Here is a 54500-nt window from a genome sequence, read left to right on the forward strand (position 1 = left end):
CTACCTGCTGCTGGCCGTCGCCGCGCTGCTGATCGCGCTCGGCACCCGGCACCTGCTGCGCCGGCGCGCCCGCGGACGCCGCCGCTGAGGGGGAACGGACACCCCAGCGGCGGCGCGGCGCGCTCGGCTCAGGGGAGCACCCGCTCGACCGCGGAGGCGCCTTCCCGCTCCAGCGTCTTGCGCGCCTTCTCGATCAGTTCGGGGGTCGGGTCCTGGCCGCTGGCCATCACCAGGTCGATCGGGTCGATGGGGTGCTCGGCCCCCGTGTGCAGCAGGCGGTCGGGCGTGGGCGACTCGTCGATGGGCTCGGACATGGGAGGCCTCCGTGGTTCGGGGCGTTGTCGGCCGGTTGGCCCTGCTCTCCCGAGTGTGGAGCCGAACCGGTGGCCCGCGCACCTCAGACCGGCCGGTAATGACCGGGCGGCACACCCCGGGCCGCCGCCCGCGCCGGTTCGCCCCCTTGGCCGCGTTGAGCACGCCCCCGCGCTGGGGGCGTGCTTAACCTGCGGTCATGACCAGCCACGATGTGACGTCCCGGGTCGGGGCGCGTTCCCGGGAGCAGGTTGAGAGCGCGCTCGCGCGCCTGGAGTACATCGGCGACACCCCGTTCGAGCCCTCGCACGCTCGCGAAGGTGCGCTGGACGGCTACCGCTGGGCGCTCGGCCACAGTCGGCTCGCCCCGATCACCGCCAGCGTCGCCAGCGGACCCGAGGGCCCCTGCCCGGCGCAGCTCGGCGCCGAGCAGCAGGCCGCCCAGGTCCGCGAGCTGGACGTGCGGCTGGCGGACGAGGTGCGCGACCACGCCCGCGGCGTGCACGACGCCATCGCCTGGATCTCCGGGCGCAGCGACGTGCAGCCTTAGCTTGATCGTTAAGGCTGCTGCGGCTCCAGCGCCAGGTGGCGGCGCAGGAACTCCAGCTGGTGGCCGAGCAGCTGCGGGAAGAGCGGGGAGCCCGCGCCGGCGTGGGTGACCCCGCTGAGCGGCAGCACCTCGTGCGGGCGGCCGGCGGCCAGCAGGGCGCTGGACAGGCGCAGCGTGTTGGCCACGAAGACGTTGTCGTCGGCCAGGCCGTGGATCAGCAGCAGCGGGCGGGCCAGCTTCGGCGCCTCCAGCACCAGTGAGCAGGCGTCGTACCACTCGGGGTGCTCCTCGGGCGTCCCCAGGTACCGCTCGCGCCAGTGGCTGTCGTAGAGCCCCTGCTCGCTGACCGGCGCGCCCGAGACCGCCGCGTGGATGACGTCGGGCCGCCACATCACCGCCAGCGCGGCCAGTCCGCCGCTGAACGACCAGCCGCGGATCGCGACCCGGCCCAGGTCCAGTTCGGGGTGCCGGGCCGCGACCTCGTGCAGCGCGGTGACCTGGTCGTCCAGCACCGGCCGCATGACGTCGCCGTGGATCTCCCGCTCCCAGGCGGGACCGCGGCCGCGGACCCCGGCACCGTCGGTGACCAGCACCGCGAAGCCCTGCTCGGCGAACCACTGGGAGACCAGCGCGTGGCCCGACTGCTGGACCAGCACCTTCTGGAAGCCGGGGCCGCCGTAGGGGTCGAGCAGCACCGGCAGCGGCGCGTCCCCGGACCGGTGCCAGGACGGCAGGAAGAGCACGGTGCGCAGCTCGCGCGGCCCCACCGCCGCGAACTCGGCGCGCAGCTCCAGCAGCGGGGTCGCCACGTGCGAGGCGACCGGCAGCGCCGCCCGCCCGGGGCGCCGCACGGTGGTCCGCGAGCCGGCGTGGGCAAGCGTGCGGGCGGTGTGCACCAGGGTGCCGGCCCGCAGCACACCGGAGTGGACGCCGGGCTGCTCGCTCAGTTGCCGGGCGCCGTGCTCCGGGTGGTAGGACCACAGGTGTACTTCGGTGGGCTCCTCGGAGGCGGTGAAGAGCACCGTCTCGCCGTCCGTGCCGAGCACCGCGCGCAGCTCCACGCCGGGCTCGGTCACCGGCCGGCCGGCCACGGTCAGCCGCCGGGTGTCGGCCTCGTCCACGAAGCCGAGCAGCGCGCCGCTCGCGGTGCGGGCGGGCAGTCCGGGCAGCAGGTGGACCCAGTGGGTGTCGTGCTGCTCGGCCAGCGGCGTGGTCGCGCCGTCGGCGGGGTCGATCGCCAGCACCTGGACGGTGCGCTGGTCGCGGGTCTGCACACTGGCGAACGGGCCGTGCGCGTCCCAGCCGGCGGCGGGGACGTACTCGTAGGTCTTGCGGTCCCAGTGCGCCTCGCGCCGGGTGCCGTCCAGTTCGGTGAGCCAGAGGGTCACTTCGGCGTTGGCGCTGCCGGCCGCCGGGTAGCGCATGGTGCGCGGCGGCTTGGCGGGGTTGGCCGGGTCGGTGAGGTGCCAGAGCAGCACGTCGGAGTTGTCCACCCGGGCGACCAGCAGCCGCTCGCCGTCCGGCGCCCACCAGTAGCCGCGGTAGCGGCCCATCGACTCGGCCGCGACGTGCTCGGGCGCGCCGAAGGTCACGTCGGCCGCCGTCGGCCCGTCGGGGGCGGCCAGCGCGCGGTCGCCGGTGCCGTCGGAAGCGATCACCCGCAGTGCGCCGCCGCTCAGGTAGGCGATCCGGCGGCCGGTCGGGTCGGGTCGCGGGTCGACCACCGGTCCCTCGGCGGGCAGCCGACGGGCGGCGCCGCTGCCGGTGTCCACCGTCCAGAGGTTGCCGGAGAGGGCGAAGACGGCCAGTCTGCCGGCCGCGTCGGTGCTGAAGCCGATGATGCCGCCGCCCAGTTGGCGGCTGCGCTCGCGCCGGGTCCGCTCCTCCTCGGAGAGCTGCTCGGCGGCGCCGCCCAGCAGCTCGGCGGGGTCGACCAGCAGGCGCTCGCGCTCGGTTTCCAGGTCGAGCGCCCAGAGGCAGCTGATCGGGTCGTCACCGGCTCGGCTGCGCAGGAAGAGGACCGAGGCGCCGTCGGGAGCCACGGCGAAGTGTTCGGCGGCGCCGAGAGTGAAGCCGCGGGTCCGGGTCAGCTGGTGGGGCAGCGAGGTAGTCGGCATGCTGACACCCTGTCATCTCGCCCGCCAGGGACCGTCGGCGGGTCCGCAATCGGCCGGGTGGTCAGCTGGGCAGGCCCAGGCTCGCGGCGAGGGTGCCGAGCGCGGAGTTCAGGGCCTGCCGGGCCGGCTCGTCCAGTCCGGCGGTGAGCTCGGCGTCCAGCTCCCGGGCGGCGGTGGTGCACCGCTCCAGCAGCTCGCGGCCCGCCTCGGTCAGCACCAGCTGCTGGCGGCGCCGGTCGCCCGGGTCGCGCAGGCGCCGCACGGCGCCCAGCGCCTCGAGCCGGTCGGCCACGGTGACCACCAGGCTCGGCGCCACGCCCATGATCCGGGCCACCTCCAGCTGGGAGGCGGGGCCGCCGTCCTCGAGCAGGCGCAGCAGCCCGACGTCCTTGACCTTCAGGCCCAGCACCTCGATCCGCTCGGTGAAGCGGTTGGTGGCGATGGTGCCGATGGTGCCGAGCCGGAAGGAAGCGGTCGCGGCGAGGGAAGTGGGGGTGGCGGCATCCATGGGAGAAACCGTAGCACGGGGGAACCGTTCACCATGAGAACGATTACTCGGACTGGGATGGACGAGTGACGGCCAATCTGGTCGTCCGGGGTGCGGTGGCCGCCCGGCAGGGCCAGGCTGTGCACATGGACGGAGTCGAGCGGCCACGCAGGGTGACCGATGCCGATCCGCCCAGAACCCTGGAGATCTCACCCTGGAGCTGAGCCGATGACCTCGGACCTGACATCCCACCAGCTCACCGCCGCCCGGCCGCCGATCCCGATCGACTACCACCCGATCGACGGCCCCGCCCAGCAACTGCTGGTCAGCGGTGAGCAGCTGCATGCCAACGCCTGCCTCTACTGCGGCACCGACCAGCAGCAGCTGCACACCGCCGGACACGCCTACACCCACAGCGGCGGCCTCGCCTGGGTGGTCGTGGCCTGCGCCGCCCACCTGGCCCTGGGCCGGGCCGAGGTGCAGGCGGCCAACGCGGCGCAGGCCGCGCTGGCGGTGAACGGCGACGGTGCGCAGCCGCCGGGGCCGGACGAGGCGGTGCGGGTGCGCTGACGGTCCGTCGAGGTCCTGCCCCGAGGCCGGGGCAGGACCTGCCTTGTGCCCGACGGGCGGACGGGCGGACGGGCGCTCAGGCCGGGGTGCCGAAGTCCTGGGTCCACCAGGGGCCGTCGGTGCCGAAGTGGACGCCGACCCCGAGCTCCTTGAAGTCGCAGTTGAGGATGTTCGCGCGGTGGCCCGCACTGTTCATCCAACTGTCCATCACCGAGGCCGGATCGGCCTGGCCCTGGGCGATGTTCTCGCCCCAGCCGCTCCACTGGTAGCCGGTCGCGTCGATCCGCTGCTGCGGGCCCGCGCCGTCGGGGTTGGTGTGGTCGAAGAAGTGACGGGCCGCCATGTCGTCGGACTGCCCCTGGGCGGCCGCCTGGAGCTTGCTGTTGGCGGTGAGCGGGCCGCAACCGTTCTGCGCGCGCTGGGTGTTGACCAGGGTGAGCACCTCCTGGGCGTAATCGGCCACGCTGGGACCGTCGTTGGCGCGCGGTGCGGCGCTGCTGGGGGCCGGCGGCGGGGTGGGTGAGGCGGTGGTCGCGGTGGGGGTGGGCGAGGCCGTGGGGGACGGGGAGGCGGGCGAGGGGGTGGCCGGCGCGGTCGTGGCACCGGAGACCGCGTCCACCAGCAGCCCCGCGCCGGGGATCAGCAGGCCGGCCGGCAGCGCGCTCGCGGTCGGGGCCGCGAGCGGGTGCGCGGTGCCGCCGGCTGAGGGGCTCAACTCGCTCCAGACCAGCCCGGTCGCCGTCAGGGCGGCCAGGGTGCCCAGCGCCAGCACGGCGAGCGCCTTGGGCCCGCGCGGGCGCGGCGCGTTACGCCGGCCGCCGCCGGGGCGGCGGCGCGAGCTGTGGCCCGGACCCTGGCGGTGGGCGGCGTCGGCCGAGCGGCCCGCCCCGGCCGTGCCCGCGGTGGCGTGCGCCCGCAGCCCGCGAGGGAGCGGCAGCAGGGCCAGCCCGGCCAGCAGGCCCTCGGCCGGGACCAGGTCGCGGGCCTGGCCCTGGCAGGCGGCGCAGTCCCCGGCATGCCGGGCGATCCGCTTGCGCCACAGGGCGCCGGGCGTGCCGTCCCAGTCGGCGGTGAGCGCGGCCAGCTGCGGGCAGGCCGGGTGGGCGGCCAGCGTCCGGACCACCACCCGGGCGGTGTCCAGCCGCTCCTTGACCCGCTGCACCCGCACCGCGGCGTGCTGCGGGCTCAGCTCCAGCGCGGCCGCCAGCTCGGCGCGGTTCAGCTCTCCCGCCGCCTCCTGCCACCACAGCGCCAGCAGCTCGCGATCGGCCTGGTCCAGCCAGCGGGTGGCCTCGGCGACCTCGCGCCGCTGCCCGGACAGGCCGAGCCGGGTGATGGTCAGCCCCACGAAGTCGGCCGCCGGGTCGGCCAGTTCCCGCACCTCGTCCAGCCCGCCGCCGCTCTGCGCGCTGCGGGCGCTCTGCTGGGCGCGGTGGCGGTGGCGCACCTGGTTCAGCGCGATCGCCACCAGCCAGGAGCGCAGGGCGCTCTCCTCGCGCAGTCCGGGCAGGCCGTCCACCGCGCGCAGCATGGTCTCCTGGACCACGTCGTCGGTGTCCGGATGCCCGTTCAGGGCGCGTCCCACGATGTTGTAGACGAGCGGCAGGTGTCCGGCGATCAGCTCCTGGCGGGCGCTCTCGTCCCCGGTCCGCGCCCGGCCCACCACGTTCTCGTCCGCAGCCGTGTCCACCCGTGCCCACCCTCTCCGTCAACCGACCTGTCCACTGTGGGAGACCCACCGGGAGTCGGCCGATAACGGAAATCTCCCGACGGATCCAGATCGTCGCGTAAGGATCCTAGGATCCGGGCCGGGCGCCGGGGCGGCCGGGTGGGTGGCGTCGCCCGCAGGAGTCACCCGGAGGAGTCGCCCGGCTGCCTCAGCGGTCCGGTGCCGCCGCGACCAGCGGGAGCCGGACCACCAGGCGGGCGCCGCGGGCGCTGCGGGCGGCGGCTTCGGCGGCTTCGGCCGGTTCGGCGGGCTCGGCGGTGAGGGTGCCGTGGTGGTGCTCGGCCAGGTCGCGGGCGATGGCCAGGCCCAGCCCGGTGCCGCCGTGGTCGCGGCTGCGCGCGTCGTCGAGCCGGGTGAAGCGCTCGAAGACCCGCTCGCGGTCCGCCTCGGGGATGCCGGGCCCGTCGTCGGTGACCTCCAGCACCGCCTGCCGGGCGGCCGGATCGGCCCGCAGCACCACGCTGACCCGCTGCTCGGCGAACCGCTGCGCGTTGTCCAGCAGGTTGGTCACCACCCGGGTCAGCCACAGTTCGCTGCCCGCCACCTCGAGCCCCGGGGTCAGTTCGGCACGGACCGGCAGCCGGTCGCCGCGCCGCTTGTGCACCGCGTCGTCGACCAGGTCGCCCAGGTCCAGCCGGCTGTTGGGACGGGGCTCGGCCGCGTCGATCCGGGCCAGCAGCAGCAGGTCGGCGGCCAGGTGCTGGAGCCGCTCGGTGTCCTCCAGCGCGCCGAGCAGCAGTTCGGGCCGCAGCGCCGGGTCCGGCACCGCGAGCGCCACCTCCAACTGGGTGCGCAGGACGGCGATCGGACTGCGCAGCTCGTGCGAGGCGTCGGCGATGAACTGGCGCTGGCGCTGCCCGGAGGACTCCAGCCGGTCCAGGGTGGCGTTCATGGTCAGCGCGAGGCGGGCGATCTCGTCGTGGGTCTGCGGCACCGGGACCCGGCGGTGCAGGTCGCGGTCGCTGATCTCGGCCACCTCGCTGCGGATCGCCTCCACCGGGCGCAGCGCCCGCCCGGTCACCCACCAGGTGACCCAGGCGACGGTGAGCAGCAGCAGCGGCACGCCGACCGCCAGGGCCGCCGAGGTGGTCGCGTCGGCGGCGTCGGCGTCCCGCAGCGAGGTGCCGGCGTAGACGCTGACCAGGCCGCCGTTGGTCTCGGTGGTGACCTGCACCACCCGCTGCCGGTGGTCCTGCCCCAGCGCGTGGACGTTCATGGTGCTGCGGACGGTGCCCGGCACGGTGGGGCGGTGGTCGGAGACCGGCGGACGGCCCGTCAGGTTCTGGCTGGAGGTCAGCACGACGCCCTGCTCGTTCACCACCTGCAGGAAGTCGGCTCCGTGGGTGGGCGGCAGCAGCGGGTCGAGCCGCCCGGCCATGGCGAGCTGGGCCACCGCGGTGGCCTGCGCCTCGGCGTCGGTCTCGGCGTTGTGCAGCAGGTTGGCGTCGAGCAGGCCGAGCAGCGCGAACGAGCCGATGGCCAGCGCGATCGCCACCACGGCGCTGGCCCCGATGGTGGCGCGGGCCCGCACGGTCATCGGCCGCAGTCGGCCGAGCCCGCGGCGCGGCGGCTCGGGGACCGCGGCAGGGTCGGCCGTCGCCGGGTCCGGCGTCGTCGGGTCTGGCCTCGTCGGGTCGGCTGCCGTCGGGCCGGCCGCCGTGTGAGCGGCGGCCTCAGCCACCGTCGGCCGCCAACCGGTAGCCGGCCCCGCGCACGGTCTCCAGCGCCGCCCGGCCGAACGGTGCGTCGATCTTCCGCCGCACCGCGCTGATGTGCACCTCGACCACGTTCGGATCGCCCTCGAAGGCGCTGTCCCAGACCTGCTCCAGGATCTCCCGCTTGGGCACCACCTCGCCCACCCGCCGGGCCAGGCACTCCAGCACCGCGAACTCGCGCGCGGTCAGCCTGATCGGCACCCCGCCCCTGGTGCAGCTGTGCCGGGCCGGGTCGAGCACCAGGTCGCCGAACTCCAGGGTCTGCGGCCGGCGCCGCCCGGTGCGCCGGGCCAGCGCGCGCAGCCGGGCCACCAGCACCACGTAGGAGAACGGCTTGGAGAGGAAGTCGTCAGCCCCGGTGTCCAGCGCCTCGGCCTCGTCGTACTCGCCGTCCTTGGCCGTGAGCATCAGGATCCCGGCCTCGTTGCCGGCCGCCCGCAGCCGTGCGCAGACCCGGTAGCCGTTGACGCCGGGCAGCATGATGTCGAGCACGATCACGTCGTAGTCGTGCTCGCCGGCCAGCCACAGCCCCTGCGGCCCGTCGTGGGCCACGTCGACGGTCATGCCCTCGGCCTGCAGTCCGCGCTGCAGCGCCGCGGCCAGCCGCCGCTCGTCCTCCACCACCAGTACACGCATGCCATCAGGATCCCAGGCGACCGTGACGGTTTGCTGAAGACCCCTTCAGCTTGCTTCAGCTCCGCTTCAGCTCGGGGCCTCCATGCTGTGGCGCGGCAGTTCACGGGGCGGACGGTCGGAGCCGGTCGGCAGTCGTTCGTACGACGGACATCTGGTGTCCGGCCACCGGCCAGGTGGACTCCCGCTGGGCGGCCTACCGTCCGAGCCTGACCGGCCAGCCGCCGGATCCGGCCGACGAGCCGGACCGGCTCCGACAGGGATCTCGGGGCCGGTCCTCAGGCTTTCCGGACCCAGGTCCGGCACGGGGCGACGGGGGGACCCACCGCAACGGGGCCGGGTGGTCGGCTCCCGGGCCAGCACGCGTACGCGCGAGGGCCGAGGGTCGGCCGGGTCGTGCGCCCGGTGGTCCCAGCACATCCGTCAGACGCAGTGAGGTCGCGGGTGCGGCTTCCGCTGTCGGCGGTGGTGGCACCCGCCTGGAAGGAGCCAGATGCGGTCGACTCAGCCGCGCCGGATAGCCGTGGTGTCCGCGAGCGTGGGGGCGGGGCACGACGGCGCCGCCCGCGAACTGGTCCGCCGCCTGGAGGCGGCCGGCTTCGATGCCACCTGCCACGACTTCCTGGACCTGCTGCCGCCGGGCTGCGGACGGCTGCTGCGCGGCAGCTACGCGCTGGAGCTGAAGGTCGCCCCCTGGGCCTGGGGCTGGCTGCTGCACGGGCTGGAGAAGCACCAGGGCTCCAAGTCGCTGGTCGGCGGCCTCTTCGCGAAGGCCGCCGCCCGCCGGACCAGGAAGCTGGTCGGCCCGGACGTCAGCGCCGTGGTCTCCACCTACCCGCTGGCCAGCCAGGCGCTCGGGCGGCTGCGGCGGCGCGGCGAGTTGGAGGTGCCGGTCGCCACCTTCCTCACCGACATGTCGGTGCACCCGCTCTGGGTGGCCGAGGGCGTCGACCTGCACCTCGCGCTGCACCCGGTGGCCGCCGACCAGGCGCAGCGGCACGGCGCCCGGCTGGTGGAGATCTGCGCCCCGCTGGTCGGCCCCGCCTTCCGCCCGGTGCGCTCGGCCGCCGAACGGCAGCGCGAGCGGGTCCGCTTCGGGCTGCCGGTGGACGCGCCGATCGCGCTGATCACCGCGGGCTCGTGGGGGGTGGGCGAGGTCGAGCAGACGGCCAGGGAGATCGCCGCCTCGGGGGTGGCCGTCCCGGTCACCGTCTGCGGCCGCAACCCGGCGCTGCGCGAGAAGCTGGCGGCGGCCGGGGCCGGGGTGGCGCTCGGCTGGGTGGACGACATGCCGGCCCTGCTGCGGGCCTGCGACCTGGTGGTGCAGAACGCCGGCGGGCTCACCTCGCTGGAGGCGATGGCCAGCGGCGTCCCGGTGGTCAGCTACCGTTGCCTGCCGGGCCACGGGGTGACCAACGCGGCCGCACTGGACGAGGCCGGGCTGGCCGTGTGGATCCGCGACGAGCAGCGGTTGGGCAAGGGGCTGATCGACGCGCTGGCCGGCCCCCCGGTGCCGCGCCGCCGCACCGCCCCGGGCGCCGACGACCTGGTGGCCGCCCTGGCGGGCGGGCTGCCCGCACCGATCCTGGAGGTGGCCTCGTGAGGCCCGACCGTGCCCGCGCGACCCGGGCCCTGGCGCTGACCGCCGGCGCCCTCGCGGTGGGCCACAGCCTGCCCGCGCTCACCTCGCTCGGCCCGCTGCGCCCGCTGCTCGCCCCCAGGTTGAGCGGACCGGGCGATCCCGGGCACGTCGCGCTGACCTTCGACGACGGCCCCGACCCGGCCTCCACCCCGCTCTTCCTGGCGGAGTTGGCGAAGACCGGGACCAAGGCGACCTTCTTCCTGCTCGGCCGGATGCTGCAGCGCGCCCCCGAGCTGGGGCGCGAACTGGTCGCCGCCGGGCACGAGGTGGCCGTGCACGGCTGGGCGCACCGCCCGCTGCTGATCCGCTCGCCCCGGGCGACCCGGGACGACGTGGCCCGCGCCCGCGACCTGATCGCCTCGGTCACCGGGCAGGAACCGCGCTGGTACCGCCCGCCGTACGGGGTGCTGAACGCCTCCGCGCTCTACGCGGCCCGCGAGAACGGGCTGCGCCCGGTGCTCTGGACGCACTGGGGCCAGGACTGGACGGCCCGTGCCACACCCGACTCGGTGCTGCGCACCCTCACCAGGGCCCCGCTGGCCGGCGGCACCGTGCTGCTGCACGACTCGGACTGCACCTCGGCGCCGCAGGCCTGGCGCTCCACCCTCGGCGCGCTGCCCCGGCTGCTGGACCGGTGCGCGGAGCAGGGGCTCAAGGTCGGCCCGCTGCGCGAGCACGGCCTGTGACACCGCGGCGGAGTTGACGGATGGTCGGCTGACCATCCGTCAACTCCGCTGTTTCAGGCGGTGGCCGGCCGCAGCACCGTCGGCAGGGACCGGTGGCCGTTCGAGATGAACGACTCCATCGGCTGCAACTCGCCCTCGGCCAGCGCCAGCTCGGGGAACCGCTCGAAGAGCGCGGGCAGCGCGACCAGCGCCTCCAGTCGGGCCAGCGGCGCGCCCAGGCAGAAGTGCGCGCCGTGCCCGAAGGCGAGGTGGGACTTGTCGGCGCGGGTCAGGTCGAAGGCGTCCGCGTCCGCGCCGTGCACGCTCGCGTCGCGCCCGGCGGCGGCGTAGGCCGCCAGGATCGCCTCGCCCTTGCGGATCAGCACCTCGCCGACCTGGATGTCCTCGATCGCGTACCGCAGCGGCAGGTTGGCCACCGGCGACTTCACCCGCAGCGCCTCCTCGACCACGTCGTTCCAGGAGGCCCGCCCGGAACGGACCAGGGCCAGCTGCTCGGGGTGGCTGAGCAGCAGCTGGATCGCGTTGTCCAGCAGGTTCACCGTGGTCTCGTGCCCGGCGCTGATCACCAGCAGCAGGGTGTCGAGCAGCTCCTGCTCGGTGAGCGTGCTGCCGTCGCCGCCGTCCTCCTCGTCCCGGGCCGAGATCAGCGCGCTGGTCAGGTCGTCGCCCGGCTCCTTGCGCTTGAGCGCGACCAGCTCGCCGAGGATCCGGTAGACGTTCTCCACGTTCGCCTGGGCGGCCTGCGGGGTGATGGTGGTGTCGAAGAAGCCGTCCACGCAGGCGCGCAGGCCCGGGTGCAGCTGCTCGGGCACCCCGAACAGCTCGCAGATCACCTGGATCGGCAGCGGGTAGGCGTACTGCTCGCGCAGGTCGGCAGCCGCGCCGGCCGGGGTGGCCGCCAGCTTCGCCAGCAGCTCCTCGGTGATCCGCTCGACCCGGGGCCGCAGCGCCTCGGTGCGGCGGTTGGTGAAGGCGCCGGCCACCAGGCGGCGCAGCCGGCGGTGCTCGGGGCCGTAGGCGGTGAACATGTTGTCCACCGCGACCCAGATCATCAGCGGCCAGTCGGCGGGTATCTCACCGTTGACGAAGGCCGACCAGTGCTGCCGGGCGCTCTTGGAGACCCGGGGGTCGGCCAGCAGCTGCTTGACCAGCTGCTGGCTGCTCACCGACCACGCAACCACGCCACCAGGGAGCTCCACCTGGGCCACCGGCCCGTCCTGGTGGATCCGCCGGGCCTCGGCGTAGATGTCGCTTCCGGCCGGGTCGATCCGGAAGGGGCAGCGGTCGGACTCCATGTACGGCCTCCAGGGGCGTTGTCGGGTGCGGTGGCCACCTGGTCGGGCTCGGTGGCGGCCACCGCGCGGGGCATGGTGGGGACTGCTGCGGTGTCGCTGTTCTCGGCAGCGCTGGGGACGGTGGCGATCGGGGTGCTGCCGGTGGCCGGCGGGAACCGCACCGGCAGGGCCGCCAGCGCCCGGTGGAACGGTCCCGGGCGCCAGACCAACTCATCCGGCTTGACCGCGAGTTCGAGATCCGGCAGGCGGTCGAGCAGCCGTTCCACGGCGACCGAGGCGATCAGCCGGGCCGGGCCCTGGGCCGGGCAGGCGTGCGGGCCCGCGCTCCAGGCCAGATGCGCCCGGTTGCCGGTGCGGCTCACCCCGGCCAGCGCCGGGTCGGTGTTGGCCGCCGCGAAGCTGACCACCACCGGCTCGCCCTCGGGCAGCCGCACGCCCGCCAGGTCCACGTCCCGGACCGGGTAGTGCACCGCGTAGTTGGCCATCGGCGGATCGGTCCAGAGCACCTCGTCCAGCGCGTCCTCGATCGGCAGGCTGCCGCCCGCCAGGTCGCCGGCGAACCGGTCGTCGGAGAGCAGCAGCCGCAGCGTGTTGCTGATCAGGTTGAGCTGCGGCTCGGTGCCCGCGCCCATCAGCAGCACCAGGTGGTGCAGCATCTCCTCGTCGTTCAGCGCGGCCGGGTGGGCCATCAGCCAACTGGTCACGTCGGGGCCAGGGTTGGCCCGCTTGAGGGCCACCAGCTCGAGCAGCGTGGCGGTCAGCTCGGCGTTGGCCCGCTCGGCATCGATGCCGTCGAAGATGCCGGACATGCCGGCCACCAGGCGGTCGCCGAAGTGCGCGGGGGAGCCGAACAGTTCGTTGAAGACCAGCAGCGGCAGCGCCCTGGCGTAGTCGGCCACCAGGTCCGCCTCGCCGCGCCCGGCGAAGTGGTCGATCAGCCGGTCGGCGCCGCGCTCGATGTAGCCGCGCAGCGCGTTGGGGTCCACCCGCTCCAGCGAGTCGGTCACCGCGCCGCGCAGCCGGTCGTGCGCGGCGCCGTCGCTGAACAGGCAGTTGGGGCGGTAGGCCATCATCGGCACGGCCGGGTTGTCCGGGCCCACCCGGCCGTCCGCCAGGCCCTTCCAGCGCCGCGAGTCCTTGGCGAAGGTCTCCGGGCTGCGCAGCACGTCCAGCGCCACCTGGTAGGAGAGCGCCAGGGTCGCGGTGGCGCCCGGGTAGAGCTCCACCGGCGCGAGTGGGCCGTAGGTGGCCCGCAGCCGGGCGTAGACGTCGGCCGGGTCGGCCGCGAACTCCGGGCTGTGCAGCGGGAATCCGGCGTACTGCGGCTGATGGGCCGGGCAGCCGGGGGGCGGGGTCGGGGTGGTCACGCGGGCTCCTGGTCGGTGCGGCTGAGCAGGTACTGGACGAGTGAGATCAGCGCCCGGGTGGCCGAGGCCGGGTCGCGGGCGTCGCAGAGCACCAGCGGGGTGCTGGGCAGCAGGTCGAGCGCCTCGCGCAGCTCCTCCTCGCCGAACTCCGGTGCGCCGTCGAACCGGTTGACCGCCACGGCGTACGGCAGGCCGTGCTCCTCCAGCAGGTCCATCACCGGGAAGGAGTGCTCGAGGCGGCGGGTGTCGGCGAGCACCAGCGCGCCCAGCGCGCCGAGCGTCATGTCCCGCCAGAGCGGGGTGAAGCGCTGCTGGCCGGGGGCGCCGAAGAGGTAGAGCACCAGGGACTGACTGAGCGTCAGGCGGCCGAAGTCCATCGCGACCGTGGTGGTGGTCTTGCCCGGTACCCCGGTCAGGTCGTCCACCAGCGCGCCGGCCTCGGTCATCGGCTCCTCGGTGCGCAGCGGCTCGATCTCCGAGAGGGTGCCGACGAAGGTGGTCTTGCCGACCGCGAAGTGACCGGTGATCAGCAGCTTGACGGCGGTCCGCACGCCCTCGCCCAGGTAGCTGACGCCAGGTGCCGCAGGATGGGTCAGGGGTTCAGAGCCGGGCGCGAAGACCATCGAGCACCTCCTGGAGCAGCTGCGACTCGGGCAGTTGGGCCCGGGGCACGGCCGCCCGGGTGAGCAGGTGGCCGCTGTCGACCAGGTCGCCGAGCAGCACCTTGACCACGCTGACCGGCAGCCGCAGATGGGCGGCCACCTCGGCGAGCGAGAGCGAGCCGTGCGTGCACAGCTCGACCATCCGGCGCTGCTCGGGCCCGAGTCCGGTGCTCGGCCGGCCCGGCGCGGCGCTGACCAGGGTGACCAGGTCGAAGGTGTTGCGGGTGGGCTCGGAGCGCCCGTTGGTCACCACGTAGGGCCGCACCAACCCCTGGTCGCGCCGCCGGCCGGTCACCGGATCACCCCCGCGTCCTGTCGGGGCGGTGCGGTCAGCTCCTTGCCGAGCCGGTCGACCAGCTTCTGCATCCGGTAGCTCACCGCCTCCATGTCCACGTTCTCCCCGGCGGAGACCGCGAGGTAGGCGCCGGGGCCGGCGGCCACCAGGAAGACGTAGCCGCCGGCGAACTCGATCAGGGTCTGCCGCCACGGGGTGGGCTCGGCGCCGAGGAAGCCGGCCGTGCTGCGGCTGATCGACTGGACGCCGGAGAGCGCGGCGGCCTGCCGGTCCGCCTCGTCGCGGCTGATGCCCGCCGAGTGGGCGCGCAGCAGGCCGTCGGCGGAGAGCAGGATGGCGTGCCGGGCCTCGGGAACCAGCAGGACGTCATCGAGCATCCAGCCGAGATCGTTGGTCGGGTGGCTGTTCATCGCATGCTCCTAGCGGGGGACGGGCGGCGGTCGGGGGGCGGGGCCGGCCGCAGGGGCCGCCGTGGGTCAGCCGGCGTACGGGGCGCCGGGCGTCGGACCGTCGGGCGTGGGGTGGTCGGGCTCGGGGTGGCCGGGCACCCGGTGGTCGGGTGCCGGGGCGCGCAGGGCCCAGTGCTCGGGCTCCGGGTGCTCGGGCCGGGCGGCGTGCCGGCCGTACCCGGTGGGCTGCGCGTCCGGCTCGGCCTCGCGTCCGGCCCGGGTGCCGCGGGCGAAGGCGCCCAGCCGGCGGGCGGTGGCCTCGGCGCCCCGGTTCCACTCCTCGGGCAGCTCGGCGGCGCTGCTGCCGGGGCCGGTCGCGGTGGCGGCGGGGTCGGCGGTGGCGAACGGGTCGGCGGCCTGCGCCGCCTGCGCCAACTGCTCGGCGCCCAGCGGCTCGCGGCGGCGCCGCTTGGGCAGCCCGCCGACCGTGCGCGGGCCGGCCGGCGGCGCCGGTGGCGGTGCGGCCGGCGGTGCGTAGGGGGCGGGCGGCGTGGCCGGGGCGGTCGGGGTGACCTGGGCGGGTGGTGCGGCAGGCGCGTCCGGCGCGGCGGCGGGCGGCACCGGTGCCGCGCCCCGGCGGGGCAGCGGGGCGGCCGTGCGCGGGGCGGCCGGCGGCTCGGGCGCCAGCTGGGTGAGCAGCACGGTCGGCAGGAAGAGCACCGCGCGCACCCCGCCGTACGGAGAGCGGGTGTCCACCGAGACGCTGAACCCGTAGCGCGCCGCCAGCACGCCGATCACCGCGAAGCCGAACTGCGGCGGGTCGCCGAGCCGGGTGACGTCCACCGAGCGCTGACCGGTCAGCAACTGCCCGGCCAGCTGCGCCTCGCGCGGGTCCATCCCGACCCCGGCGTCGTCGATCACGATGCAGGCGCCGTTGTGCGCGGGCTGCAGGTTGACCTCGACGGTGGTGTTGGGCTGCGAGTGCCGGGCCGCGTTGTCCAGCAGCTCGGCCACCGCCAGCACCACTGGCTCGACCGCCCGGCTGACCACCGCGAGTTCGATCTGGGTGCGCACCTCGACCCGCTTGTAGTCGCGGACCCGGGACTTGGCCCCGCGCACCACGTCGCTCAGCGAGGAGGCGGTGCGCTGCCGACCCGGCCAGGAGCCGCAGAGCACCGCGATGGCCTGCGCGCGCCGGCCGAACTGGGAGTTGGCGTGGTCGATCTCCAACAGGTCGCGCAGCACCGCCGGTTGGTCGTGCCGCTCCTGCATCTCGGAGATCGCCACCTGCTGTTCGTTGGCCAGTCCCTGCAGCGCCCGCATCGCGCCCTTGAGCGCGGCCTTGGCGTTCTGGTCGGCGCGCGCCTCGGCCAGTGCCACGGCGCTGCGGAACTGCTCGACCACGGCGCGCAGGTTGCGCTCGTACTCACTGCCCGTCAGCAGCGGGTCGCCGTTGGCCGGGTGCGCGACGGCGGCGTGCGCGAGCGCGGGCAGCTGCACGGTGGCCAGCCGCCGCGCCTCCTCGTCCCGGGCCCGGACCGCGGCTCGCAAATCGGCCAGTGTCCTGGACCGCTCCCGGCCGGCCCGCCACTGCCGGATCAGCAGGATCAGGGCCACCAGCAGCCCGGCAGCCAGGCGCCAGGTCACCGCCTGTGGTATCTGTGACATCAATTTCCTTGCACGGGCGGACGGTTCGTAGCTGCCGGGGGGGGTTGGCGTACGCGATGCCCAGGGAGCGGCAGGCGCGAATTATCTAACCAGATTGACGACAGAATGTCAGAGGTAGATCTCAGTAAGTGATCTGATGGTCAGTAATACGTTGAACGGTGGCTCAAACTGATCGCTCCGGCCGGCCCGTGGCCCCGGTAGCCACCGGTACCCACCGTGACTGCCGGGACGGCTGAACCCACTGAAGTTGACCCCGTTGCTGCCCGTTCGGACCATCCCGCCACTACCATCCGGGCTATGACACAGGTAGCACGGGGGGTGATTCCGGTCGAGGTGGACCCCACGGTCCCGGTCCGGGACCACTACATCATCTGCGGCGCCAACGCCCTGGCCCACCGCTTGATCCTGGAACTGATCGAGCACTACGAGGTCCAGGTGGTGGCGATCGTTCCCGACCGGATGCGCGACCACGCGCCGCGGATCGAGCGGCTCGAGGGTGTCGCCACGGTCCTGGAGTACAGCAGCGTCACCGACGAGGCGCTGCTGGCGGCCGGCGCCGGGACCGCGCGCGGCATCGCCATGCTGGACGGGGACGATCAGGCCAACATCCACACCGCGCTCAGCGCACAGGGTCTCAACCCGGAGATCCGGATCGTGCTGCGGATGTTCAACCAGCGACTGGGCGAGCAGATCCAGGTCCTGCTGAAGAACTGCGCCGCGCTCTCCGGCTCGGCCACCGCCGCGCCGGCCTTCGCCAACGGCGCGCTGGCCCGGCCCAACTCGGTGCGGGTCGGCGACCGCTACCTCTATGTCGCTTACGACACCGACTTCCAGGCCGGCCATCTCTGCGTGGCCGCCGACCGCGTCGACCGCCAGGACCTGACCAGGCTGCGGCTGCTGCCCGACACCGGGCCGGCCTCCCGGGAGTTCATCCGGCTGGCCCAGGCCTTCGGCGAGGGCGGCCCGATCGAGGTCGGCCCGCCCGACTGGCACGGCGGTTCGCCCGACACCGGGGACGGCGTGGCGGTGCTGCAGACCCTGCCCACCGAGCCCCGGCTGCGGGTGCCGCTGCGCTTCCGGCTGCTCTACAAGTTCCTGGACACGCTGCGGTTCTTCACCGGCGTGCGGATCCGGCTGGTGCTGTTCACCGCGTTCGCGGCGATCCTCAGCTCGGCGCTGATCATCTGGTACTTCAACCGGAGCTTCGGCTGGACGCTCTACCTCACCCTGCTCGACATGGCCGGCTCCGCGCAGCCCGACCAGATGCACGACCCGACCGGCGGCACCGGCGGCCCCTGGCAGCGGGTGGCGCAGGTGATCGTCACCTTCAGCGGCATCGCGCTGGTCCCGGTGCTCACCGCGATCATGGTCGACATCCTCGCCTCGGGGCGGCGCGGCCAGCCGCGCAGCCCGAGCGCGGGCCTGCGCGGGCACGTGATCGTGGTCGGGCTCGGCAACGTCGGCACCCGGGTGGCCACCCTGATGCACGAACTCGGGGTGCCGGTGGCCGGCCTGGAGCGCGACCCGCAGGCCCGCGGGATCGCCGCGATGCGCGCGCTCGGCATCCCGGTGGTGATCGGTGACGGTCCGCTGGCCGCCCAGCTGCGGATCGCGCGGGCCCAGCACGCCCGCGCGGTGGTCGCCGTCACCAGCGACGACGCGGTCAACCTGGAGGCGGCGCTGGAGGCCCGGGCGCAGCGCGAGAGCGTGCGGGTGGTGGTCCGGCTCTTCGACGACGACTTCGCCCAGCACGTCTACTCGACCCTGGAGAACGTCGCCTCCCGCTCGGTCTCCTACCTGGCCGCCCCCGCCTTCGCCGCCGCGCTGATGGGCCGTGAGGTGCTCGGCACCCTCTCGGTCTTCCGGCACGTGCTGCTGATCGCCGAGCTGACGGCGGAGCAGGGCGGCGCGCTGGTCGGGATGAACCGCAACGCGTTGGAGGCGATCGGCGGCCTGCGGGTGATCGCGGTGCGGCTGGCCCGGTCGCCCGACACCTACCAGTGGGGCTTCGCCGACCGCAGCCGGGGCCTGCTGCCCGGCGACCGGGTGGTGGTGGTCGCCACCCGGGGCGGTCTGGCCAAGCTCAACAACGCCGCGCCGGAGCCGGTGATGGCCGAGCCGGCCGGCAGCTGAGCCCAGGCCCGCGCCGACCGGCGCGGGCCGGCTACGGCAGCAGCGAGCCCCGGCGCCACATCGCCTCGCTGCGCCGGTCGATGATGCCCAGCTCGGTGAAGAAGGAGATCGCCTTGCGCGCCCAGTCCATCCTGGCCTGCCGCCAGTGCGGGTTGGCCTCGGCGACGGCCCTGGCCTGCTTGGGATCCAGGCCCGCCAGCGCGTAGACCCGGGGGTTGACGCACTCGATCACCGCCTCGTACGCCAGCACCCCGAGCACCTGGCGGAACACGGCCCGCCTGGCCGGGCTCATCCGCGCCCAGCGCCGCTCCAACTCGGGCTTGGCGTAACCGATGTGCCGGGCCTCCTCGATCACGTGGATCCTCGCCACCGAGCGGGCCAGCGGCTGCAGGCTCTCGTCCCGGATCATCTCGCGCTGCATCGCGTCGGTGAACTCCTCGACGAAGATCGCGCCCGCGAAGGTCAGCGTGGTGTCGTTGAGCAGCAGGTGCAGCTTGCCGCGCCGGTGCGCCCGGGTGCTGGGCCGGGCCGACGGGTAGCCGGTCTTGGTGATGTACCGGGCGAACATGGTGGAGTGGCGGCACTCGTCGGCCACCTCGGTCAGCGCGTACTGCGCGTGCTGGGTGGTCAGGTCGCCGTCGTAGACGTGCCGGACCAGGCCGTTCATCAGGATCAGCTCGAACCAGATGCCCGCCGAGGTGACGCTGGCCAGCTGATGGGTGCTCAACTTCGCCTGCTGGCGCGGCGTCAGGCCGTGCCAGAGCTGGGTGCCGTAGAGCGAGACCCGGTGCGGCGGCAGGGCGAACTGGTCGGGGTCGATGGGGGCGTCCCAGTCGATCTCGGTGAGCGGGTCGTGGGAGTGCTTGGCGGAGACCCGCAGCAGGCGTTCGGCGTTCTGCTCGCGGACGTCCGGTGCGGTGGGGGCGAGGTCGCGCATGGAGCGGCTCCGGTCAGGTGTGCGGCAGGGGTGTCAGATGCGGGTGGGGGTGGGGGTGGGAGTGCCGCCCAGGGCGCGCAGCGAGAAGGAGATCAGGGCGGGGATCAGGTCGTCGGGTGCCCGGCCGTGCGCGAGCGGGCCCACGAGTGCCTCGCCGACCCCGCCGACCAGCAGCGCGGCGGTCAACTCGGCATCCTGCGCGGGCAGTCGGCCGGCCTCGACGCCCTCGGCGATCCGTGCCGCGATCACGTCGCGAAAGGCCCGGCGGAAGACCAGGCGCTCGGCCTCCACCTCCGGGTCCACCGGCTCGGCCAGCAGCGCGTAGGCCAGCCGCGGGGCGCCCAGCGCGCGGCCCGCGAAGGTGCCGATCACCGAGGCGACCTGGGCGTGCAGGTCGCCCGCGAAGGCGGCCGACTCGCGCACCGCCGCCACCTCCCGGCCGACCACGGTGCGGAACAGCTCGGCCACCAGCTCGGCCTTGCTCGGGAAGGAGCGGTACACCGTCCCGGTGGCCACCCCGGCCCGCTCCGCCACGGCCGCCACCGAGCAGGCGGCGTAGCCGCGTTCGGCGAGCAGCTCGGTCGCGGCGGACAGCACCGTCTCGCGCTGGGCGTCGAGCCGGGCTTGCACGGCGGGAGTCTTCCGGTAGGCCACGGCAAGAAGTGAAGCAGCGATTCAGTTCTTCGGCAATACCCCTGGCACGCGTGAAACAGGGGTCCTGGCACGGTGCCAGGACCCCTGCTCCGGGTAGGTGACTACATCGGCTGAATGACTACACCAGCTGAATGACTACACCGGCTCCGCCAGCGACAGCCCGAACCGGCCCTCGGGGTCGGTCCACCAGTGCCGCAGCGTGAAGGAGGCCTCGGCCAGCTCGGCGGCCACCTTGTCACGGCGGAACTTGGCCGAGACCTCGGTGCGCAGCTCCTCGCCCTCGGCGAAGTCCACCGCCATCGCCAGCGCCGGGATCGCCACCCGCTGCGCGGCCCGCGAGCGCAGCCGCATCTCGATCCACTCCTGCTCCGGGTCCCAGCGCGCGACGTGCTCGAACGCCCCCGGATCGAAGCCGGCGTTCAGCTCGCGGTTCAGCACGTTGAGCAGGTTCTTGTTGAACTCGGCGGTCACCCCGGCCGCGTCGTCGTACGCCGCCACCAGGACGGCCGGATCCTTGACCAGGTCGGTGCCGAGCAGCAGCGCGTCCCCGGGGGCCAGTTCGGCGCGCAGCGCGGCCAGGAAGCCGGCCCGCTCGGCGGGCAGCAGGTTGCCCAGCGTGCCGCCGAGGAAGGCCACCAGCTTCGGCGCGTGCGCCGCGCGGGGCAGGCCCAGGCTCGCGGTGAAGTCGGAGACCACCCCGTGGATCGCCAACTCGGGGTATTCGCCGGCCAGCGCCTGCCCGGCCTCGCGCAACGCGCTCTCCGAGACGTCCACCGGTACGTAGGTCTCCAGCGTGCCGAGCGCGCGCAGCGCGTCCAGCAGCAGCCGGGTCTTCTCCGAGGAGCCGGAGCCCAGTTCGACCAGGGTGCGGGCCCGGGTGGCCCGCGCGATCTCGGCGGCCCGCTCGGTGAGGATGGCCCGCTCGGCGCGGGTCGGGTAGTACTCGGGCAGTTTGGTGATGTCCTCGAACAGCTCGCTGCCCCGCTTGTCGTAGAACCACTTCGGCGGCAGCCACTTGGCCGGCGCGGTCAGGCCGTGGCGCACGTCCGAGCGCAGCGCCTGGGCGAAGTGGTCGGTGGGGAGCAGGCGGGTGAGCTCGAAGGCGGTCATCTGATCCGGTCCTCTCGGGGAGCGGCGCTGGCATCCAGCGGGCGGATGGTCACCGCGTCGGGGGTGGCCAGTAGGACGGAGCGGTCGGGCACCGGGATCCAGCCGGGGCCGTCGTCGCCGGGTTCGGAGGCGACCAGCACGCTGTGGCCGAGCTCCAGGCGGTGGAAGAGGGTGTCCCCCCAGGTGGTCGCGGCTATCGAACGCCCGTCGGTGACCAGCAGGTTGAGCCGGGCGTCGGCCTGGCGGGCGATCTCGCGGACGGTGGCCGCCAGCGCGTCGCCCACCTCCTGCCCGGCCCGCAGGCGCCGCCGCAGCAGCGCCCAGACCAGGGCGGAGTCGCAGCGCGCCTCCAGCCCCAGCAGCTCGGCCGGTTCGAGCAGCGCGGCCAGTTCGCCGGCCGCCGCCGGCCAGCCGGCGATCACGCCGTTGTGGCTGAACAGCCAGCCCTCCCCGGCGTACGGGGCTGCGGCCGCCTCGCCCGCCGTGGTCCCGGCGGTGGCCGAGCGGACGGCCGCCAGCAGGGCCCGGGTGCGGATCACCCGGGCCAGATCGGTCAGGTTCTCGTCGGCCCAGATCGGCACCGCCCGCCGGTAGCGGGCGGGTCGCGGGTCGCCCTCGACGTACCAGCCGAGCCCGAAGCCGTCCGCGTTCACCGTCCCGTGCCGTTGCAGGCGCGGCGACCAGGACTGCCGGTAGAGCCCGTAGGGCGGCTCGACCAGCACCTCGGCCGGGCTCACCGGTACGCCCAGATAGGCGAGATGACGGCACATCAGCTGCCGTCCGCAAGGTCCCGGGCGGTGCGGAAGCCGGCGAAGATCTGCCGCCGGACCGGGTAGTCCCAGTTGCGGAAGGTGCCCCGGCAGGCCACCGGGGCGACCGCGAAGCTGCCGCCCCGCAGCACCTTGTACTCGGCCGGTTCGCCGGGCGGCGCGAAGAAGACCTCCGAGTACTCCCGGTAGGGCCAGGCCTTGAAGCCCGGGTACGGGGTGAAGTCGCTGGCCGTCCACTCCCACACGTCGCCGATCAACTGCCGCACCCCGTAAGGCGATGCGCCCTCGGGGTAGCTGCCGACCGGGGCCGGCTGGAGGTGCCGCTGGCCCAGGTTGGCGTGCTGCGGACCGGGCGCCGCGTCGCCCCACGGGAAGCGGCGCGAGCGGCCGCTGACCGGGTCGTGCCGGGCGGCCTTCTCCCACTCGGCCTCGCTCGGTAGCCGCCGCCCGGCCCAGCGGGCGTAGGCGTCCGCCTCGTACCAGGTGACATGCAGCACCGGCTCGTCGGCCGGGACCGGTTCGAGGTGCCCGAAGCGGCGGCGCAGCCACTGGCCGTCCACTCGGCTCCAGAACAGCGGCGCGGTCAACTCGGCGCTCATCAGGTGCGCCCAGCCCGCCGGGCTCCACCAGCGCGGCTCCTGGTAGCCGCCGTCCTCGATGAAGCGCTGGTAGGCAGCGTTGCTGACCGGGGTGGTGTCGATCGCGAAGCCCGGCAGGTCCACCAGGTGCGCGGGGCGCTCGTTGTCCAGCGCCCACGGCTCGGTGTCGGTGCCCATGGTGAACGGACCTGCGGGGATGACGACTTCGGCGGGCAGCCGGTCCGCCGGCGCCGGCCCGGGGGCCGGTGCGGACAGTACGGCGGCGCCGGCGCGCAGCTGATGGGTGATCAGCATGGTTTCGTCGTGCTGCTGTTCGTGCTGGGCGATCAGCCCGAAGGCGAACCCGGCCTCCAGCAGCGGTTGGCCGGACAGCCGGACGTCGGCCAGCAGGTCGAACACCCGGCCGCGCACCTGGTGGGCGTAGTCGCGGGCCTCGGCGGGCGGCAGCAGCGGCAGCGAGGGGCGCGCGGAGCGCGGGTGCTCGAAGGCGTCGTAGAGCGGGTCGATCTCGGGGTGCATCGGCTCGCGGCCACCGACGTTGCGCAGCAGCCAGAGCTCCTCCTGGTTGCCGATGTGCGCCAGGTCCCAGACCAGCGGGGACATCAACCGCGAGTGCTGGGCGGTGAGTTCGCCGTCGTCCACGGAGTCGGTGAGCAGCCGGGTGCGGCTGCGTGCGGCCAGCAGCTCGGCGGCGATGGTCTCGCGCAGCTGCTCGTCACTCAGGTCACCGAGCCGGTGGGTGGCGGTCGGTTCGGGGTTCAGCACGGGGCGTCCTCCTCGGGCGCGGGCCGGCGGGGCGCGGTCGGCGCCTCCAGCAGGTCGTCGGCGGGGCAGCGGCCCCTGGCGGGGTAGCGCTCGGCGAACTCGGCGACGGCCGAACGCAGTCGCCCGGCCCCGGGCCGTCCGGCCCGCGCCTGGTCGGCCAGCACCTGCTCGGCCGCCGTGAAGCAGCCGAGCGCCGCCCGGCGCAGCACCGGGTCGTCCATGCCCCGGGTCGCGGCCCTGGTCCAGGCCGGTCCGCGCGGTCCCGGCTCGGCGGTGGCCGCGGCCAGCGGCTCCAGGGCGGCCAGCGCGGCGTCGGCGGCCTTCGGGTCGGCGAACAGCGCGGCGGCCAGCGCGGCCGGGACCTGCCAGCCGTCGCCCGGCTGCGCGTCGATCATCCGCAGCTCCAGATAGCCGCGTGGGCGCACCGGGGGGAAGAGCGTGGTCATGTGGTAGTCGAGGTCGGCCAGGCTCGGCCGCTCGGCCTCGGGCCCGGCCAGCCAGTCGCGGAAGGTCAGTCCGACCGGCGCGCTCCACGGGTGGCCCTCCGGGCGGCGCACGCAGAGCACCGCGGCGTCCAGCACGTAGCGGGCCCAGGCCGCGCGCGGATCGCCGTCCACGGCGGTGGGCGCCAGGGTGCGGCTGGGGTCCATCCGGGACCAGACGGCCTGCCGGGTGGACCGGTAGCCGGTCGGCCGGCCGTCCAGCAGTGGCGAGTTGGCGAAGGCGGCGACCAGCACCGGGCCGAGCCGGTGCGCCAGCTCCCAGCGGGCCCGGAAGTCGTGCCAGGCGCCGTCGGCCCGCGGGCCGCCAGTGCTGGTGCCGCCAGGGCCGTCGGTGCTTGGACCGCTGGCACTCGGGCCGTCGGTGCCCGCGTCCAGGCAGACCTGGGTGGAGGCGGTGGTGCACATCATGATCTTGCCCCACGGTCCGGTCCGCCCGAAGAACTCCTCCATGGCCAGGTAGCGCGGCTGACGGAGGGTCACCCGACGTTCCCTCGGGTGGGGTTCGGTACCGTAGCCGACGAGGGTCAGGTCCTGGGCGGCAAAGGCGGCGCGCAGGATACCGAGATCCTGGCTGGTGATGTCGACGCAACCGGCGAGATCATCGGCGGCGGGGGAGCTGAGCTCGACCTGGCCGCCGGGTTCGCGGGTGAGCCGCGAGCCGTGCGGGAGAAGCGGGAGATCGGGGGAGAGCCGCAGGGAGTCCAGGGCGGCGTTCACCCGGTCGGGATCGGGGGCGGCATGAGGTCGACAGGAGTCGTGGACGAACCACTCCAGTTCGACTCCGACCTGCCCGGGTGGTCCGATCTTGAAACAGGTGCTGGCCACGTACGCCTCGGCGGACGACTGGGTCAGCGGGGTCACCGTTGGCGGTGCCTGTGGCTCGGTGTCGAGTGCTGAGCTCGACGGCCGTGCGACGTTCACTGCGTTTCACCGTCCTCATGATCCGGTTCGGGGCAACCAGGTCTTCTTGCCCAGTTTGCGGCGGCCTATCCGGCGTTGCTCGGCCGCACAGTGTCGATTCCCCGGGGTCGGCGCGGGCAACCGAGTGAGGTGAGGCGGCTCACACCTGACGCAGCGGGCGGCTGGGCGGAAATATGTGGGGAGCTTCTCCCCGTTTGGAGTACAGTCAGATAAGTGGGGAGCGAATCCCCGGAAACGGAAAGGAGCGCCGCGATGGGGACCAAGCAGGTGGGGACCTGTACCTCCGCGCTCGCTGCGGGTATCCGCGCGGCCGCACCCCGACTCCGCAGGGACGCCACCCTCAACCGTGAGCGGATCCTGGACGCCGCCAGGCGGCTGTTCGCCCTCGAAGGCGCCGATGTGCCGCTGGACGAGATCGCCAAGCAGGCCGGTGTCGGCAACGCGACGCTCTACCGCAACTTCCCCGACCGCACCGCGCTGGTCCGCCAGGTCGCGCTCTCGGTCATGGAGCGCGGGGTGGAGCAGGCCCGCGAGGCGCTGGCCGCCCCGGGCGACCCGTTCGAGGCACTGCGCGGCTTCGTGCTCGGCGCCGCCGAGGGGCAGGTCGGAGCGCTCTGCTCGCTGCTCTCCGAGCACCTGGCACTGCGCGAGGACGAGCAGCTCTTCGCCACCCGGGCGGAGCTGTGGCAGCTGGTCGAGGAGCTGATGACCCGGGCCAGGCTGGCCGGCTCGCTGCGCCCCGACGTGGGCGCGGCCGACCTGCTGGGCGCGGTGGCCCGGCTGACCCGTCCGCTGCCCGGCAGTGCCGACTGCCTGGAGAACGAGCTGAACGAGATGTTCGTCAACCGCCACCTGCACCTGTTCATGGACGGGCTGCGCACGCCGGTGACCTCCGTCCTGCCCGGACGGGTGGCCTGCCTGGAGGACCTCTTCCCATCGACCCGCTGACCTGCTGACCTGCTGAGCCGCTGACCTGCTGGTCGACCCGGTTCGACCTCCTCTGCTCGACCTCTGTTTCGACCCTCGACTTCACCGGACGCGGCACCGCCGTGTCCGATCGCAAGCAACTCCTGCCGTTAGGTGAGTACACCCATGTCACAACCCGTCCCGCAGGCCGATCCCAATCGCTGGAAGGCACTGGGCTTCATCGGTCTGGCCCAGCTCATGGTGGTGCTGGACGCCACCATCGTGAACATCGCGCTGCCCTCGGCGCAGCGCTCGCTGCACTTCTCCGACGCCAACCGCACCTGGGTGATCACCGCCTACGCGCTGGCCTTCGGCGGGCTGCTGCTCTTCGGTGGCCGGATCGCCGACCTCTGGGGGCGCCGCAACACCTTCATCACCGGTCTGATCGGCTTCGCCACCGCCTCGGCGATCGGTGGCGCGGCGCAGAGCACCGGGATGCTGATCGGCGCCCGCGCGCTGCAGGGCCTGTTCGGCGCGCTGCTGGCGCCGGCCGCGCTCTCGCTGCTGACCGTGATGTTCAGCGAGGCGAAGGAGCGGGCCAAGGCCTTCGGCATCTACGGTGCGATCGCCGGTGGCGGTGGCGCGCTCGGCCTGATCCTGGGCGGCGCGCTCACCCAGTACCTGGACTGGCGCTGGACCTTCTTCATCAACGTCCCGTTCGCCGTGATCGCGGTGTCCGGTGCGATCCTGGTGATCCGCGAGCCGCAGGGCACCCGTAACCGCAACCGCCTCGACATCCCCGGCGTGCTGCTGGTCTCCAGCGGCCTGGTCTCGCTGGTCTACGGCTTCACCAAGGCCTCCGAGGACGGCTGGGGCTCGCACACCACGATCGGCCTGTTCGTCGCCGCCGCCGTGCTGCTCGCCGCCTTCGTGGTGGTCGAGAACGTGGTCAAGGCCCCGCTGCTGCCGATGCGCGTGGTGCTCGACCGCAACCGCGGTGGTGCCTACCTCTCGCTGGGCCTGGCCGTGATCGGCATGTTCGGCCTCTTCCTCTTCCTGACCTACTACATGCAGAACATCCTGGGCTACTCGCCGGTCATGACCGGTGTCGCCTTCCTGCCGATGGTGGCCGGCATGATCACCGGCTCGACCCAGATCGGCGCCCGGCTGATGAACCGGCTGCCGGCCCGCTTCCTGATGGGCCCCGGCTTCCTGGTCGCCTCGATGGGCATGCTGATCCTCACCCAGATCAAGGTCGACTCCTCGTACTGGCTGATGCTGCCCGGCCTGGTCCTGATGGGCCTCGGCATGGGTACCGCGTTCATGCCGGCGATGAGCCTGGCGACCTTCCGGGTCAACCCGCAGGACGCCGGTGTCGCCTCCGCGATGGTGAACACCTCGCAGCAGGTCGGCGGCGCGATCGGCACCGCGGCGCTGAGCACGGTGGCGAGCAGCGCGACCACCGCGTTCATGAAGTCGCACTTCAGCCCGACGCTGCCCAAGCCGATGCAGCAGCTGGTGCAGGCCCAGGGTGCGGTGCACGGCTTCTCGACCGCGATCTGGTGGTCCTTCGGGATCCTGCTGGCGGCCGCGGTCGTCGCCTCGGCGCTGCTCAACGGTGGCGGCAAGAGCAACCTGGTCGCCGCTTCGGGCGACGGTGAGATCGCCGACATCCCGGTGATGGCGCACTGAGCACCTGTGCAGGAGTGCTGATGGGTCGTCACCTGTAGCAGACGGTGGGCCGGATCCCCGCAAGGGGGCCCGGCCCACCGGCATGTCCGGCGGCGGTGGGCGGCGGTGGGCGGCGGTCGGCGGCAGTTGGTGGCAGTCGGCGGCGGTCGGTGGCGGTCGGTGGCCCGGAAAACGGCTGGACGGTGCGCCGCGCGGCGTGATCGACTCGTCGGATGACCGCTACTCCGGCTGCTCCGCCCACTCCCACGGACCCGGTCGACCGGCTGCGGCTGGCCGTCGCGCGGACCGCCGAGCTGGTCCGTGACCGGCCCGCGACGGGGCTGACCCACGAGGGCGCCGACGAGCTGCGCGGCACCCTCGCCACCGACAGCGCGATCGGCTTCGACCCGCTGCGGCTGCTCGCCGAACTCGACCGCCAGGGCGCCCCGGTGGTGGTGATCGGCCAGGTGGCGGGGATCATGCACGGCTCCCAGGAGCTGACCGGCGACCTCGACCTGCTCTGGGACGGCAGCGCGCGGCACGCCGCCGCGATGGCCACCGCCTTCACCGCCGTCGGCGCCCGGCTCACCGATGACGACGGCGCCGAACTGCCCTGCACGCCCGACGCGTTCCGGCTCCCGAAGGTCGACTTCACGACCCCGAACGCGAGCGGCGACTGCTGCACGACCGCGCTGCCCTGGGGCGAGCTGGACGTGACGGCCTTCATCGAGCGCCCGCTCACCGCGCCGGGGCCGGACGGCACGGTGCTGCGCTACCTCACCCGCGCGGACCTGATCGCGATGCGCCGGGCGGTCGGCCGGCCCAAGGACCTGCGGCGGGCCGCGGAACTGGAGCGGCTCGGCCCCGGTCGCTGACCTGACGATGGCGGCCGAGCCACCCGGGCCGCTGGGAAAAGTACTGGTCGGAGAGCTGACGGCGTCCCTAGGATCGACGCCATGACAGAGCCCGTGTACCCGCCCAAGCCCCGTCCCGGTGACCGCGTCGCGGTCATCTCGCCCTCGTTCGCCGCGCCCGCGCTCTTCCCGCACCCGTACGAACTCGGCATGCGGCGGCTGCGCGAGGACTTCGGGCTCGACCTGGTCGAGTACCCGACCACCAGCAAGCGCGGTGCCACCCCGCAGGAGCGCGCGGCCGACATCAACGCGGCCTTCGCCGACCCGGGCATCAAGGCGGTGCTGGCGACCATCGGCGGCGAGGACCAGATCACCGTGCTGCCGTACCTGGACCGGGAGTTGATCCGAGCCAACCCGAAGCCCTTCTTCGGCTACAGCGACAACACCAACCTGCTGCTCTTCCTGCACAACCTGGGCGTGGTCTCCTACCACGGCGGCTCGGTGATGGTGCACGCCGGCCGAGGCGGTGCGATGAACCCGGCCACCGCCGACTCGCTGCGCGCCGCGCTCTTCACCTGCGGCCCGTACGAGCTGCGGCCCAGCGCCCTGGTGGGCGATCAGGAGCACCACTGGGACCGGCCCGAACTCCTGGAGACCGAGCCGGTGATGGAAGCCGGCGAGGGCTGGAGCTGGCACAACGCCGACCGGGTGGTCGACGGGCTCGGCTGGGGCGGCAACCTGGAGATCCTCGCCTGGCTGGCGATGGCCGACCGGGAGATCCGGCCGGTCGAGGAGTACGCCGGGAAGGTGCTCTACCTGGAGACCTCCGAGGAGATGCCCAGCGGTGCGGAGGTCTACCGGATCCTGCGCAACCTCGGCGAGCGCGGCCTGCTGCGCCAGTTCCCCGCGCTGCTGATGGCCCGGGCCAAGGCCTGGAGCTTCAGCAAGCCCCACGAGCCGGCCGCGAAGGCCGCCTACCGCCAGGGCCAGCGCGAGGCGGTGCTACGGGCGCTGAAGGAGTACGCGCCGGAGACGATGGCGGTCTTCGACGTCGACTTCGGGCACACCGACCCGCAGCTGATCGTGCCCTGCGGCGGGCGGATCCGGGTGGACGGTCCCGAGCGGCGGATCACCGTCTGGTACTGACGGACCGTCAGTTCACGCCCCGAGGCCAGCCGCAAGGTCAGCCGCGAGGTCGGCCCCGAGGTCAGCCGCGAGCTCAGCCCCGCAGGCTCCCGACCACGCTGCTCAGGTCCGGGGCGAGCCGCAGTTCGGTGGCGCGCAGGGCGGGGTGCTCCAGCCAGTGCAGCCGGGCGGTGTCCGGGCTGCCGTCGTGCAGCGGCGGCCAGCCGAAGCTCGGGGTGAAGTCGTCGACCACCACGGTGCCGCCCGGGGCCAGCAGCCGGGTCGGGTCGGCGGTGGCCCCGTCCCCCTTGCCCTGGCCGCCGCCGTCCAGCACCAGCAGGTCGAACGGCCCGCGCCCGTACAGCTCGGTCCAGTCGCCGCAGACCACCTCGATCTGCGGCTGGTCGGCGAAGACCTCGGCCGCCACGGCCGCGCGGGCCGGGTCCCGCTCGACGCTGATCAGCCGGACCCCGGGCGTCGCGCCGGAGGCCAGCCAGGCCAGGCCCACTCCGCAGCCGGTGCCGCTCTCGCCGATCAGGGTGGGCACGCCCTGGGCCAGCGCGCGGATCAGCTGCCCCTGTTCGGGGCGGCAGGAGTTGCCGAAGCCGTGCGCGTCGGCCGCCGCCAAGGCGCGGCGGACCAGCGGCGGCAGGTCGGTGGCGGCGAGGTGGGCGGCGGTGCCGTGCAGTGACATGAGGTCCCCCTGGGTCAGCGGTTGACGGGCTGGAGCTCGGTCAGCAGGGCTCGGCCCTCGGGCCAGTCGCCCAGCCCGGACTCGGAGTTGAGGTGGCCGCGCGCTCCGGGCTCGACCAGCCGGGAGCCCCAGCCGCGGGCGAGGAGCCGGGCGCGCTCCGGTGTGCAGTACGGGTCGTCCGCGCTCGCCACCAGGGTGCTCGGGAAGGGCAGCGGCAGCAGCGGGATCGGGCTGAAGGTGGCCAGGGCCGGGATCCGCACGTTGTCGATGTCGGCCGGCGCCACCAGCAGCGCCCCCAGCACGGCGGCCCGCGCCTGCTGGTCCGCCTGCGCCGCCCAGTGCGCGACCGTCACGCACCCCAGGCTGTGCGCCACCAGCAGCACCGGAGCCGGCTGCGCCCGCACCGCCCGGTCCAGCGTGGCGACCCAGTCGGAGCGCTGCGGGTGGTCCCAGTCGGCCTGTTCGACCCGCACCAGCCGTGGGTCCAGTCGCTCCCAGCGGCTCTGCCAGTGCTCGGGGCCGGAGTTCTGCCAGCCGGGCAGGACGAGGGTGACGGGTGGATCGGTGGTCATGGGCGCGAGCCTAGCGTTCTGACGCTCGATCAGGCGTCGGAGGCTCATGATCCGGACCCGTGTCGGTGGCAGACATGTATAGCCACCTCAACAGCTGTCCCGGGGTCTTCCGCCGTTCACCGTTCGCTGGAATCATCCCTACCCGCAAGTAGCGAATCCCTCAGCTGTCCGGCCCCGGACCCCCAGGAGGACCCGTGTCCCCGCTCTCCCGCCGTACCCTGCTCGGCTCGGCCGCCGCTTCCGGTGCGGCGCTCGGCCTCGGCGTGCTGCCCGGCTCGCTCCAGCAGGCACTGGCCGCCCCGGCGGTGTCGGGCACGCTGGACGACGTCGAGCACGTCGTCGTCCTGATGCAGGAGAACCGCTCCTTCGACCACTACTTCGGCACCCTGAACGGCGTGCGCGGCTACGGCGACACCTCCCGGGTCCGGTTCCCGGGCGGCTCGGACGTGCTGCAGCAGAAGATGTTCGGCAGTTGGGGCACCACGCTGCTGCCCTGGCACCTGGACACCTCGACCAGCGACGCCCAGCGGATCTTCGACCTGGACCACTCCTGGGGCGGCACCCACAACGCCTGGGCCAACGGCCAGTGGAACGACTGGATCCCGGCCAAGACCTGGTACACCATGGGCTACTACCGCCGCCAGGACATCCCGTTCCAGTACGCGCTCGCCGACAACTTCACCGTCTGCGACCAGTACTTCTGCTCGGCCATGACCTCCACCGACCCGAACCGGCTCTACCTCTGGTCGGGCATGATCGACCCGAACGGCATCGGCGGCGGCCCGGCCACCGACAACAGCAAGTCCGGCTTCACCTGGACGACTTACCCCGAGCGACTGCAGGCCGCGGGCATCTCCTGGAAGGTCTACCAGCAGCAGGACAACTTCGACGACAACGCGTTGGCCTGGTTCAAGTCCTTCCAGAGCGCTCCGACCAGCTCCCCGCTCTACGTCAACGGCATGGCCCGGGCCGGCGCGGACGACTTCGCCAACGACGTGGCGGCGGGCCGGCTCCCGGCGGTCAGCTGGGTGGTCGCCCCGACCGCGCAGTCCGAGCACCCCAACTACCCGCCGGCCCAAGGCGCCGACTTCACCGCCTCGGTGGTGCTCGAGGCGCTCGCCGCCAACCCGGAGGTCTGGGCGAAGACCATCGTCTTCCTCAACTACGACGAGAACGACGGCTTCTTCGACCACGTGGTGCCGCCGGTGGCGCCCGACGGCACGCCGGACGAGTTCATCGGCGGGGTGCCGATCGGCCTGGGCCCGCGCGTGCCGATGATCGTGATCTCCCCGTGGAGCCGGGGCGGCAAGGTCAACTCCGAGGTTTTCGACCACACTTCGGTACTGCGCTTCCTGGAGAACTGGACCGGCGTGAAGGAGACCAACATCTCCGCCTGGCGCCGCACCGTCTGCGGCGACCTGATGTCCGCCTTCGACTTCACCACCAGCGACCGGACCTTCCCCGTGCTGCCGGACACCAAGCAGCTGCTCGCCGACCTGGCCCAGCAGGACAAGCTGCTGCTGCCGCCGATCTTCCCGCCGATCGTCCAGCAGCAGCCCCAGGTCGAGTCGGGCGACCGCCCCGCACTGCCGACCGGCTACCGCTTCGGCTCCTCCTCGCGCACCGACACCACCACCGGGCAGCTCTGGATCACCCTGGACAACCTGGGCACGCTGGGCGCGGGCATCTCGATGTACGCGGTGAACTTCCGTCAGTTCGGCGCCTGGCGCTACACCCTGCCGGTGGGCGGCACGGTCAGCGACTTCTTCAGCGCGCTGGGCGTCAGCGGCGGCCCGTACGACATCGACGCGCACGGCCCCGACGGCTTCCTGCGCGGCTACAAGGGCGACGTCCGAACCTGGACCAATGCCGCCAAGGGCCACCCCGAGGTCTCCTCCACCGAGGCGCCGGACGGCGTGCGGATCACCCTGAGCAACCAGGGCAGCCAGCCGGTGGTCTTCACGATCGGCGTCAACTCGGCCTTCGGTGCCAGTGGTTCAGCACCGGTCATGGTAACGGTGGCACCGGGTACGAGCGTTGACGAGGTGCTGGCACCGACCACCGCCGGCCGCTACGACTACACGGTGACCGCCGACACCGGCGACGGCTTCGAGCGCCGCTTCGCGGGGCGGCTGCAGCCGTAACGCGCCAACGCCCTTGGTGTTCCCGTGACTTCTGGCACGTGTTTGAGCCATCTGCCGGCAGAATTCGCGTTCGCCCCATCCTGCCCGGACCCGGCGGGCAGGATGGCACGCGGCCCGGTTTGCCGGTCCGCTGGAGCGTCATTCGATGAGAAGGGACCACCAGGTATGCGTGGCAAGGGCGTACGGAGGGCGGCGGCGCTGGCGCTGGCCTGTGCTGTCATGGTCGGCGCGGGCGGGCTGCTCGCACCGTCCGCACAGGCGGCCGGCACGACCACTCGGCAGCAGTCGACGGCCACACCCGTGGGAACCGAGGTCGGTTCCGTCTCGGTGACCAGGCCGGACGGCACGGTGGCCCAGATCGGGGACTTCCAGGGTTCGAGCTACACGAGCCTGTACCTCTGGTCCCGCACCCAGCTCGTGCCGGGCGGCCCGTACGGCGACTGGCAGCAGGTCAGCTCCGTCGGCCTGAACTTCCAGAACCCCGTGCTGTCGGCCGCCGCCGACGCCGACGGCGGGCTGGAGGTGTTCACGGACCTGTACGAGACCGGCTCGCTGGTGCGGATCCACCAGGCCACCCCGAATGGCGCCTGGTCCACCCCGGCGGCCTTCGGCCCCGGCAGCGCCGGGATCCCGAGGTTCTTCGGCTACCCCGTACTGTTCCAGAAGACCGACGGAACCCTCGCCTTCTTCGAGGTCTACCAGATCGGCACCGTCCCCGAGCTCTACGTCAACGAGCAGGGCTCGAACGGGACTTGGGGCGGCTTCACCGACCTTGGCGCCGGCCCGGAGCCCGAATCCGTCGGCGTCCCGACCAGCGTCACCGAAGCCTCCAACGGCACCCTCACCGCCGTGGCCCACCTCTGGGACGCCTCCTCGGGCTACTACGCCGAGATCTCCGAACTCGCCCCGGGCGGCCCCTGGGGAGCCTGGCAGAGCTGCGCGACGGACGGCTGCGTCAACGGCTGACGCACGGCGTCGGGGAGGGGCCCGCCACCGAGCGGTGGCGGGTCCTCGGCCGGTCGGGAGTGGCCGGCTGATCGCCCTCGGGACGGAAGCGGCAGCTCCGTCTTCTCATGCTCAACCACTCACGTGAAACACCGGTGCCGCCCCGTCGCGAATTCACGAAAGCGTTTCGGTAACCGACCGAACTGTCCGTGAACGCGGCTATTGCCCCGCAGGAGGATCGGCTGGCACCGTGGGCCGGGTCAGCCCAGTGGCCGGTCGGTCGTCCCTCGGGGGGAAGGCTGTTCAGCGCCGTCGCCTCCTGCCGCGTCAGCCCGCGCTGCGGGTGCGTTCACGGAGGTGGGGCGGCCGGTACATGGGGGAGTGCGGGCCACCGTCTTTGGAGGACGCCATCAACCGCATCGTCAAGCGAGCCGCCGTGCTCGCCGCCACCGTCTGTTCGATCGCCGCGCTCAGTGTCACGGCGGCCAACGCCGCCCCGCACTCCTCGGGCCAGGGCTTCTACCCGCTGTCGCCCACGCTGGCCGGCTGCGGCGGCGGCATGGACACCTTCTGGAACAACGGCGACTACAACGTCCAGGCCACCGTGAGCGCCGTGCCCGACACCAGCACGGTGACGTACCTCTGCACCGCGCAGCTCTACCGCAACCAGGGCGGTTGGGGACCGCTCGGGCCGAGCATCACCGTGAGCAACGGCGGGAGCGCCACCGGCCAGTACCAGTACGGGGACAACGGCACCCTCGCCCACGTGTGCATCACCCAGCAGTCCTTCAACCTCATCGTCCACAAGCCCACCGGCACCGTTACCAACTGCACCAACAACTGGTGACCTTCGGCACCGGCCGCTTCAGCGGCCGGTGCCTGCCCGTAGGGTTGCGAGTCATGAGTGGTGGAGAGACGTCGCCGGAGCGGCGACAAGTACCGGAAGTAAGGGCCTCGCACTGGCCCCGCCACTCCGGGGTGTTGGGGGTGGCGGGGCGGGGTGCGGTGCGGTCAGGCGGTGGCGAGCTCGCCGGTGGCGGTGCTGCGGGCGAAGGCCTGCCAGGCGGTGGCGGTGAAGATGAGGGCGGGGCCGCTGGGGTCCTTGGAGTCGCGGACGGGGACGATGTCGGGGAAACCGTCGGCGACCTCCACGCACTGGCCCTGGCCGTTGCTGTAGGTGCTCTTGCGCCACTGAGCGTCCGTCAGGTCATCGTGCATAGTTCTCGAATTCCCCTCGTACTTCACGGATCACGGCCAGGGATGCAGCCTGAGGCAGCGCTTCAACCTGAAGGTGATCGTAGCCGTTGATCAGCGCGGTTACAGCGTCGATCTCACGCTCCACGTACCCGCGCTGATCAGTCTCGGTGTAGGCGACGACCGAACGATCCGAAAGCGTCAGCAGCGTAACGGGATAAGTGAACGGACGATCCTCGCCGAGCGAGTAGGGCGCGATCTGGATGACGATGTTCGGCCGCTGAGCCAGCTGCTCCAGGTGGCGCAGCTGTCCCGCCATGACCATCGGACCTCCGATCGGCCGACGCAGGCAGTGCTCGTCCAGGACTGCACGAGCGAGAGGCGGCGGGGTCCGATCCAGTAGTTGCTGCCGAGCGAGTAGGAACGCCACGCGCTTGTCCGCCTCTGCCTGGACAACGCCGCCCCGCCGAACGTACCCGGCCTGCAAAGCGGCGGCGTACTCCTTGGTCTGGAGCAGTCCCGGGACGAGGCCAGTCTCGAAGAGGCGGATACTCGCCGCTTCTGCCTCAAGTGCCGCGAACTTCGGGAAGCCCTCGATCAGTGCCGTGTGGTTCAGGTTCCACCACATCAGCTCAAGCGTGCCGCCGGTCTCAAGATAGATGTCCGAGCGCTGAGCGAGTACGAGGGTGGGATTCTTTGTAGCTCGTTCGATGCACGAGATCAGGCTGTCACTGAACCTGATGAGCTTCCCAAGTTCCACCTGGGAAAGTCCCTTTGCCTCCCGTGACCTGCGGAGTTGAGTCCCGAAAGCCGCCAGCGGAGACGATGACGGGTCAAGTACGGTCTTCCGCATGTTGATCATCCTTCCCTGATGCGAGTCCCACCCGACGCGATGTCAAGGTCGAGTCCCTTCCGAGCGTAGAGCAGGATGACGATCCTTAGTAGTGGAACGACTACAGAAAGGAGTCGCCATGACGACCCGCAGAACGCCCCCGCCCGCCCTCTACACCCCCCGCGTCGGCGAGCTGGTCCGCGACGAGAAGCACGGCCTCAACGGCATCTACATGGGCCCCGGCTTCAGCAAGCACCCCACCGTCTACCTGCGCCCCGAGCGCGGTGGCTGCGAGTGGGAGACCCCGGCCAGCGAGGTCCAGCCGCTCGCCGCCGAGCCCGAGTTGCGGTCCGCCCGCCCGGTCCGGAAGGCTCGCCCGTGCTGAGCGCCGGCCCCGAGGCGGCCGCGCCCGTGCCGCTGCCGCCCCGGCGGCAGTGGCGGTTCGGGTGGTGCGTCTGCTGCGACCGCCAGACCCTGGTCGCGCCCGGACCGCAGATCGCCACCAACCGTGGCCCGGTGACCCTGCCCTACTGCGTGGACGGTTTCGAGCGCGCCGGACGCTACGTCCACCGGACGCGGGTGCGCCTGGCAACGGCCTCCGAGAGCCAAAGGAACGACGAACGATGAACGATCCCACCCCGCTCGACCGCGCCGCCGCACACGCCGAGTTGCGCGCCCTCGGGCGGCGGCTCGACCAGCAGGTGGCGACCCGCACCGCCGCGACCGCGCCGGAGCTGGACGCGACGCTCGACGCGATGCGGGCCGTGCACACCCGGCTCGCGGTCGACCTGACCGGCCCGAGGTGCCCGGAAGTTCCGTAGCGCAGTGGGCGCTACCCAGCCGCGCTCACGCCCGGTTGTGGCGGCTCTTCGCCAGCAGGGCCGCCGCGAACTGGTCGACCGCCCCGCTGTTGCCGCCGGGGAGGTCCGGGCTCAACAGCAGCTGGTAGGAGGCGGGTTGGAACTCGGCCAGCAGGAGCCAGCCGCTGCGGACGTCCTTGCCGGGCGCGCTGCTGCCGGTGCCGTCCGTGCCGTCGACCCGGCCCGCGTAGTGGCCGGTGCCCTTCGTCATCACGTCGGTGAAGGTGTTGACCAGCGGGGCCATCATGTCGGAGGTGATGCCGTACCGGTCTGACAGGTACGCCTGATGGAGGCCCTCGACGTCCAGGCTCCCGTGGCCGGCGTCCTCCACGTGCTTGTCCTGGTAGGCGTAGTCCCACCGGTACGCGGGCCGGCCTGCGGGGTCCGGGTAGCGCTGGGCGGCGGAGAAGAACCAGCTCACACTCGCCTGCACCAGTGCGACATGACCTCGCCGGTGCGCCCTCGCACCCCGCGACCGCGACCGCGAGCACCAGCGCACCAGCGCAGCGGCGCTCAGGCAGGCGAGCGCCGCGCTCCGCAGCCGGCTGTCGCTCCTGGCCCTCTCTCCCTGAACGCCGTTCACCTGCGGTCAGTTCGCGCGCCCGTGCCACTCCCTGGCCAACAGGCCGTAGACCTCGACATCGCGTCGCTCGCCGGGAAAGGCCAGTGCCTCGCGCAGCACGCCCTCCTGAACGAACCCCAAGCGCTCTGCCAGACGGCGACTGCGTTCGTTGGCGGGATCCGTACGCAACTCGACACGGTGCAGGCCGATCGGCCCGAACGCCTGATGGAGAAGTGCCGTGACGGCTCGGGTGACCAACCCGCGCCCCTCGAAGTCGGCGTCGATCCAGTAGCCGACCTCGCCTGTCCGTGCGTGGATATCGATCAGTAGTTCAACCGCGCCGACCAGACGCCAGCCATCCGCTGCCTTTACCGCGATGACCAGCGGCAGCTGCGATCCCTCGAGCCACGCCCGGCCCCTGCGCTCCAAGGTGGCCCGGGTGCTCTCCAGGGTCGGCGACGTGTTGATCCTCGGCTCCCAGCGGGCGAGGCGCTCGCAGTTCGCCTCCAACAGCGTGTGATACGCCTCCGCAAGCTCAACCACACGGGGTAGCAGGGCAGCGTCATCCCCCAGGGGGAAGGTGAACATCGGGGCGACAACAGTGGACACAGCTGCTCCGGAATTCGGTGCGGAAGGACGGGCGGTCAGGGCTCGAGTCGCCGGCGCAGCGACTCGGCGCGCGGATCCGCATACTGGACGATCAAGCGGTGGGCCTCGCGCCGGTGTTGACGGGCGTCCTGTGGGGCGGTGTCGGCGAGCGCTTCCGAAAGCACGGTGAGCGTGCAGGCCGTGTGAAGTTCCCCCGCCGTCCCCGACATGTTCGAACGGGTGTCGCCCGCCGCGTTCTCCGGGCTCTGGTGACCGCTGATCTTCTACCCTCCCGGGACAGGCGGCGGCAGTTGGGATACATGTCGATCCACGTACGCCACCACGTCCTCGCCGTCACCGTAGAGCTCGCTGATGAAGTTCCCCCACTCCTGCGCGAGTTCCCGGTCCAGGTACCGAACCCCGCCCTCCAGGGTTCCGTCGGTCGAGTACCGGACTTCATAGAGGAGCTGGCTCCCGAGCACAACGATCTCAGGCAGCGGCCGGCTCTCCTCCAAGGCACCGAGCTTGTCGGCGTGCACCACCCGCACCGGGCGACCGCACTGAGCCTGAACGCGCAGGTAGCTGAGCTCCCACTGCAGGTAGGGGGTGAGCGGCTCCTCGACGACGCGTACTCGCAGGAACGGGTTGCTCCGGCGCTCCCTCTCCTGTGCTGTCCCGGACAGGGCAGGGCGGCGGGATTCCATCAGCTGCAGCGACTCGGCCCAGTCGCCTCGGCGGAAGGCCACCCAGCTGTCGTTGCCGGGTTCCAGGAAGTGCTGCCGGCGTTCCAGCTTCCACGAGGGACGGTCGGTGATCAGAGCGTCGCGTGCGGCGAAGTCCGCTCGGTAGGCGGTGAGCCCCAGGACGGATGCCGGCAGGTCCGGGCGGCGCAACTCACGCATCGGCGATGTCCGGCTTGGCCGCGGAGAGCATTTCGCCCGGGATCACCACGATGCGTTCGTCGGCACGCACCGACGCTCCCTCGGGCAGGCGACCGCGGAGGACGCCGGTGAGGTCGCGTCCGATCACCGCGATGTCCCCGTTGCTCAGTTCCCACAGGTCCGGGCAGCCGTCCTCGTCACCTGTGTAGCCCAGTTCCTGCGCCGACTTCCCCAGGCGACGCACGAACACGGTGGACGGATCGGCTTCCCAGGCTTGAGTCATCGGTGCCACATCCACTCGTGGGTATCCTGCGAACCGCATGCTACAGCCTGTGCCCGACCAGGTGAACAGGGTTACCAGAGAACTGATGAAACATCAGGTTGCCTGTACGGCAAGGAGCTCAGGCCGCCCCCGCCCGCCGCCGGGCCGTCTCGCCCAGCGCCGCCAGGTCCAACCCGCCGTCCCCGTGCGCGATGCCCTCCAGCAGCGCGTCCCGCAGCACACTCGCGATCGGCAGCGGGACGTGCGTGGCCGCCCCCGCGTCCAGGGCGAGGTTGACGTCCTTGAGGCCGAGGGCCAGCCGGAAGGCCGGGTCGTAGCTGCGGGCGGCCATCATGGAGCCGTAGCCCGCGTAGACCGGGCCGGGGAAGAGGGTGCCGGTGAGCACCTCCAGCAGGTCGGTGGCGGCCAGGCCGCTGGCCTCGGCCAGTGCGGTCGCCTCGGCGAGCGCCTCGACTGCCGAGATCAGCAGGAAGTTGGTGCTGATCTTCGCCACGTTGGCCAACTCGGGGCGCTCGCCGAGCCGGAAGGTCTGCCGGCCCATCGCGGCGAAGAGCGGCGCCACCCGGTCGACCAGCGCCGCCTCGCCGGCGGCCAGGATGCTGAGGTTGCCGGCCGCCGCCACGTCGGTGCGGCCCAGGACGGGCGCCGCCAGGTAGCCGATCCCGTGCCGCTGGTGCAGTTCGGCCGCCCGGCGGGCCAGCTCCGGGGAGACGGTGGCCATGTTGACGTGCACCGTGATGGTGGCGGCTGCCAGCAGCACCTCGTCGAGCAGCAGCGACTCCACCGCCGCGTCGTCGGCGAGCATCGAGACCAGCACCTCGCCGGCCAGCGCGGCGGCCGGCGTGGCCGCCGCTTCGGCGCCCTGCGCGACCAGCGCCGCCACCGGCTCGGGGGAGCGGTTCCATACCTTCACCTGGTGGCCCGCCTTGAGGAGTTGGGCGGCCATTTCGCGCCCCATGGCGCCCAGTCCGATGAATCCGACGTTCAAGAGCGTGACTCCTCGCGTGCGCGGCTCGCGGTGTTGCGGTGCTTCGCATCCTAGTGCCGCGTCAGGCAACCTTCGCCCCGTCGCGACGCCCGGCACGCACTCTCGCCGCACCGGCCGAAAGCCCAAGTACGTCCAGTACGAGGACTTCCGGCCGGCACGCCGATAGCACGCACCGGACGCCGCTCCTTGACGGGCAAAAGTTGCCTGACGCGGCACTAGTGTGATGCGCCGCAAATCACGAGGGTAACTATTGCTGTGATGGTTGCTGGCGAGGAGGGTTGATCTTGGCGAGGTAGTCGGCGAGGGACTTGAGGATTTCATCGGCGGTCTTGGTCCAGGTGAACGGTCTCGGATCCTGGTTCCAGGTGTCGATCCAGGCCTTGATGTCGTCTTCGAGGGCTTTGACGGAGGTGTGGACGCCGCGGCGGATGAGCTTGTCGGTCAACAGGCCGAACCAGCGCTCGACTTGGTTGATCCAGGATGAGCCGGTTGGGGTGAAGTGGACGTGGAAGCGTGGGTGCCGGCTGAGCCAGGTTCTGATCTCGGCGGTGTTGTGAGTGCTGTAGTTGTCACACACCAAGTGCACGTCGAGCTGGGCGGGGACGGCCTTGTCTATGGTGATCAGGAATTTCTTGAACTCCAGGGCCCGGTGGCGGCGGTGGAGTTCGCTGATGACGGTTCCGTCGGCGATGTTGAAGGCCGCGAACAGGCTGGTGATGCCGTGCCGCAGGTAGTCGTGGGTGCGGCGTTCGGGCATGCCTGGCATCATCGGCAGCACTGGCTGGGACCGGTCCAGCGCCTGGATCTGGGACTTCTCGTCGACGCAGAGTACGACGGCCTTCTCGGGCGGGTTGTGGTAGAGCCCGACGACGTCCACCACCTTGTCCACGAACTGCGGGTCGGTGGAGAGCTTGAAGCTGTCCTGAAGGTGGGGCTTGAGGTCGAACCTCTTCCAGATCCGCCCGATGGTCGACTTCGACAGCCCCGTGCGGGTGGCCATCGAGGCCCGCGACCAGTGCGTGTCCTGACCCGGGGCGGACTCCAGAGTGGCGACGATGACGTCTTCGACCTGATCGAGCAGGATCGAGGGCGGCCTGCCTGGACGCGGCTCATCCTGCAAGCCGTCCAGCCGCTTGTCGATGAACCGGGCCCGCCAGCGCTCCACAGTCGAATCGTCGACGCCCAGGTCCATCGCCGCCTGCCGGTTCGTCCCGCCCTCCGCGCAGCGCAGCACGATCCTGGCCCGCAGCGCGAGAAACTGCGCGGTCTTCGCCCGTCTCGCCCAGCGCACCAACTGGTCCCGCTCGGCCTCACTCAGGACCAGGTCGGCCTTCGGTCGACCGATACGGCCCGCATCCTGCAAGCCGGCCAGCCCCTCGGCCGCGAACTTGCGCCGCCACTTGGACACCGTCTTTGCCTGGACGCCAACTTGCTCCGCGGCAGCGGCATTCGACTTACCGTCAGCGCACGCCAGAATGATCCGGGCCCGCTCGGCCGCTCTCCGGTCCCACGACCCGGCCCGACGCACCAACTCGGCACGCTCGTCACCAGACAGCGTGATCGCCACGGCAGAAGGTCCAGGATGCGCCACTCTAAAAGGGTATCAACTTACCTCGTGATTTGCGGCGCATCACACTAGCCACCGACCCCGCCACGTCCCGGCACCGCACGCGGACCGCCCCGCCGGAGTCTGCGGCGGGGCGGTCCTGGGAAGTGATGGATCGTCAGCCGCGGTCGGCCCGGATCCGGGTGGTGTCGTCCGGCCCGTACGGCACCGGCACGCGCACGCTGGCCGGCGCCTTCGGGCCCGCCACCGCCGCCGGGGTGGCCGCCGCCGAGCGCGCCGCCGGGGTGCGCAGCGACGGGGTGGCCGGGGGCTGGGTCGGGGCGGCGGGGAGCTGCTCGACCACCGCGGTCTGGCCGGTGGCCGGGGTGAGCCAGCCGGAGAGCTCGCCGGCGTAGGAGGTGCCGACCGCGGTGGCGGTGACGCCGGTCGGCTGGACCTGGACGGTGCCGGTCGGGGCGGTGACCGGGACCTGCACGCCGGCGGGGGCGTTGGCGGTCACCGTGCCGTTGCTCTCATAGGCCGTCGCGGTTCCGGCCGCGAGCGCCGCGTTCCAGGCCGCCTGGTTCTGCTCCTGGGTGGCGATGTCCTTCATGCCCAGGTTGACCACGGGGGTGTTGGTGTTGAGCAGGCTCTGGTAGCTCGCCAGGATCTGGTTCAGCACCGGGTAGGCGATCCGGTCCTCGGAGAAGTTGCCCTGGTAGAACACCTCGGGCGTGGGGTCGTTGCCGAGCACCCGGGCCAGCGCGATCCGCGCCTCGGTGGGCACGATGGTGCTGGTGAAGCCGGTGGTCTCGTTCAGCGGCGCCGCCAGGCAGGTCGAGGTGGTCGAGGTGCTGCAGGCGCCGCTGCCGCCCTGGGCCGTGGCGGTGTAGAGCCAGTTGTACTCGTCGGTCTCCTCGGCCGCGGTGGCGGCGTTGTGGAAGATGTCGCTCGGGTGCCCCGGCACGGTGGTGGCCGAGCCGACCTGGCGCGAGGCGGACTCGATCGAGCCGTTGGAGCCCAGCGCGGCCACCCCGAGGGCGGTCAGCGCGGGGGCCAGCGAGGGGTTGTCGGCGCTCTGCTGCGGGGGCAGCGCCAGGCCCGAGTTGCCGGCGGTGACCACCGAACTCGGGTCGACGGTCAGGCCCTTGGCCTGCGCCCAGGTCAGGTTGGACTGGATCGCCGAGGTGATCGCCGCCTGGCTGGTCCACTGGATGGCGCCGGTGCTGTCGGTGCTGCAGGTCCACGGCACCGCCGTGGTGTTCTGCAGGCAGCCGAGGTACGGGTGGCCGTAGGTGCCGTTGACGAAGCGGAAGTTGGCGGCGTTCGCGGCCAGTTCGGTCTCGGTGGCGTCGGTGCCGGCCCCGGCCCCGGCGGCCTGGGCGTCGCTGCCCGCGCCGTCGTAGACCAGGTCCAGGGTGACGCCGTTGGCCGCCTCCCAGGCCTTGGCGGCGTCCACGTCGGCGGCGGTCAGCCGGATCGGCACGCTGTCCGCGCTGCCCGCCGCCACGTTGCAACCGGCGTCGCCCATCGTGCACTTGAGCGTGGTGCTCCACCGGTTGTCGGTGTTGAGCACGTTCTGCACCTGGACCGAGAGGTAGTCGCGGTCGAAGCCGAGGTGGACGCCCTGGGTCATCCAGTCGACCACGCCGCGGGCCAGCAGCCGCCACTGCTGCTGGTACTGGTTGTAGGCGAAGGTGGTGACCAACTCGTCGATGCCGTCGTGGTGGTAGTCGCCGAGCAGGCTGCCGCGCGCGGTGCTGTTCGGGATCGGCATGTCCACCAGCGGGGTGAAGCTGGTCCCGGTGGCCGGAGTGGCCAGCGGCGTGGAGAGGAAGCCGTAGCTCTCCACCACGGCCGGGTTGAGCTGCTCGAACGGCACCGGGCCCTTGAGGTAGTCGAAGGCGCCGGCCGCGCCCGCGGCGGTGGTGTTGGCGGTCATCCCGTCCAACGAGCCGATGTAGCCGGGGTTCTGCGGCCAGTTGAGGCCGACCGACGGCTGCGAGTAGGTGTCCGCGTCCACCTGCCGGACGTTGTAGGCCTGCTCGTAGGAGAGCAGCGCGCTCGCCTCGGCGGTGCCGGTGCCCAGCGCGGTGGAGCTGGGGAGCACCACCGCCTGGAACTTGGCCTCGGTGGAGCCGTCCGGCAGGGTCGCGGTGAGGAAGCCCGCGTTGATGGTGGGCCGGGTGCTGCTGCTCAGCAGGACGTCGGTGAACGGGATGCCCTCGCTGGTCAGCTCCGCGGTGATCGCGGAGACCGAGGGACCGCCGTCGTCGACCACCAGGACCCGCAGGTCGGTGCGGTAGGCGGGCGTCGCGGTGCCGTCCGCCTGCGCGGCGACGGGCACCGCGCCCAGCGCCAGCAGCGAGCCGGTGGCCACCGCGGCGGCCCAGCGTTTCCTGAAGCCCATAGGTTCCTCCACGTCGAGGGGCACCCCGCAGCCACGGGGTACCTCGGACAGAAGCGCCGCGGACACGGGTCGGCCCGTGCGCGGAAGTGCCGGTGGATCCCCCGTCGGGTGGCTCTCGCCGGACCGCGAACTCCCCCCGCGGTCCGGCGAACCCCCCGGTCGTACCCGCTCCGTGGCCACCAGGGCCCGGGTCGCGGCGTCGACCGGAGGGAAACCTAACGTAGGGTCAGGCAACTGGACCAGAGGGTGATATCGGTGCCGGTGCGACCCACCTGTCCGATTCCGCCCCGGCCGTACCGGGCCGTTCGACTGCCGAGCGCCGCGCCCGGCGCCCGGGCGGGCGGCGGTCTGCCTAGGCCACGGGCATGTGCGGGTCAAGTTGCACCCGACCCGATGGGCACGGTGCGCGGCCGTCCGGTGGCGGCGGGTAATGGCGCAAACTCGTCCTCGTGACGGCGGCGGCAGCGGCAGTGGCGGTCCGGCTCGGTGCGATGGCGGTTTGGCTCAGCGCGCTGCGGGCACCGCCGAGGAGCCGGCGGCCGCCAGCCGTTCGAAGGCCGTCGGGGAGGGCCGGCGCGGCAGGAACTCCTTGATCTGCAAGGCGCACTCGAGCGGCGTCGCGGTGCTGGTGTCGACCTCGATGTCATAGACGCCGTGGGCGTGCACCTGGACGAACTGCCGGGCCGCCAGGCCCACCGGACGGTCGCCGCGCTCGGCCTCGCGCCGCTCCAGCTCCGGCAGCGGGCAGCGCACGCCGACCAGCACGACATCGGCGGCGGGGAACAGCTCCAGGCACTCGTCCAGCCGCCACCGCTCGCTGAACAGGTGGTCCACCACGACGTTGTTGCCCGCCGCGGCCATCCCCGCGACCGCCCGGTGGAACCCGGACCAGGTGCGCAGCATGACGGCGCGCAGTTCCGCCTCGTCGGCGAGCTCGCGCTTGGAGCGCATCGCGTGGAACTGGTCGACGGCCAGGTGGAAGCAGGTCTCGTCGAGGACCGACAGCAGCTCCCGCGCGATGCTCGACTTGCCGGAGCTGGAGGTGCCGTTCAGGAAGATGATCAGTCCGCTCATGGCTGCCAACCGTAGGCGAACGGTGCGCGTGGCGGTCACCCAGGGGTGTCAGTGCGGCATGCGATGGTGAGAGCAGTCGCTTCGCAGGAGGTTCCGATGCCCCGCTTCGTCCCGCCGGTCGCCGATGAGCGCTCTGCCCTGCTCGCCTTCCTCGCCCAGCAACGGGACGGCCTGCGGTACGCGTTGCTCGGACTGACGGAGGATCAGGCCTGGTCGGTGCCGACCGCCAGCGAGCTGTCGCTGGGCGGTCTGCTCAAGCACACCATGGTCACCGAGCGCCGCTGGGTGGTCGCGGCGCTGGCCGGCCGCCCGCTGCCGGGGCTGTGGCCGATCGAGGATCCCGGGGCCGACCTGCGCCGCGCCGAGGGGGAGACCGTCTCCAGCCTGCTGACGGAGTATCAGCAGGCCGCCGAGGAGACCGAGAAGATCGTCCTCGACCTGCCCGACCTGGACGTGCCCTGCGCCACCGAGCAGGCGGCGCACTGGTCGGCCCGCTGGGTGCTGCTCCACCTGATCGAGGAGAGCGCCCGCCACGCCGGCCACGCGGACGTGATCCGCCAGTCCATCGACGGCGCCCACGCCGCCGATCTGCTGGCCCGCGCCGAGGGCTGAGGCTGTCGGCCGCAGCCCGCTACTCGTAGCGGTAGAGCAGCGACTCGCGCTCGTTCTGCTCGACCTGCTCCAGGGTCAGGCCGTCCAGCTTGCCGGAGAGGTGCGCCAGCGTCACCTCGGCCGAGCTGGGTACGGCGTCCTTGGGCAGCCACTGCTCGGGCTTCCACATGCTGCCGCGCAGCAGCGACTTGGGGCAGTGCCCGTAGACCTCCTCGACCCGCACCACGATCGCGCTGCGCGGCGGCTTGCCGACGGCGGTCAGCTGGGCGAGCAGCTGCGGGTCGGTCGAGACGCAGGCCCGGCCGTTCACCCGCAGCGTGTCGTTGCGACCCGGGATCAGGAAGAGCAGCCCGGCCCGCCCGGTGGCCACGATGTTGTGCAGCGAGTCGAGCCGCTTGTTGCCCGTCGCGTCCGGTATCGCCAGCGTGTGCTCGTCCAGCACGGCGACGAACCCGGGCGGGCCGCCGCGCGGGCTCACATCGCAGTTGCCCGCCGGGTCCGTGCTCGCCACCAGCACGAACGAGGAGCACCCGATCAGCCGCCGGGACACGTCGTGGATCCGGTCCACCTGCTTGTGCACCGCGGCCGTGCCCGGCATCTCGTAGACCTCCCGCAGCCCGGCGGGATCGCGGACGGCGTCGGCGCTCAGCAGGTCGAAGAGACTGGTGGACTGCGAGGTGGTCGTCATACGGGCAATCTAATCGCGCGCCGCTCGGCTGGGGATACCGTTATTTCCGTGACCCGACCCGTGACACCCCAGGCCGGCGGCCTGCCCGTGGCACTCGCCGAGCTGCGCCGCGCGCTCGGCCCCGCCGGGGTGCTCGCGCCGGACGATGCCGCCGCCGGCTTCGTGCGGGACGAGCGCGCGCTGCTGCCCGCGCACCCCGCCGCCGTGCTGCGGCCGCGCAGTACGGCACAGGTGGCCGCGGCGGTCGCCCTCTGCGCCCGGTACGGGGTGCCGGTGGTCCCGTTCGCCGGCGGCACCGGGCTGGTCGGCGGGGCGCTGCCGCTGGGCACCGGCAGCCAGGTGGTGCTGAGCGTGCGCGAGCTGAACCGGATCCGCAGCGTCGAGCCGGCCGACTTCGCGCTCACCGCCGAGGCCGGCTGCGTGGTCGCCGACGTGCAACGGGCGGCGGACCGGGCCGGGTTACTCTTCCCGCTGCGGCTGGCCTCCGAGGGCAGCTGCCGGATCGGCGGGGTGGTGGCCACCAACGCCGGCGGCAGCAATGTGCTGCGCTACGGCATGACCCGGGACCTGGTGCTCGGCCTGGAGGCGGTGCTGCCGGACGGGCAGGTGTGGCACGGGCTGCGCACCCTGCGCAAGGACAACACCGGCTACGACCTCAAGCAGCTGCTGATCGGCTCCGAGGGCACCCTGGGCATCGTCACCGCCGCCACGCTGCGGCTCTTCCCCAGGCCCCGGCACCGCGCGGTCGCGCTGCTCGCGCTGCCCGGCCTCGACGCGCTCACCCCGCTGCTCGCGCTGGCCCGCGAACTGCTGGAGGAGCGCCTGACCGCGCTGGAGCTTTTCGGGCGCACCGGGCTCGACCTGGTGCTCGATCGGCTCGCCGGCTTCCAGGACCCGTTCGACCGCCCGCACCCCTGGTACCTGCTGGTCGAGGCCACCGCGACCCGGGACGGCGCCGGGCTGGCCGCGCTGCTGGAGACCTTCCTGACCGAGGTGACCGAGCGCGGCCTGGCGGTGGACGCGGTCCCGGCCCTCGACCAGGCGCAGGCCCGCGCGTTCTGGGCGCTGCGCGAGGCGCTGCCGGAGGCCGAGAAGCGCGCGGGCGGCGCGGTCAAGCACGATGTGAGCGTGCCGCTCGGCAGCATCGCGGCCTTCGTCGAGGCGGCCCGCGCGGCGGTGGCGGCGGCCTGTCCGGGCGCGCCGATGAACGTCTTCGGCCACGTCGGGGACGGCAACGTCCACTTCAACGTGCTCGCCGGGCAGGGGAGTTCGGCGGTGATCTACCGGCTGGTCGGCGAGTTCGGCGGCAGCGTCAGCGCCGAGCACGGGGTGGGCGTGCTCAAGCGCGAGGCGCTGGCCGCCGCCCGCTCGCCGCTGGAACTGGCCCTGCTGCGCACGGTGAAGGCGGCGCTGGACCCGCAGGGGATCATGAATCCCGGCAAGCTCCTGCCGGCGCCCTGACGCGGTCGCCGCGCCGGCCTGGCGCCCGACCGCTCGGACACCAGGCCGCCGCAGAGGATATGACGGTACGTCAGTTGATCGCGAAGTCGTCCGCGTAGACGTTGCCCTGCGAGTACCAGCCGTGCACGTACACGGTCGCCTGGCCGGTGGAGTTGGTGGTGAACGGCACGCTCAGCTGGGTCCAGCCGCTGCCGGAGGCCCAGGTGGAGCCGGTGGCGCCGCCGCTGACCCCGATGTAGGCGTAGTTGCCCTGGACCCAACCGGTCAGCGTGTAGGCGTGGTTGGGCAGCAGGGTGACGTTCTGGTCGCACTCGCCGGTCTGGCTCGCGGTCGGCGTCACCTGCAGCGCGTGCGCACCCGAGTGGACCGGGGTGCTGACCACCGCGTCACCGCTCTGGCAGGTCCACGGGCTCAGACTGCCGGTCTCGAAGCCGCCGTTGACCAGCCCGCTGCCGCCGCCCGAACCGGTGACGGTCAGGGTGTAGCCGGCGGTGTGGCTGCCGGAGCCGGCGGTGCCGGTGATGGTGAGCGGGTAGCTGCCGGGAGCGACGGCGCTGGTGGTGCTGATGTTCAGCGTCGAGCTGGTGCCGGCGGTGACGGTGGCGGGGCTGAAGGTGGCGCTGACGCCGGTGGGGGCGCCGGAGACGGACAGGGCCACGCTCTGCGCGCTGCCCGAGGTGACCGCCGTGCTGACCGTCGCGCTGGTCGAGGCGCCCGGCTGCACCGAGCCACTGGCGGGCGAGGCGCTCAGCGAGAAGTCGTTGGTGGTCACCCCGCCGCCGGAGGTGAACGGCTCCATCGCGTGGCTGAAGTCCCAGGTGTTCTGGGCGATGCCGGAGCAGGTGTCCGAGCCCGCCGTCCCGACGCAGCCGCCGTTGTCCCGCTCCAGGGCCCAGAACGACAGGGTGTTGACACCCTTCGCGGTGGCCCAGCTCGCCACGTTGGCGGCGTCCGCGACGGTGGTGGTCTCGGCCGCGCCGTAGTCGTCGATGCCGGGCATCAGCGTGATCCCGATCGAGGCCCAGAGCTGGGCGGGCGTCTTGCTCGGGTACAGGCCCGCCAGCTGGTTGTAGAGGCCGGTGGCGGCGTTCTCCGCGTCGGTGCCCATCTCGTGGGTGGCACCGTCGTAGTAGTCGAAGGTCATGATGTTGACCACGTCGATCCGCGCGCCGTTGCTGACCGCGTTCTGCAGCACGGCCAGGCCGCTGTCGGCCAGCCCGCTGGTGGTGGTCGGCAGCGTGTAGGAGAACTGGACGTTGCGCCCGTTGGCCGCCGCCCAGCTCTCGACCTGCGCGACCGCCTTGTTGCGGCGGTCGATGCCGGCCGTGTTGGTCAGCGAGTTGTCCTCGGTGTCGAGGTCGATCCGGCTGACGTTGTAGGTGGTGATCACGTTCTCGTACTGCGCCGCGATCTGGCTCACGTCGGTACAGCTGTCGGCGATCTCGGTGCCACCGTCGTCGGCCGCGTAGCCACCGAAGGACGGGATCACGTCGCCGCCGGCCGCCTGGATCGCGCTGATCTGGCTGCCGTAGGTCGAGGCGGCGATCGGGGTGCTCGTGACGCCGTTCCAGTCGGCCGTGCAGGAGCCCTTGGTGGGGGCCTGGATGAAGGCCATCGAGAGGTACTTGTCGCCCGACTGCGTGGCCAGGGTGGCCGGGTTGTCGCTGCTGTAGGCCTCGAAGTACGGGGCGAAGACGTGGGCGGGCAGCGGGGTGGGCGCGGCCGCGTGGGCGGCGGTGGCGCCGACCACCAGGCCGGCCGAGGCGGCCAGCGTGGCGGTGGCGGTCAGCACGGCCTGGACGGATCTGTGAAGTCGCATCAGTGCTCCAGCAGACGTGAACGGAAAAGGGAAGGGAGTAGCGCCGGATTTGCGCATGACAACGAACGGCGCGAGAGGCCGCGTCGTCGTCGAGGCAGAGCCGATCGGTCGGGGGCGGAGGATGGAGCAGGGCAGGGCACGTCACTGCCGGCCGGTGGTCACACCCCCACAGTGCATCCCGGTCGGATGGACAGACCTTATGGTTGGACTAGACCAGTTGTCTGTCAAGGGTCCTAACAATCACTCAGCCGGATCCGACGCTCGGATCCGGCTGGTGCGTGTGCGGTGGCTGACGGCTCGTCAGGACAAATCCGGGTTCAGCGGGCGCCCACCGTCAGCAGGTGTCCGCTGACCCCGAGCAGCGAGGGCTCGGACTCGGCCCGGCGCAGCGCGTCCAGCACCAGGGCCCGCTGCTCGGGGTCGTCCAGCCGCTCGTCCAGTCCCAGCAGCCAGGCCGCGCCCTCCAGCCCGTACTGGCCGAGCACGGTCAGCTCGGCCTCGGCGAACTCCGCCGGGACCTCGGCGGCCAGGTGGAAGTAGGCCGTGGTGAAGAGGTTCTGCTCGCTGACGGGGCGCAGCTCCCCGGTGGCCACGCAGGCATCGGTGGCGGCCCGGTTGGCGGGCTCGAAGTACGCGCCGCTGCGCATCGTGTCGTGCAGCCCGGCGAAGCGGTTGATCGTCGCGGCCACCACCAGGCCGCCGGGCCGGACCACCCGGCGGGCCTCGGCGAGCGCGCGCAGCCGGTCGGCGCGCTCGGGCAGGTGGTAGAGCGGGCCGAGCAGCAGCGCCACGTCCACCGAGGCGTCGGGGGCGGCCAGCGCGCGAGCGTCACCGAGCGTGGCGATCACGCCGGGGAGCCGGCCGGCCTGCTCGACGTGCAGCGGGACCGGGTCGATCAGCTCGACCCGGTGCCCGTCGGCGGCCAGCCACTGGGCGTGGATGCCGGCGCCGCCGCCGACGTCCAGGATCCGCAGCGCGGTGCTCTTTGCCTCGGGCGGGTTGAGCTCGGCGAGCAGCCGGCGCAGCACGTCCTGGGTGCGCCACAGCTCCAGCCGGTTCTTGGCGCGCAGCAGGCGGCCGGCCTCCTCGCCGCGGGCGTAGTAGGAGAGGACCTCGGGGGCGAGTGAGTGCGTCATGATCCATCAGCCTGGTCGGCTCGAACCGGGTCGGCAACCGGTTTCCCTCGGTTGCCGGTGCTGAACCCGCGGTGACGAAGCTGGTGACAACGACCACAGGCGGATCGGGAGTACGGACCGCCGTCGTAGCCGCCGGGCCCGCGCGGCACCGGGGAAGACGGCCGCCCGGCGCACCGGCCTACGATCGGCCGTCGTAGTGGAGCTGCTTGCTGCCCTGTGACGGACCGGGTTAAACCTGGACGAGTCGCCAAGCGCACCACCCGCACCGGGCTCTGGTCCGGTGCCGCTTTCTGCGGTGGAGCGCTTTCCGTACGGCACCGACCGACATACCGGGGTGCCCACGGTCACCGACGTGCCCGCAACAGCCAGCGGCCTGCTGCCGCGCTGCTGCCGTGCGCCCGGAGACCGGCAAACCAAGCGAGGTAGACCCAGTATGCGCAGCGCCCTGATGACCACCGTTCGTCGACGATCCTCCGTGGTCCTCGCCTCGGCCGGCCTGGCCACCGCCGTGGTCGGCTCCGCCGTGGCCTTCGCGCTGCCCTCCGACGCCGCCACCACCGTCGCCGCCCCGGCCCCGGTCGCCCAGGCCGCCGCCCACACCGCCGAGCAGGCGTCCGGCGGGCACGCCGACGACCTGCGGCTCACCGCGACCAGCACCCCGCAGGGCGCCACCCAGATCGCCGCCGCCTCCTACCTGCAGCCGAGCACCTCGCAGGACGCCGGCCACCTCGCGGGCTTCGCGCCGTTCGGCACCCCGGAGCAGTCGCAGCCGGCCACCCCGGCCGAGGCCCAGCCGCAGCAGGCCGAGCAGCCGCAGCAGCAGCCCGAGCAGGCCCCGCAGCAGGCCCCCGCCGAGCAGCCGCAGCCTCAGCAGGCCCCGGCTCCCGCGCCGGCCCCGAAGCCCCAGCCCGCCCCGGCCCCGGCTCCCGCGCCGCGCCAGGCCGCCGCCCCCGTGGCCACCGACACCAGCCCGAGCGGCCTGCGCGCGCTGGCCCAGAGCATGGTCCCGGCCAACCAGTGGGCCTCGTTCGCCAACATCGTCAGCCACGAGAGCAGCTGGAACTTCCAGGCCACCAACCCGTCCTCCGGGTCCTACGGCCTGGGCCAGGCGCTGCCCGCGAGCAAGATGGCCTCGGCCGGCTCGGACTGGCGCACCAACCCGGTGACCCAGATCAAGTGGACGCTGAACTACATGAACGAGCGCTACGGCAGCCCGAACGGCGCCTGGACCTGGTGGCAGGCCCACCACTGGTACTAAGCCGCTGACCAGTGCTGAGCAGCTGACCGCGCGGGGCCGGGACGGAGAGATCCGTCCCGGCCCCGCGCGGTCATGTTCGGGGTCGCGGTCAGCCGAGCCCGTTGGCCTTGATCCAGTCCTTGGCCACCGCCTGCGGGTCGTCCTTGTCGATCGACACCTTCTTCATCAGCGCCACCAGCCCGGCGGTGTCCAGCTTCGCCGACACCGCGTTGAGCGCCGCGGTGGCCGTGGCGTTCACCCCCGCCTTGTAGACCAGCGGCGTGACGTTCTGCGCGCCGAACACGTTCTTCGGGTCGGCCAGCGAGACCAGGCCCAGCTGGAGCAGCTTCGGGTCGGTGGTGAAGACGTCGCCGACCTGCACCGTGCCGTCCTTGATCGCGTTCGGGGTGGTGTCGGCGGTGGGCTTCCAGTCCTTGAAGGTCAGCCCGTAGGCGTCCTTGAACTGCTGCTCACGGCGCGACTTGAACTCCGGCATCCCGCCGACGGTGAAGTTCGGGGCCTGCGCGGCCAGGTCCCCGATGCTCTTCAAGTCGTACTTGGTGGCGGTCTCCTGAGTGACCGTCAGCGAGTCCTTGTCCTCGGCGGCGGCGGAGTCGAGGATGCCGAGGCTGCTGGGCAGCTCCTTGGTCAGCGCGGCGTTGACGTCGGCCTCGGTGGCGGCGGTCGAGTTGGCGTCCAGGTAGGCGAGCAGCGCGCCGTTGTACTCCGGCAGCACGGTCAGGTTGCCGTCCTTGATCTGGCCGTAGAGCACCTCGCGGCTGCCGATGTTGAACTTCTCGGTCACCTTGACGCCCTTGGCCTGCAGCGCCTGCGAGTAGATCGAGGCGAGCAGCACGTTCTCGGGGTAGTTCGCCGACCCGACCACCACGCTCGATCCGCCGCCCGAGCCCCCGCCCAGCGGATCGCTCGAGGAGGAGCCCGAGCAGGCACTGGCGGTCAGGGCGATGGCGGCGAGCAGGATGGCCGAGCTGACGGCGCGCGAACGCGAACGCATGGGAGAGTCCCTTCGGAGTGAATGAGTAAGAGTGAACGGGTGAGCGCGGAGAATCCGGTCTCAGCGCCGGCGCAGTCCGGCGGGCAGCGCGAAGCGGTTCAGCGCCGCGAAGAGCAACTGGGTGGCGACCGCGAGCAGCACCACCAGCAGCGCGCCGCCGAGGGTCTGCGGGAAGTCCTTGGTGGCCAGCCCGTCGACCACGTAGCGGCCCAGGCCGCCCAGGCCCACGTAGGCGGCGACGGTGGCGGTGGCGATCACCTGGACGGCGGCGGTGCGCAGGCCCGCCAGCAGCGCGGGCAGCGCCCACGGCACGCAGACCTGCCAGAGCACCTGGCGATGGGTCAGGCCGATGCCCCGGGCGGCGTCGCGCAGATCGGGGTCGGTGCCGCGCACCCCCTCGCAGGCGGCCACCAGCAGCACCGGCGCGGCCAGCGCCACCAGCGGCACCAGCACGGCGGTGTTGCCGACCCCGGCCACCAGCACCGCGAGGGTGACCAGGCCGAGGGTGGGCAGCGCCCGGGCGGCGCCGGTCAGCGCGGTCACCAGCGCGGCGGCCCGTCCGGTGTAGCCGAGCAGCAGGCCCAGCGGCACCGCGAGCACGAACGCCAGGCCGAGCGCCTCGCCGGAGAGGATCAGGTGCTCGCTGACCCGGTGCACGATCGAGTCCGGGCCGTGCAGCCGGTCCGGGTCGGTGAAGAAGGCGGACAGCCAGCTGAACCAGTTCATCGGCGCACCGCCGTCTCTCGGACCGCCCACGGCGCCAGCAGCCGGCGGGCCAGCAGCAGCACCGCGTCGGTGACCAGCGCGAGCAGACCCACCAGCACGATGCCCGCCACGATCGGGGTCGGGAAGGTGCGCTGGAAGCCGTCGATGAAGAGGTAGCCCAGGCCGCCGCGTCCGACCAGCGCGCCGACGCTGGCCAGCGAGATGCTGGAGACCGCGGCCACCCGCAGGCCGGCCATCAGGTACGGCACGGCGGAGGGCAGCTCGACCGCCGCCAGCCGTCGCCAGGGGCCGTAGCCGAGCGCGGTGGCCGCCTGCCGCACCGGTTCGGGCACCGCGCGCAGCCCGTCCACCGTGGTGGGCAGCAGCACGGCCAGGGCGTAGCAGGTCAGCGGGAGCATCACGGTCTCCCGGGTGGCCAGCCCGGTGTACGGGATCAGCACCACGAAGACGGCCAGCGAGGGCAGCGCGTAGACCACGTTGAAGACCGCGGCCAGCGGCTGGTAGAGCCGCGGGAAGCGGGTGCAGAGCAGGCCGAGCGGCAGCGCCAGGGCCAGTCCGATCAGCACCGGGACCAGCGAGATCACCGCGTGGTCGCGCAGCAGGCCCCAGAGGTAGCCCAGGTGGTCGCCGATCCAGCCCCAGCGGACCAGGGGTTCACCATCCATGGCCGGCTCCGCTGCCGCTGGGGGCGTGGTCGGTGACGGTGTTCGTGCCGGTGTCCGGGTCGGCGGCTATGCCGGCGGGTTCGCCGGCCGCCTCCCGGGTCAGCGCGGCCGCCTGCGGCCCGGCCGCGTCCAGCGCGTCGAGCACCGCCGCGCGCGGGGCCAGCCCGAGGGCCCGGCCGTCCGCGTCCACCGCCACCGCCGCGCGGGCGGGGGAGAGCACCGCGCTGTCCAGCGCCGTGCGCAGGGTGTCCACCCCGGGCTGGAAGACGGCGACCTGGCGGATCGTTTCGCTCGCCCGGTCGCGCTGCCAGCCGTCCGGGCGGCCGTGCTCGTCCACGGTCAGCGTCCAGCCCTCGAACGGTTGGGCGTGCGGCACCAGGGTGATTCCCGCCGCCGGGCGCAGCGCGAGGCCGCGCAGGCCCCGGTCGCGGCCGAGGAAGGCGGCCACCTGCTCGTCGGCCGGGGCGCTCAGCAGCGTGGCGGGGTCGGCCACCTGGCCGATC

At 72.8% G+C, this 54500-nt stretch carries 56 protein-coding genes (2 of these 56 only partly in view); 19 read left to right on the plus strand and 37 right to left on the minus strand.

Features of this window, described 5'->3' with window-relative positions:
- A protein-coding gene (locus tag OG403_RS29725) for a DedA family protein (protein ID WP_329569801.1) crosses the window boundary here: on the plus strand, nt 1-88 show its 3' portion. 563 nt of this gene lie to the left of the window's left edge; 88 of the gene's 651 nt are visible here — the last part of the coding sequence; its start codon lies beyond the left edge, outside the window; it ends in the stop codon at nt 86-88.
- A 40-nt stretch (nt 89-128) separates the two neighbouring features.
- On the opposite strand, the gene OG403_RS29730 is transcribed toward OG403_RS29725, so the two are convergent.
- Nucleotides 129-314: a hypothetical protein gene (locus OG403_RS29730; protein WP_329569803.1), complete on the minus strand. Its 186-nt coding sequence runs from the start codon at nt 312-314 to the stop codon at nt 129-131.
- Nucleotides 315-511: 197 nt separating this feature from the next.
- On the opposite strand from OG403_RS29730, the gene OG403_RS29735 reads away from it, so the two are divergent.
- A complete protein-coding gene (locus tag OG403_RS29735) occupies nt 512-862 on the plus strand; it encodes a hypothetical protein (protein ID WP_329569805.1) in 351 nt (116 codons plus the stop codon).
- A gap of 8 nt (nt 863-870) precedes the next feature.
- Here OG403_RS29735 and OG403_RS29740 read toward each other — a convergent pair whose 3' ends face one another.
- Entirely contained in the window at nt 871-2979 is a 2109-nt protein-coding gene (locus OG403_RS29740) for a S9 family peptidase (protein WP_329569806.1), read from the minus strand.
- A gap of 61 nt (nt 2980-3040) precedes the next feature.
- Nucleotides 3041-3487, minus strand: a complete 447-nt coding sequence (locus tag OG403_RS29745) for a MarR family winged helix-turn-helix transcriptional regulator (RefSeq protein ID WP_329569808.1) — start codon at nt 3485-3487, stop codon at nt 3041-3043.
- Nucleotides 3488-3694: 207 nt separating this feature from the next.
- On the opposite strand from OG403_RS29745, the gene OG403_RS29750 reads away from it, so the two are divergent.
- On the plus strand, nt 3695-4036 hold the full coding sequence (locus OG403_RS29750) for a hypothetical protein (RefSeq protein ID WP_329569810.1): 342 nt from the start codon (nt 3695-3697) through the stop codon (nt 4034-4036).
- Nucleotides 4037-4112: 76 nt separating this feature from the next.
- Here OG403_RS29750 and OG403_RS29755 read toward each other — a convergent pair whose 3' ends face one another.
- The 3 genes from OG403_RS29755 to OG403_RS29765 form a co-directional block, all read right to left on the minus strand.
- Nucleotides 4113-5726: a sigma-70 family RNA polymerase sigma factor gene (locus OG403_RS29755; protein WP_329569811.1), complete on the minus strand. Its 1614-nt coding sequence runs from the start codon at nt 5724-5726 to the stop codon at nt 4113-4115.
- Nucleotides 5727-5913: 187 nt separating this feature from the next.
- Nucleotides 5914-7302 (minus strand): sensor histidine kinase, encoded by a 1389-nt coding sequence (locus OG403_RS29760; RefSeq protein WP_329569813.1) that lies wholly within the window; start codon nt 7300-7302, stop codon nt 5914-5916.
- 136 nt (nt 7303-7438) lie between these two features.
- Nucleotides 7439-8116 (minus strand): response regulator transcription factor, encoded by a 678-nt coding sequence (locus OG403_RS29765; protein ID WP_329569815.1) that lies wholly within the window; start codon nt 8114-8116, stop codon nt 7439-7441.
- Nucleotides 8117-8606: 490 nt separating this feature from the next.
- Here OG403_RS29765 and OG403_RS29770 point away from each other — a divergent pair, with 490 nt between their 5' ends.
- Nucleotides 8607-9716, plus strand: a complete 1110-nt coding sequence (locus tag OG403_RS29770; protein ID WP_329569817.1) for an MGDG synthase family glycosyltransferase — start codon at nt 8607-8609, stop codon at nt 9714-9716.
- Nucleotides 9713-10441 (plus strand): polysaccharide deacetylase family protein, encoded by a 729-nt coding sequence (locus OG403_RS29775; protein ID WP_329569819.1) that lies wholly within the window; start codon nt 9713-9715, stop codon nt 10439-10441. The genes OG403_RS29770 and OG403_RS29775 overlap by 4 nt, the downstream gene beginning before the upstream one ends.
- 53 nt (nt 10442-10494) lie before the next feature.
- On the opposite strand, the gene OG403_RS29780 is transcribed toward OG403_RS29775, so the two are convergent.
- The 6 genes from OG403_RS29780 to OG403_RS29805 form a co-directional block, all read right to left on the minus strand.
- Nucleotides 10495-11607 carry a cytochrome P450 family protein gene (locus OG403_RS29780; protein WP_329569821.1) on the minus strand — a complete coding sequence of 371 codons (1113 nt, stop codon included), beginning with the start codon at nt 11605-11607 and terminating at the stop codon, nt 10495-10497.
- On the minus strand, nt 11604-13103 hold the full coding sequence (locus OG403_RS29785; protein ID WP_329569823.1) for a cytochrome P450: 1500 nt from the start codon (nt 13101-13103) through the stop codon (nt 11604-11606). Before OG403_RS29785 ends, OG403_RS29780 begins: the two co-directional genes overlap by 4 nt.
- Complete coding sequence (locus tag OG403_RS29790) at nt 13100-13726, minus strand: GTP-binding protein (protein ID WP_329569825.1); 627 nt, start codon at nt 13724-13726, stop codon at nt 13100-13102. The genes OG403_RS29785 and OG403_RS29790 overlap by 4 nt, the downstream gene beginning before the upstream one ends.
- Nucleotides 13704-14060: a DUF742 domain-containing protein gene (locus tag OG403_RS29795; RefSeq protein WP_329569827.1), complete on the minus strand. Its 357-nt coding sequence runs from the start codon at nt 14058-14060 to the stop codon at nt 13704-13706. The genes OG403_RS29790 and OG403_RS29795 overlap by 23 nt, the downstream gene beginning before the upstream one ends.
- On the minus strand, nt 14057-14470 hold the full coding sequence (locus OG403_RS29800) for a roadblock/LC7 domain-containing protein (RefSeq protein WP_329569829.1): 414 nt from the start codon (nt 14468-14470) through the stop codon (nt 14057-14059). The genes OG403_RS29795 and OG403_RS29800 overlap by 4 nt, the downstream gene beginning before the upstream one ends.
- 66 nt (nt 14471-14536) lie before the next feature.
- Nucleotides 14537-16120 carry an ATP-binding protein gene (locus OG403_RS29805; protein WP_329569831.1) on the minus strand — a complete coding sequence of 528 codons (1584 nt, stop codon included), beginning with the start codon at nt 16118-16120 and terminating at the stop codon, nt 14537-14539.
- 294 nt (nt 16121-16414) lie between these two features.
- Between OG403_RS29805 and OG403_RS29810 the strand changes: the two genes are divergently transcribed.
- Nucleotides 16415-18250 (plus strand): NAD-binding protein, encoded by a 1836-nt coding sequence (locus OG403_RS29810; protein WP_329569833.1) that lies wholly within the window; start codon nt 16415-16417, stop codon nt 18248-18250.
- Between the two features lie 31 nt (nt 18251-18281).
- On the opposite strand, the gene OG403_RS29815 is transcribed toward OG403_RS29810, so the two are convergent.
- The 6 genes from OG403_RS29815 to OG403_RS29840 form a co-directional block, all read right to left on the minus strand.
- The gene (locus OG403_RS29815) at nt 18282-19187 is read right to left on the minus strand and encodes an AurF N-oxygenase family protein (RefSeq protein WP_329569835.1); all 906 of its coding nucleotides are present in this window, start codon (nt 19185-19187) and stop codon (nt 18282-18284) included.
- A 33-nt stretch (nt 19188-19220) separates the two neighbouring features.
- Nucleotides 19221-19841, minus strand: coding sequence for a TetR/AcrR family transcriptional regulator (locus OG403_RS29820; protein ID WP_329569837.1), 621 nt, complete (start codon nt 19839-19841; stop codon nt 19221-19223).
- Between the two features lie 135 nt (nt 19842-19976).
- Complete coding sequence (egtD, locus tag OG403_RS29825) at nt 19977-20951, minus strand: L-histidine N(alpha)-methyltransferase (protein WP_329569839.1); 975 nt, start codon at nt 20949-20951, stop codon at nt 19977-19979.
- Complete coding sequence (gene egtC, locus OG403_RS29830; protein ID WP_329569841.1) at nt 20948-21721, minus strand: ergothioneine biosynthesis protein EgtC; 774 nt, start codon at nt 21719-21721, stop codon at nt 20948-20950. The genes egtD and egtC overlap by 4 nt, the downstream gene beginning before the upstream one ends.
- Nucleotides 21721-23043: an ergothioneine biosynthesis protein EgtB gene (gene egtB / locus OG403_RS29835; RefSeq protein ID WP_329572639.1), complete on the minus strand. Its 1323-nt coding sequence runs from the start codon at nt 23041-23043 to the stop codon at nt 21721-21723. Before egtB ends, egtC begins: the two co-directional genes overlap by 1 nt.
- Before the next feature lie 35 nt (nt 23044-23078).
- On the minus strand, nt 23079-24449 hold the full coding sequence (locus tag OG403_RS29840) for a glutamate-cysteine ligase family protein (protein WP_329569843.1): 1371 nt from the start codon (nt 24447-24449) through the stop codon (nt 23079-23081).
- 312 nt (nt 24450-24761) lie between these two features.
- Between OG403_RS29840 and OG403_RS29845 the strand changes: the two genes are divergently transcribed.
- The 4 genes from OG403_RS29845 to OG403_RS29860 all read left to right on the plus strand — a co-directional run bounded on the left by OG403_RS29845 (nt 24762) and on the right by OG403_RS29860 (nt 29086).
- On the plus strand, nt 24762-25457 hold the full coding sequence (locus OG403_RS29845) for a TetR/AcrR family transcriptional regulator (protein WP_329569846.1): 696 nt from the start codon (nt 24762-24764) through the stop codon (nt 25455-25457).
- Between the two features lie 144 nt (nt 25458-25601).
- Entirely contained in the window at nt 25602-27107 is a 1506-nt protein-coding gene (locus OG403_RS29850) for an MFS transporter (protein WP_329569848.1), read from the plus strand.
- Between the two features lie 212 nt (nt 27108-27319).
- Nucleotides 27320-27961: a hypothetical protein gene (locus tag OG403_RS29855; RefSeq protein ID WP_329569850.1), complete on the plus strand. Its 642-nt coding sequence runs from the start codon at nt 27320-27322 to the stop codon at nt 27959-27961.
- 81 nt (nt 27962-28042) lie between these two features.
- On the plus strand, nt 28043-29086 hold the full coding sequence (locus OG403_RS29860; RefSeq protein WP_329569852.1) for a S66 family peptidase: 1044 nt from the start codon (nt 28043-28045) through the stop codon (nt 29084-29086).
- A gap of 73 nt (nt 29087-29159) precedes the next feature.
- On the opposite strand, the gene OG403_RS29865 is transcribed toward OG403_RS29860, so the two are convergent.
- Nucleotides 29160-29759, minus strand: a complete 600-nt coding sequence (locus OG403_RS29865) for an O-methyltransferase (protein ID WP_329569854.1) — start codon at nt 29757-29759, stop codon at nt 29160-29162.
- A gap of 14 nt (nt 29760-29773) precedes the next feature.
- Nucleotides 29774-30331, minus strand: a complete 558-nt coding sequence (locus OG403_RS29870; protein ID WP_329569856.1) for an RBBP9/YdeN family alpha/beta hydrolase — start codon at nt 30329-30331, stop codon at nt 29774-29776.
- A gap of 194 nt (nt 30332-30525) precedes the next feature.
- Here OG403_RS29870 and OG403_RS29875 point away from each other — a divergent pair, with 194 nt between their 5' ends.
- The 3 genes from OG403_RS29875 to OG403_RS29885 all read left to right on the plus strand — a co-directional run bounded on the left by OG403_RS29875 (nt 30526) and on the right by OG403_RS29885 (nt 34267).
- Nucleotides 30526-32475, plus strand: a complete 1950-nt coding sequence (locus OG403_RS29875; protein WP_329569858.1) for a phosphocholine-specific phospholipase C — start codon at nt 30526-30528, stop codon at nt 32473-32475.
- Nucleotides 32476-32640: 165 nt separating this feature from the next.
- Entirely contained in the window at nt 32641-33441 is an 801-nt protein-coding gene (locus OG403_RS29880; RefSeq protein WP_329569860.1) for a hypothetical protein, read from the plus strand.
- A gap of 376 nt (nt 33442-33817) precedes the next feature.
- Entirely contained in the window at nt 33818-34267 is a 450-nt protein-coding gene (locus OG403_RS29885; RefSeq protein ID WP_329569862.1) for a hypothetical protein, read from the plus strand.
- Between the two features lie 164 nt (nt 34268-34431).
- On the opposite strand, the gene OG403_RS29890 is transcribed toward OG403_RS29885, so the two are convergent.
- Nucleotides 34432-34638 carry a DUF397 domain-containing protein gene (locus OG403_RS29890; protein WP_329569864.1) on the minus strand — a complete coding sequence of 69 codons (207 nt, stop codon included), beginning with the start codon at nt 34636-34638 and terminating at the stop codon, nt 34432-34434.
- Nucleotides 34628-35476, minus strand: a complete 849-nt coding sequence (locus OG403_RS29895) for a helix-turn-helix domain-containing protein (protein WP_329569866.1) — start codon at nt 35474-35476, stop codon at nt 34628-34630. The genes OG403_RS29890 and OG403_RS29895 overlap by 11 nt, the downstream gene beginning before the upstream one ends.
- Nucleotides 35477-35585: 109 nt before the next feature.
- Between OG403_RS29895 and OG403_RS29900 the strand changes: the two genes are divergently transcribed.
- Genes OG403_RS29900 through OG403_RS29910 form a run of 3 tightly spaced genes read left to right on the plus strand, consistent with a single transcriptional unit; the run spans nt 35586 to nt 36267 of the window.
- Complete coding sequence (locus OG403_RS29900) at nt 35586-35831, plus strand: hypothetical protein (protein WP_329569868.1); 246 nt, start codon at nt 35586-35588, stop codon at nt 35829-35831.
- The gene (locus tag OG403_RS29905) at nt 35825-36073 is read left to right on the plus strand and encodes a hypothetical protein (RefSeq protein WP_329569871.1); all 249 of its coding nucleotides are present in this window, start codon (nt 35825-35827) and stop codon (nt 36071-36073) included. The genes OG403_RS29900 and OG403_RS29905 overlap by 7 nt, the downstream gene beginning before the upstream one ends.
- A complete protein-coding gene (locus OG403_RS29910; RefSeq protein ID WP_329569873.1) occupies nt 36070-36267 on the plus strand; it encodes a hypothetical protein in 198 nt (65 codons plus the stop codon). Before OG403_RS29905 ends, OG403_RS29910 begins: the two co-directional genes overlap by 4 nt.
- 25 nt (nt 36268-36292) lie before the next feature.
- Here the strand turns inward: OG403_RS29910 and OG403_RS29915 are convergent, their stop codons facing one another.
- From OG403_RS29915 to OG403_RS29950, 8 genes are all read right to left on the minus strand, one after another.
- Nucleotides 36293-36739 carry a hypothetical protein gene (locus OG403_RS29915; protein WP_329569875.1) on the minus strand — a complete coding sequence of 149 codons (447 nt, stop codon included), beginning with the start codon at nt 36737-36739 and terminating at the stop codon, nt 36293-36295.
- 156 nt (nt 36740-36895) lie between these two features.
- The gene (locus tag OG403_RS29920) at nt 36896-37477 is read right to left on the minus strand and encodes a GNAT family N-acetyltransferase (RefSeq protein WP_329569877.1); all 582 of its coding nucleotides are present in this window, start codon (nt 37475-37477) and stop codon (nt 36896-36898) included.
- 263 nt (nt 37478-37740) lie between these two features.
- Complete coding sequence (locus tag OG403_RS29925; RefSeq protein ID WP_329569879.1) at nt 37741-38358, minus strand: DUF6879 family protein; 618 nt, start codon at nt 38356-38358, stop codon at nt 37741-37743.
- The gene (locus tag OG403_RS29930) at nt 38351-38620 is read right to left on the minus strand and encodes a hypothetical protein (RefSeq protein WP_329572641.1); all 270 of its coding nucleotides are present in this window, start codon (nt 38618-38620) and stop codon (nt 38351-38353) included. Before OG403_RS29930 ends, OG403_RS29925 begins: the two co-directional genes overlap by 8 nt.
- Nucleotides 38621-38738: 118 nt before the next feature.
- A complete protein-coding gene (locus OG403_RS29935; RefSeq protein WP_329569881.1) occupies nt 38739-39608 on the minus strand; it encodes an NAD(P)-dependent oxidoreductase in 870 nt (289 codons plus the stop codon).
- 247 nt (nt 39609-39855) lie between these two features.
- A complete protein-coding gene (locus OG403_RS29940; RefSeq protein ID WP_329561723.1) occupies nt 39856-41175 on the minus strand; it encodes an IS630 family transposase in 1320 nt (439 codons plus the stop codon).
- 157 nt (nt 41176-41332) lie between these two features.
- Nucleotides 41333-43564, minus strand: a complete 2232-nt coding sequence (locus tag OG403_RS29945) for a hypothetical protein (protein ID WP_329569882.1) — start codon at nt 43562-43564, stop codon at nt 41333-41335.
- A 504-nt stretch (nt 43565-44068) separates the two neighbouring features.
- Nucleotides 44069-44638 (minus strand): chloramphenicol phosphotransferase CPT family protein, encoded by a 570-nt coding sequence (locus OG403_RS29950; protein ID WP_329569883.1) that lies wholly within the window; start codon nt 44636-44638, stop codon nt 44069-44071.
- 96 nt (nt 44639-44734) lie between these two features.
- On the opposite strand from OG403_RS29950, the gene OG403_RS29955 reads away from it, so the two are divergent.
- A complete protein-coding gene (locus OG403_RS29955) occupies nt 44735-45250 on the plus strand; it encodes a DinB family protein (protein WP_329569885.1) in 516 nt (171 codons plus the stop codon).
- 19 nt (nt 45251-45269) lie between these two features.
- Here OG403_RS29955 and OG403_RS29960 read toward each other — a convergent pair whose 3' ends face one another.
- The gene (locus OG403_RS29960; RefSeq protein ID WP_329569887.1) at nt 45270-45938 is read right to left on the minus strand and encodes an MSMEG_1061 family FMN-dependent PPOX-type flavoprotein; all 669 of its coding nucleotides are present in this window, start codon (nt 45936-45938) and stop codon (nt 45270-45272) included.
- A gap of 48 nt (nt 45939-45986) precedes the next feature.
- Between OG403_RS29960 and OG403_RS29965 the strand changes: the two genes are divergently transcribed.
- Nucleotides 45987-47399 carry an FAD-binding oxidoreductase gene (locus OG403_RS29965; RefSeq protein WP_329569889.1) on the plus strand — a complete coding sequence of 471 codons (1413 nt, stop codon included), beginning with the start codon at nt 45987-45989 and terminating at the stop codon, nt 47397-47399.
- 70 nt (nt 47400-47469) lie between these two features.
- On the opposite strand, the gene OG403_RS29970 is transcribed toward OG403_RS29965, so the two are convergent.
- Nucleotides 47470-49218, minus strand: a complete 1749-nt coding sequence (locus OG403_RS29970) for a carbohydrate binding domain-containing protein (RefSeq protein ID WP_329569890.1) — start codon at nt 49216-49218, stop codon at nt 47470-47472.
- Nucleotides 49219-49535: 317 nt separating this feature from the next.
- A complete protein-coding gene (locus OG403_RS29975; RefSeq protein WP_329569892.1) occupies nt 49536-50354 on the minus strand; it encodes a class I SAM-dependent methyltransferase in 819 nt (272 codons plus the stop codon).
- A gap of 433 nt (nt 50355-50787) precedes the next feature.
- Here OG403_RS29975 and OG403_RS29980 point away from each other — a divergent pair, with 433 nt between their 5' ends.
- Nucleotides 50788-51612 (plus strand): transglycosylase SLT domain-containing protein, encoded by an 825-nt coding sequence (locus OG403_RS29980; RefSeq protein WP_329569894.1) that lies wholly within the window; start codon nt 50788-50790, stop codon nt 51610-51612.
- 88 nt (nt 51613-51700) lie between these two features.
- Here the strand turns inward: OG403_RS29980 and OG403_RS29985 are convergent, their stop codons facing one another.
- The 4 genes in view from OG403_RS29985 to OG403_RS30000 are tightly spaced (at most 60 nt apart) and all read right to left on the minus strand, a layout consistent with a single transcriptional unit that may run on beyond the window.
- Nucleotides 51701-52606, minus strand: coding sequence for an ABC transporter substrate-binding protein (locus OG403_RS29985; protein ID WP_329569896.1), 906 nt, complete (start codon nt 52604-52606; stop codon nt 51701-51703).
- Between the two features lie 60 nt (nt 52607-52666).
- Nucleotides 52667-53332: an ABC transporter permease gene (locus OG403_RS29990; RefSeq protein WP_329569898.1), complete on the minus strand. Its 666-nt coding sequence runs from the start codon at nt 53330-53332 to the stop codon at nt 52667-52669.
- Complete coding sequence (locus tag OG403_RS29995; RefSeq protein WP_329569899.1) at nt 53329-53997, minus strand: ABC transporter permease; 669 nt, start codon at nt 53995-53997, stop codon at nt 53329-53331. Before OG403_RS29995 ends, OG403_RS29990 begins: the two co-directional genes overlap by 4 nt.
- Nucleotides 53987-54500, minus strand: the 3' end of a protein-coding gene (locus tag OG403_RS30000) for an ABC transporter ATP-binding protein (protein ID WP_329569901.1). It continues 641 nt past the right edge of the window; only the last 514 of its 1155 coding nucleotides appear in the window; its start codon lies off the right edge, out of view; its stop codon occupies nt 53987-53989. The genes OG403_RS29995 and OG403_RS30000 overlap by 11 nt, the downstream gene beginning before the upstream one ends.

It is taken from the genome of Kitasatospora sp. NBC_01266, assembly GCF_036242395.1.
GTDB lineage: Bacteria > Actinomycetota > Actinomycetes > Streptomycetales > Streptomycetaceae > Kitasatospora.

What these genes read in the sequence shown, in the direction of transcription:
- OG403_RS29730 (WP_329569803.1), bottom strand. Translation starts at nt 314, where the DNA reads ATGTCCGAGCCCATCGACGAGTCGCCCACGCCCGACCGCCTGCTGCAC.
- OG403_RS29735 (WP_329569805.1), top strand. Translation starts at nt 512, where the DNA reads ATGACCAGCCACGATGTGACGTCCCGGGTCGGGGCGCGTTCCCGGGAG.
- OG403_RS29740 (WP_329569806.1), bottom strand. Translation starts at nt 2,979, where the DNA reads ATGCCGACTACCTCGCTGCCCCACCAGCTGACCCGGACCCGCGGCTTC.
- OG403_RS29745 (WP_329569808.1), bottom strand. Translation starts at nt 3,487, where the DNA reads ATGGATGCCGCCACCCCCACTTCCCTCGCCGCGACCGCTTCCTTCCGG.
- OG403_RS29750 (WP_329569810.1), top strand. Translation starts at nt 3,695, where the DNA reads ATGACCTCGGACCTGACATCCCACCAGCTCACCGCCGCCCGGCCGCCG.
- OG403_RS29760 (WP_329569813.1), bottom strand. Translation starts at nt 7,302, where the DNA reads ATGACCGTGCGGGCCCGCGCCACCATCGGGGCCAGCGCCGTGGTGGCG.
- OG403_RS29765 (WP_329569815.1), bottom strand. Translation starts at nt 8,116, where the DNA reads ATGCGTGTACTGGTGGTGGAGGACGAGCGGCGGCTGGCCGCGGCGCTG.
- OG403_RS29770 (WP_329569817.1), top strand. Translation starts at nt 8,607, where the DNA reads ATGCGGTCGACTCAGCCGCGCCGGATAGCCGTGGTGTCCGCGAGCGTG.
- OG403_RS29790 (WP_329569825.1), bottom strand. Translation starts at nt 13,726, where the DNA reads ATGGTCTTCGCGCCCGGCTCTGAACCCCTGACCCATCCTGCGGCACCT.
- OG403_RS29800 (WP_329569829.1), bottom strand. Translation starts at nt 14,470, where the DNA reads ATGAACAGCCACCCGACCAACGATCTCGGCTGGATGCTCGATGACGTC.
- OG403_RS29810 (WP_329569833.1), top strand. Translation starts at nt 16,415, where the DNA reads ATGACACAGGTAGCACGGGGGGTGATTCCGGTCGAGGTGGACCCCACG.
- OG403_RS29815 (WP_329569835.1), bottom strand. Translation starts at nt 19,187, where the DNA reads ATGCGCGACCTCGCCCCCACCGCACCGGACGTCCGCGAGCAGAACGCC.
- egtD (WP_329569839.1), bottom strand. Translation starts at nt 20,951, where the DNA reads ATGACCGCCTTCGAGCTCACCCGCCTGCTCCCCACCGACCACTTCGCC.
- egtC (WP_329569841.1), bottom strand. Translation starts at nt 21,721, where the DNA reads ATGTGCCGTCATCTCGCCTATCTGGGCGTACCGGTGAGCCCGGCCGAG.
- OG403_RS29845 (WP_329569846.1), top strand. Translation starts at nt 24,762, where the DNA reads ATGGGGACCAAGCAGGTGGGGACCTGTACCTCCGCGCTCGCTGCGGGT.
- OG403_RS29850 (WP_329569848.1), top strand. Translation starts at nt 25,602, where the DNA reads ATGTCACAACCCGTCCCGCAGGCCGATCCCAATCGCTGGAAGGCACTG.
- OG403_RS29855 (WP_329569850.1), top strand. Translation starts at nt 27,320, where the DNA reads ATGACCGCTACTCCGGCTGCTCCGCCCACTCCCACGGACCCGGTCGAC.
- OG403_RS29860 (WP_329569852.1), top strand. Translation starts at nt 28,043, where the DNA reads ATGACAGAGCCCGTGTACCCGCCCAAGCCCCGTCCCGGTGACCGCGTC.
- OG403_RS29865 (WP_329569854.1), bottom strand. Translation starts at nt 29,759, where the DNA reads ATGTCACTGCACGGCACCGCCGCCCACCTCGCCGCCACCGACCTGCCG.
- OG403_RS29870 (WP_329569856.1), bottom strand. Translation starts at nt 30,331, where the DNA reads ATGACCACCGATCCACCCGTCACCCTCGTCCTGCCCGGCTGGCAGAAC.
- OG403_RS29880 (WP_329569860.1), top strand. Translation starts at nt 32,641, where the DNA reads ATGCGTGGCAAGGGCGTACGGAGGGCGGCGGCGCTGGCGCTGGCCTGT.
- OG403_RS29890 (WP_329569864.1), bottom strand. Translation starts at nt 34,638, where the DNA reads ATGCACGATGACCTGACGGACGCTCAGTGGCGCAAGAGCACCTACAGC.
- OG403_RS29895 (WP_329569866.1), bottom strand. Translation starts at nt 35,476, where the DNA reads ATGATCAACATGCGGAAGACCGTACTTGACCCGTCATCGTCTCCGCTG.
- OG403_RS29900 (WP_329569868.1), top strand. Translation starts at nt 35,586, where the DNA reads ATGACGACCCGCAGAACGCCCCCGCCCGCCCTCTACACCCCCCGCGTC.
- OG403_RS29910 (WP_329569873.1), top strand. Translation starts at nt 36,070, where the DNA reads ATGAACGATCCCACCCCGCTCGACCGCGCCGCCGCACACGCCGAGTTG.
- OG403_RS29925 (WP_329569879.1), bottom strand. Translation starts at nt 38,358, where the DNA reads ATGCGTGAGTTGCGCCGCCCGGACCTGCCGGCATCCGTCCTGGGGCTC.
- OG403_RS29930 (WP_329572641.1), bottom strand. Translation starts at nt 38,620, where the DNA reads ATGACTCAAGCCTGGGAAGCCGATCCGTCCACCGTGTTCGTGCGTCGC.
- OG403_RS29945 (WP_329569882.1), bottom strand. Translation starts at nt 43,564, where the DNA reads ATGGGCTTCAGGAAACGCTGGGCCGCCGCGGTGGCCACCGGCTCGCTG.
- OG403_RS29950 (WP_329569883.1), bottom strand. Translation starts at nt 44,638, where the DNA reads ATGAGCGGACTGATCATCTTCCTGAACGGCACCTCCAGCTCCGGCAAG.
- OG403_RS29955 (WP_329569885.1), top strand. Translation starts at nt 44,735, where the DNA reads ATGCCCCGCTTCGTCCCGCCGGTCGCCGATGAGCGCTCTGCCCTGCTC.
- OG403_RS29960 (WP_329569887.1), bottom strand. Translation starts at nt 45,938, where the DNA reads ATGACGACCACCTCGCAGTCCACCAGTCTCTTCGACCTGCTGAGCGCC.
- OG403_RS29970 (WP_329569890.1), bottom strand. Translation starts at nt 49,218, where the DNA reads ATGCGACTTCACAGATCCGTCCAGGCCGTGCTGACCGCCACCGCCACG.
- OG403_RS29975 (WP_329569892.1), bottom strand. Translation starts at nt 50,354, where the DNA reads ATGACGCACTCACTCGCCCCCGAGGTCCTCTCCTACTACGCCCGCGGC.
- OG403_RS29980 (WP_329569894.1), top strand. Translation starts at nt 50,788, where the DNA reads ATGCGCAGCGCCCTGATGACCACCGTTCGTCGACGATCCTCCGTGGTC.
- OG403_RS29985 (WP_329569896.1), bottom strand. Translation starts at nt 52,606, where the DNA reads ATGCGTTCGCGTTCGCGCGCCGTCAGCTCGGCCATCCTGCTCGCCGCC.
- OG403_RS29990 (WP_329569898.1), bottom strand. Translation starts at nt 53,332, where the DNA reads ATGAACTGGTTCAGCTGGCTGTCCGCCTTCTTCACCGACCCGGACCGG.
- OG403_RS29995 (WP_329569899.1), bottom strand. Translation starts at nt 53,997, where the DNA reads ATGGATGGTGAACCCCTGGTCCGCTGGGGCTGGATCGGCGACCACCTG.